56 protein-coding genes and 1 tRNA gene (2 of these 57 only partly in view) are annotated in these 54,512 nt (G+C 70.1%); 23 read left to right on the top strand and 34 right to left on the bottom strand.

The genetic code is table 11. The features are described 5' to 3' along the window. The 3 genes from sucD to AC4FS2_RS01755 all read right to left on the bottom strand — a co-directional run. Window positions 1-526, bottom strand: the 5' portion of a protein-coding gene (sucD, locus tag AC4FS2_RS01765; protein ID WP_491154047.1) for a succinate--CoA ligase subunit alpha. 377 nt of this gene lie to the left of the window's left edge; only the first 526 of its 903 coding nucleotides appear in the window; its start codon is at window positions 524-526; its stop codon lies off the left edge, out of view. 25 nt (window positions 527-551) lie between these two features. Then, window positions 552-1,715, bottom strand: a complete 1,164-nt coding sequence (sucC, locus tag AC4FS2_RS01760; RefSeq protein WP_491154049.1) for an ADP-forming succinate--CoA ligase subunit beta — start codon at window positions 1,713-1,715, stop codon at window positions 552-554. Between the two features lie 145 nt (window positions 1,716-1,860). Beyond that, the gene (locus tag AC4FS2_RS01755) at window positions 1,861-3,369 is read right to left on the bottom strand and encodes an FAD-dependent oxidoreductase (RefSeq protein WP_491154051.1); all 1,509 of its coding nucleotides are present in this window, start codon (window positions 3,367-3,369) and stop codon (window positions 1,861-1,863) included. Window positions 3,370-3,458: 89 nt separating this feature from the next. Here AC4FS2_RS01755 and AC4FS2_RS01750 point away from each other — a divergent pair, with 89 nt between their 5' ends. From AC4FS2_RS01750 to AC4FS2_RS01730, 5 genes are all read left to right on the top strand, one after another. Then, window positions 3,459-4,127: a TetR family transcriptional regulator gene (locus AC4FS2_RS01750; RefSeq protein ID WP_491154053.1), complete on the top strand. Its 669-nt coding sequence runs from the start codon at window positions 3,459-3,461 to the stop codon at window positions 4,125-4,127. A gap of 65 nt (window positions 4,128-4,192) precedes the next feature. After that, a complete protein-coding gene (locus tag AC4FS2_RS01745; protein ID WP_491154054.1) occupies window positions 4,193-5,344 on the top strand; it encodes a carboxylate-amine ligase in 1,152 nt (383 codons plus the stop codon). A gap of 52 nt (window positions 5,345-5,396) precedes the next feature. Continuing rightward, window positions 5,397-6,656 (top strand): acyl-CoA dehydrogenase family protein, encoded by a 1,260-nt coding sequence (locus AC4FS2_RS01740; protein ID WP_491154055.1) that lies wholly within the window; start codon window positions 5,397-5,399, stop codon window positions 6,654-6,656. A gap of 93 nt (window positions 6,657-6,749) precedes the next feature. Next, window positions 6,750-7,901 (top strand): AI-2E family transporter, encoded by a 1,152-nt coding sequence (locus AC4FS2_RS01735; RefSeq protein ID WP_491154057.1) that lies wholly within the window; start codon window positions 6,750-6,752, stop codon window positions 7,899-7,901. A gap of 65 nt (window positions 7,902-7,966) precedes the next feature. Further along, window positions 7,967-9,010, top strand: coding sequence for an ATP-dependent DNA ligase (locus tag AC4FS2_RS01730; RefSeq protein ID WP_491154058.1), 1,044 nt, complete (start codon window positions 7,967-7,969; stop codon window positions 9,008-9,010). A gap of 81 nt (window positions 9,011-9,091) precedes the next feature. Here the strand turns inward: AC4FS2_RS01730 and ligD are convergent, their stop codons facing one another. From ligD to AC4FS2_RS01695, 7 genes are all read right to left on the bottom strand, one after another. Beyond that, the gene (gene ligD / locus AC4FS2_RS01725; protein WP_491154060.1) at window positions 9,092-10,120 is read right to left on the bottom strand and encodes a non-homologous end-joining DNA ligase; all 1,029 of its coding nucleotides are present in this window, start codon (window positions 10,118-10,120) and stop codon (window positions 9,092-9,094) included. A gap of 57 nt (window positions 10,121-10,177) precedes the next feature. Then, window positions 10,178-11,293, bottom strand: coding sequence for an SseB family protein (locus AC4FS2_RS01720; protein ID WP_491154062.1), 1,116 nt, complete (start codon window positions 11,291-11,293; stop codon window positions 10,178-10,180). A gap of 33 nt (window positions 11,294-11,326) precedes the next feature. Beyond that, the gene (locus AC4FS2_RS01715) at window positions 11,327-13,765 is read right to left on the bottom strand and encodes an ATP-dependent helicase (RefSeq protein ID WP_491155680.1); all 2,439 of its coding nucleotides are present in this window, start codon (window positions 13,763-13,765) and stop codon (window positions 11,327-11,329) included. Between the two features lie 190 nt (window positions 13,766-13,955). Further along, the gene (locus AC4FS2_RS01710; RefSeq protein WP_491154064.1) at window positions 13,956-14,528 is read right to left on the bottom strand and encodes a YflT domain-containing protein; all 573 of its coding nucleotides are present in this window, start codon (window positions 14,526-14,528) and stop codon (window positions 13,956-13,958) included. Window positions 14,529-14,562: 34 nt separating this feature from the next. After that, on the bottom strand, window positions 14,563-15,516 hold the full coding sequence (locus tag AC4FS2_RS01705) for a hypothetical protein (protein WP_491154066.1): 954 nt from the start codon (window positions 15,514-15,516) through the stop codon (window positions 14,563-14,565). 89 nt (window positions 15,517-15,605) lie between these two features. Beyond that, window positions 15,606-16,400: an ABC transporter permease gene (locus AC4FS2_RS01700; protein ID WP_491154067.1), complete on the bottom strand. Its 795-nt coding sequence runs from the start codon at window positions 16,398-16,400 to the stop codon at window positions 15,606-15,608. Then, window positions 16,397-17,449 carry an ATP-binding cassette domain-containing protein gene (locus AC4FS2_RS01695; RefSeq protein ID WP_491154069.1) on the bottom strand — a complete coding sequence of 351 codons (1,053 nt, stop codon included), beginning with the start codon at window positions 17,447-17,449 and terminating at the stop codon, window positions 16,397-16,399. Before AC4FS2_RS01695 ends, AC4FS2_RS01700 begins: the two co-directional genes overlap by 4 nt. Before the next feature lie 61 nt (window positions 17,450-17,510). Here AC4FS2_RS01695 and AC4FS2_RS01690 point away from each other — a divergent pair, with 61 nt between their 5' ends. The 5 genes from AC4FS2_RS01690 to AC4FS2_RS01670 all read left to right on the top strand — a co-directional run bounded on the left by AC4FS2_RS01690 (window position 17,511) and on the right by AC4FS2_RS01670 (window position 19,942). Beyond that, window positions 17,511-18,497, top strand: a complete 987-nt coding sequence (locus tag AC4FS2_RS01690) for a helix-turn-helix transcriptional regulator (RefSeq protein WP_491154070.1) — start codon at window positions 17,511-17,513, stop codon at window positions 18,495-18,497. 106 nt (window positions 18,498-18,603) lie between these two features. After that, window positions 18,604-18,679: transfer RNA gene (locus tag AC4FS2_RS01685), tRNA-Met, on the top strand. A 76-nt stretch (window positions 18,680-18,755) separates the two neighbouring features. After that, a complete protein-coding gene (locus AC4FS2_RS01680) occupies window positions 18,756-19,379 on the top strand; it encodes a hypothetical protein (RefSeq protein WP_491154072.1) in 624 nt (207 codons plus the stop codon). A gap of 103 nt (window positions 19,380-19,482) precedes the next feature. Then, on the top strand, window positions 19,483-19,626 hold the full coding sequence (locus AC4FS2_RS01675; protein WP_491154073.1) for a hypothetical protein: 144 nt from the start codon (window positions 19,483-19,485) through the stop codon (window positions 19,624-19,626). Between the two features lie 31 nt (window positions 19,627-19,657). Further along, entirely contained in the window at window positions 19,658-19,942 is a 285-nt protein-coding gene (locus tag AC4FS2_RS01670; RefSeq protein WP_491154076.1) for a hypothetical protein, read from the top strand. On the opposite strand, the gene AC4FS2_RS01665 is transcribed toward AC4FS2_RS01670, so the two are convergent. From AC4FS2_RS01665 to AC4FS2_RS01655, 3 genes are read right to left on the bottom strand one after another with little or no spacing between them, the layout of a single operon-like run. Further along, entirely contained in the window at window positions 19,939-20,337 is a 399-nt protein-coding gene (locus tag AC4FS2_RS01665) for an arsenate-mycothiol transferase ArsC (RefSeq protein ID WP_491154077.1), read from the bottom strand. The genes AC4FS2_RS01670 and AC4FS2_RS01665 overlap by 4 nt on opposite strands. After that, window positions 20,334-21,719: an FAD-dependent oxidoreductase gene (locus AC4FS2_RS01660; RefSeq protein ID WP_491154079.1), complete on the bottom strand. Its 1,386-nt coding sequence runs from the start codon at window positions 21,717-21,719 to the stop codon at window positions 20,334-20,336. Before AC4FS2_RS01660 ends, AC4FS2_RS01665 begins: the two co-directional genes overlap by 4 nt. 15 nt (window positions 21,720-21,734) lie before the next feature. Further along, entirely contained in the window at window positions 21,735-22,463 is a 729-nt protein-coding gene (locus AC4FS2_RS01655; protein ID WP_491154081.1) for an aquaporin, read from the bottom strand. A gap of 50 nt (window positions 22,464-22,513) precedes the next feature. Here AC4FS2_RS01655 and AC4FS2_RS01650 point away from each other — a divergent pair, with 50 nt between their 5' ends. Further along, complete coding sequence (locus AC4FS2_RS01650) at window positions 22,514-23,182, top strand: arsenate reductase/protein-tyrosine-phosphatase family protein (RefSeq protein WP_491154082.1); 669 nt, start codon at window positions 22,514-22,516, stop codon at window positions 23,180-23,182. A 55-nt stretch (window positions 23,183-23,237) separates the two neighbouring features. On the opposite strand, the gene AC4FS2_RS01645 is transcribed toward AC4FS2_RS01650, so the two are convergent. Together AC4FS2_RS01645 and AC4FS2_RS01640 are read right to left on the bottom strand one after the other, a co-directional pair. Beyond that, window positions 23,238-25,223 (bottom strand): sensor histidine kinase, encoded by a 1,986-nt coding sequence (locus AC4FS2_RS01645; protein ID WP_491154084.1) that lies wholly within the window; start codon window positions 25,221-25,223, stop codon window positions 23,238-23,240. Window positions 25,224-25,264: 41 nt separating this feature from the next. Beyond that, window positions 25,265-25,924, bottom strand: a complete 660-nt coding sequence (locus AC4FS2_RS01640; protein WP_491154085.1) for a response regulator transcription factor — start codon at window positions 25,922-25,924, stop codon at window positions 25,265-25,267. Between the two features lie 191 nt (window positions 25,925-26,115). Here AC4FS2_RS01640 and AC4FS2_RS01635 point away from each other — a divergent pair, with 191 nt between their 5' ends. Together AC4FS2_RS01635 and AC4FS2_RS01630 are read left to right on the top strand one after the other, a co-directional pair. Continuing rightward, complete coding sequence (locus AC4FS2_RS01635; protein ID WP_491154087.1) at window positions 26,116-26,511, top strand: hypothetical protein; 396 nt, start codon at window positions 26,116-26,118, stop codon at window positions 26,509-26,511. Next, window positions 26,508-27,227 carry a hypothetical protein gene (locus AC4FS2_RS01630; RefSeq protein WP_491176291.1) on the top strand — a complete coding sequence of 240 codons (720 nt, stop codon included), beginning with the start codon at window positions 26,508-26,510 and terminating at the stop codon, window positions 27,225-27,227. The genes AC4FS2_RS01635 and AC4FS2_RS01630 overlap by 4 nt, the downstream gene beginning before the upstream one ends. A 169-nt stretch (window positions 27,228-27,396) precedes the next feature. On the opposite strand, the gene AC4FS2_RS01625 is transcribed toward AC4FS2_RS01630, so the two are convergent. From AC4FS2_RS01625 to AC4FS2_RS01575, 11 genes are all read right to left on the bottom strand, one after another. Beyond that, window positions 27,397-27,984, bottom strand: coding sequence for an N-acetyltransferase (locus tag AC4FS2_RS01625; protein ID WP_491155682.1), 588 nt, complete (start codon window positions 27,982-27,984; stop codon window positions 27,397-27,399). Between the two features lie 212 nt (window positions 27,985-28,196). Beyond that, window positions 28,197-29,051, bottom strand: a complete 855-nt coding sequence (locus AC4FS2_RS01620; RefSeq protein WP_491154090.1) for an HpcH/HpaI aldolase/citrate lyase family protein — start codon at window positions 29,049-29,051, stop codon at window positions 28,197-28,199. After that, window positions 29,048-30,235 carry a CaiB/BaiF CoA transferase family protein gene (locus AC4FS2_RS01615; RefSeq protein WP_491154092.1) on the bottom strand — a complete coding sequence of 396 codons (1,188 nt, stop codon included), beginning with the start codon at window positions 30,233-30,235 and terminating at the stop codon, window positions 29,048-29,050. Before AC4FS2_RS01615 ends, AC4FS2_RS01620 begins: the two co-directional genes overlap by 4 nt. After that, complete coding sequence (locus AC4FS2_RS01610; protein WP_491154094.1) at window positions 30,232-32,172, bottom strand: SUMF1/EgtB/PvdO family nonheme iron enzyme; 1,941 nt, start codon at window positions 32,170-32,172, stop codon at window positions 30,232-30,234. The genes AC4FS2_RS01615 and AC4FS2_RS01610 overlap by 4 nt, the downstream gene beginning before the upstream one ends. After that, window positions 32,169-33,101, bottom strand: coding sequence for a ribokinase (locus AC4FS2_RS01605; protein ID WP_491154095.1), 933 nt, complete (start codon window positions 33,099-33,101; stop codon window positions 32,169-32,171). Before AC4FS2_RS01605 ends, AC4FS2_RS01610 begins: the two co-directional genes overlap by 4 nt. Beyond that, on the bottom strand, window positions 33,098-34,465 hold the full coding sequence (locus tag AC4FS2_RS01600) for an ADP-ribosylglycohydrolase family protein (RefSeq protein ID WP_491154097.1): 1,368 nt from the start codon (window positions 34,463-34,465) through the stop codon (window positions 33,098-33,100). Before AC4FS2_RS01600 ends, AC4FS2_RS01605 begins: the two co-directional genes overlap by 4 nt. Then, window positions 34,462-35,631: an ADP-ribosylglycohydrolase family protein gene (locus AC4FS2_RS01595; RefSeq protein ID WP_491154098.1), complete on the bottom strand. Its 1,170-nt coding sequence runs from the start codon at window positions 35,629-35,631 to the stop codon at window positions 34,462-34,464. Before AC4FS2_RS01595 ends, AC4FS2_RS01600 begins: the two co-directional genes overlap by 4 nt. 69 nt (window positions 35,632-35,700) lie before the next feature. Further along, window positions 35,701-36,993, bottom strand: coding sequence for an ABC transporter substrate-binding protein (locus AC4FS2_RS01590; protein ID WP_491154100.1), 1,293 nt, complete (start codon window positions 36,991-36,993; stop codon window positions 35,701-35,703). Window positions 36,994-37,037: 44 nt separating this feature from the next. Next, the gene (locus AC4FS2_RS01585; protein ID WP_491154101.1) at window positions 37,038-37,877 is read right to left on the bottom strand and encodes a carbohydrate ABC transporter permease; all 840 of its coding nucleotides are present in this window, start codon (window positions 37,875-37,877) and stop codon (window positions 37,038-37,040) included. After that, entirely contained in the window at window positions 37,874-38,818 is a 945-nt protein-coding gene (locus AC4FS2_RS01580; RefSeq protein ID WP_491154103.1) for a carbohydrate ABC transporter permease, read from the bottom strand. Before AC4FS2_RS01580 ends, AC4FS2_RS01585 begins: the two co-directional genes overlap by 4 nt. Then, window positions 38,815-39,864: a LacI family DNA-binding transcriptional regulator gene (locus AC4FS2_RS01575; protein ID WP_491154104.1), complete on the bottom strand. Its 1,050-nt coding sequence runs from the start codon at window positions 39,862-39,864 to the stop codon at window positions 38,815-38,817. The genes AC4FS2_RS01580 and AC4FS2_RS01575 overlap by 4 nt, the downstream gene beginning before the upstream one ends. A 198-nt stretch (window positions 39,865-40,062) precedes the next feature. Here AC4FS2_RS01575 and AC4FS2_RS01570 point away from each other — a divergent pair, with 198 nt between their 5' ends. The 3 genes from AC4FS2_RS01570 (at window position 40,063) to AC4FS2_RS01560 (ending at window position 42,962) form a co-directional block, all read left to right on the top strand. Next, window positions 40,063-40,848 carry an alpha/beta fold hydrolase gene (locus AC4FS2_RS01570; protein ID WP_491154106.1) on the top strand — a complete coding sequence of 262 codons (786 nt, stop codon included), beginning with the start codon at window positions 40,063-40,065 and terminating at the stop codon, window positions 40,846-40,848. After that, window positions 40,845-41,525, top strand: a complete 681-nt coding sequence (locus AC4FS2_RS01565) for an esterase/lipase family protein (RefSeq protein WP_491154108.1) — start codon at window positions 40,845-40,847, stop codon at window positions 41,523-41,525. The genes AC4FS2_RS01570 and AC4FS2_RS01565 overlap by 4 nt, the downstream gene beginning before the upstream one ends. Window positions 41,526-41,624: 99 nt before the next feature. Then, on the top strand, window positions 41,625-42,962 hold the full coding sequence (locus AC4FS2_RS01560) for a winged helix-turn-helix domain-containing protein (protein ID WP_491154110.1): 1,338 nt from the start codon (window positions 41,625-41,627) through the stop codon (window positions 42,960-42,962). Window positions 42,963-42,987: 25 nt separating this feature from the next. Here the strand turns inward: AC4FS2_RS01560 and AC4FS2_RS01555 are convergent, their stop codons facing one another. From AC4FS2_RS01555 to AC4FS2_RS01535, 5 genes are all read right to left on the bottom strand, one after another. Then, complete coding sequence (locus AC4FS2_RS01555; RefSeq protein ID WP_491154111.1) at window positions 42,988-43,335, bottom strand: hypothetical protein; 348 nt, start codon at window positions 43,333-43,335, stop codon at window positions 42,988-42,990. 155 nt (window positions 43,336-43,490) lie between these two features. Further along, window positions 43,491-44,057, bottom strand: coding sequence for a hypothetical protein (locus AC4FS2_RS01550; protein ID WP_491154113.1), 567 nt, complete (start codon window positions 44,055-44,057; stop codon window positions 43,491-43,493). A 16-nt stretch (window positions 44,058-44,073) separates the two neighbouring features. Further along, window positions 44,074-45,222, bottom strand: coding sequence for a zinc-dependent alcohol dehydrogenase (locus tag AC4FS2_RS01545; protein ID WP_491154115.1), 1,149 nt, complete (start codon window positions 45,220-45,222; stop codon window positions 44,074-44,076). 27 nt (window positions 45,223-45,249) lie between these two features. Further along, window positions 45,250-45,387, bottom strand: a complete 138-nt coding sequence (locus AC4FS2_RS01540) for a hypothetical protein (protein ID WP_491154117.1) — start codon at window positions 45,385-45,387, stop codon at window positions 45,250-45,252. Between the two features lie 140 nt (window positions 45,388-45,527). Then, window positions 45,528-45,998, bottom strand: coding sequence for a MarR family winged helix-turn-helix transcriptional regulator (locus AC4FS2_RS01535; RefSeq protein WP_491154119.1), 471 nt, complete (start codon window positions 45,996-45,998; stop codon window positions 45,528-45,530). Between the two features lie 99 nt (window positions 45,999-46,097). Here AC4FS2_RS01535 and AC4FS2_RS01530 point away from each other — a divergent pair, with 99 nt between their 5' ends. The 7 genes from AC4FS2_RS01530 to AC4FS2_RS01500 all read left to right on the top strand — a co-directional run bounded on the left by AC4FS2_RS01530 (window position 46,098) and on the right by AC4FS2_RS01500 (window position 52,216). After that, entirely contained in the window at window positions 46,098-46,418 is a 321-nt protein-coding gene (locus AC4FS2_RS01530; protein WP_491154120.1) for a DUF7882 family protein, read from the top strand. 78 nt (window positions 46,419-46,496) lie between these two features. Further along, the gene (locus AC4FS2_RS01525; protein WP_491154122.1) at window positions 46,497-46,997 is read left to right on the top strand and encodes an SRPBCC family protein; all 501 of its coding nucleotides are present in this window, start codon (window positions 46,497-46,499) and stop codon (window positions 46,995-46,997) included. Then, window positions 46,994-48,445 (top strand): phytoene desaturase family protein, encoded by a 1,452-nt coding sequence (locus AC4FS2_RS01520; protein WP_491154123.1) that lies wholly within the window; start codon window positions 46,994-46,996, stop codon window positions 48,443-48,445. The genes AC4FS2_RS01525 and AC4FS2_RS01520 overlap by 4 nt, the downstream gene beginning before the upstream one ends. A 218-nt stretch (window positions 48,446-48,663) precedes the next feature. Continuing rightward, window positions 48,664-49,974, top strand: a complete 1,311-nt coding sequence (locus AC4FS2_RS01515) for an ABC transporter substrate-binding protein (RefSeq protein WP_491154125.1) — start codon at window positions 48,664-48,666, stop codon at window positions 49,972-49,974. A gap of 1 nt (window position 49,975) precedes the next feature. Further along, a complete protein-coding gene (locus AC4FS2_RS01510) occupies window positions 49,976-50,929 on the top strand; it encodes a carbohydrate ABC transporter permease (protein ID WP_491154127.1) in 954 nt (317 codons plus the stop codon). After that, complete coding sequence (locus AC4FS2_RS01505; RefSeq protein ID WP_491154129.1) at window positions 50,926-51,867, top strand: carbohydrate ABC transporter permease; 942 nt, start codon at window positions 50,926-50,928, stop codon at window positions 51,865-51,867. The genes AC4FS2_RS01510 and AC4FS2_RS01505 overlap by 4 nt, the downstream gene beginning before the upstream one ends. 76 nt (window positions 51,868-51,943) lie before the next feature. Beyond that, a complete protein-coding gene (locus AC4FS2_RS01500; protein ID WP_491154131.1) occupies window positions 51,944-52,216 on the top strand; it encodes a hypothetical protein in 273 nt (90 codons plus the stop codon). A gap of 157 nt (window positions 52,217-52,373) precedes the next feature. Here the strand turns inward: AC4FS2_RS01500 and AC4FS2_RS01495 are convergent, their stop codons facing one another. The 3 genes in view from AC4FS2_RS01495 to AC4FS2_RS01485 are tightly spaced (at most 44 nt apart) and all read right to left on the bottom strand, a layout consistent with a single transcriptional unit that may run on beyond the window. After that, window positions 52,374-53,396 (bottom strand): ABC transporter permease, encoded by a 1,023-nt coding sequence (locus AC4FS2_RS01495; RefSeq protein ID WP_491154133.1) that lies wholly within the window; start codon window positions 53,394-53,396, stop codon window positions 52,374-52,376. After that, window positions 53,393-54,364 (bottom strand): ABC transporter ATP-binding protein, encoded by a 972-nt coding sequence (locus AC4FS2_RS01490; protein ID WP_491154134.1) that lies wholly within the window; start codon window positions 54,362-54,364, stop codon window positions 53,393-53,395. The genes AC4FS2_RS01495 and AC4FS2_RS01490 overlap by 4 nt, the downstream gene beginning before the upstream one ends. 44 nt (window positions 54,365-54,408) lie before the next feature. After that, on the bottom strand, window positions 54,409-54,512 hold the final stretch of the coding sequence (locus tag AC4FS2_RS01485) for a glycerophosphodiester phosphodiesterase family protein (protein ID WP_491154136.1). It continues 907 nt past the right edge of the window; 104 of the gene's 1,011 nt are visible here — the last part of the coding sequence; its start codon lies beyond the right edge, outside the window — the gene reads right to left on this strand; it ends in the stop codon at window positions 54,409-54,411.

Genomic DNA, 54,512 nt, shown 5'->3' with positions numbered 1-54,512 from the left:
GTTCGAACATCATCTGGTACGTCAGGGTGCCCGACTTCGACACGAGACCGATCGGACCCTTGCCGGTGATGTTCGCGGGGGTGATGCCCACGAGCGACTCGCCGGGGGTGATGATGCCGGGGCAGTTCGGTCCGATGATGCGGGTCGTGTTGCCCTTGGACTGCGCGTAGGCCCATGCCTCGGCGGTGTCACCGACGGGAACACCCTCGGTGATCACGACGAGGAGCGGGATCTCGGCGTCGATGGCCTCGACCATCGCGTCCTTCGTGAACGCCGGCGGCACGAACGCGATCGATACGTCGGCGCCGGTCTTCTCGATGGCCTCGGCCACCGATGCGTACACGGGAAGCTCGACGGTGTTGCCGTCGGCATCCTCATGCGACACGGTCGTCCCGGCCTTACGGGCGTTGACGCCCCCGACCACCTGCGTGCCCGCCTTCAGCATCAGTGCGGTGTGCTTCGTTCCTTCGCCGCCCGTGATGCCCTGGACGATGACCTTGGAGTCCTTGTTGAGATAGATCGACATTGCTGAGTCCTTTTCGTCCCGAAGATCAGGCGTTGGCCAGTTCGGCTGCCTTGTCGGCGCCCTCGTCCATGCTGGCGGCGAGGGTCACGAGCGGGTGGTTGGCGCCGGCGAGGATGGCGCGACCCTCCTCGACCTGGTTGCCGTCGAGGCGGACGACCAGCGGCTTCGAGGCCGTGTCACCGAGGATCTCGAGGGCTTTCACGATGCCCTCCGCGACCGCGACGCACGACGTGATGCCGCCGAACACGTTGACGAACACGCTCTTCACCTGCTCGTCACCGAGGATGACGTCCAGACCCGCGGCCATGACGGTGGCGGATGCGCCGCCGCCGATGTCGAGGAAGTTGGCGGGCTTCACGCCGCCGTGGTTCTCGCCGGCGTACGCGACGACATCCAGCGTGGACATGACGAGCCCGGCGCCGTTGCCGATGATGCCGACCTGGCCGTCGAGCTTGACGTAGTTCAGGTCGTGCGCCTTGGCCTGAGCCTCGAGCGGGTCAGCGGCCTCGGTGTCTTCGAGTGCTTCGTGCTCGGGGTGACGGAACGCGGCGTTCTCATCGAGCGATACCTTGCCGTCCAGGGCGATGATGTCGCCGTCCTCGGACAGGATCAGCGGGTTCACCTCGACGAGCGTCGCGTCCTCGCCCTTGTAGACGTTGAAGAGCTTGACGAACACGTCGGCCACCTTGGGGGCGAGCTCGTCGTCGAAGCCACCTGCCTGAGCGATCTCGAGCGCCTTCTCCGGCGTGATCCCCTCGAGCGGGTTCACCTCGACGCGCGCCAGCGCTTCGGGACGCTCGACGGCGAGCTCCTCGATCTCCATCCCGCCCTCGACGCTCGCGAGGCTCAGGTACGAGCGGTTGGCGCGGTCCAGGAGCACCGAGAAGTAGTACTCCTTGGCGATGCGGGCACCGGCGGCGACCATGACGCGCTGGACGACGTGGCCCTTGATGTCGAGGCCGAGGATGGCCTGGGCCGCCTCGAATGCCTCGTCCGGGTTCTTGGCGACCTTGACGCCGCCCGCCTTACCGCGGCCACCGGTCTTCACCTGGGCCTTCACGACGACCACGCCGCCGAGCTTTTCAGCTGCGGCCCGCGCCTCGTCGGGGGTGTCGGCGATGATGCCGGCGAGCACCGGCACCTCGTACTTCTCGAATAGATCGCGTGCCTGGTACTCGTACAGATCCACAGGGAATCCTCCGCTGGACGGTCAGTGGGTGGGGCCGGAGAAATCTTGACGTCAAGATATCCAGTCACCCCACCCTATCGGATCGTTACGGACGGCTTTTGTCCCTCTGACCGGAGCCGAAGCGACGAAAACCGTCCGTAACCGGTCAGGAGAGCCGCTCGAGGTCCGTGAGCGCCGGGCCTTCGATGCGGGCGCCGTTCGCCTCGAATCGGCTGGCGTGCAGCGGGCAATCCCACGTGCACGCTTCGTCGTTCCAGGCCAGCACTCCGCCCAGGTGCGGGCACACGGCATCCACCGCCCGGGTGACCCCGTCGACGGTCGAGATCCCGACCGGGCGACCGCCCCGCTGCGCGACGACGCCGGCGCCCTCGGCAGGTTGCGGCACGGGCACCGGCGTGCGTTCAGCCTCGATCCATCCCTGCACCGCGGCCCGGCCGACCTTCGCGTTCTCGGTGAGGCCGCGAGAGAGGTCAGCGGGCATGGTCATGCGCGTTCCGAGCGCGGTCATCCACCGCGGCTTGTCGTCCGCACCCAGGATCTCGGCCACGATGCGCTGGGCGGCCGCGGGTCCGTTCGTGAGGCCCCACTTGCCGTATCCGGTGGCGAAGCGGATGCGGCCCAGTGACCGCGGCATCGCGCCGATGAAGGGGATGAGGTTGTGCGACTGGTAGTCCTGCGCGCTCCAGCGGTGCGTCTCCTCCGTCACCGGGAGGTGACGCCGCGCCCACGCGACCAGTTCCTCCACCCGTTCGCGCTCGGACCCGCCGCGGCCGACGGGATGGCCCGCTCCGCCCACGATGATGCCCGCGTATCCCGAGGGGCCGTCGCCGTCCGAGACGGCGCGCACCGAGCGCGACGGCGAGTCCGCCGAGAGATACATCCCGTCGGGCACCGGCCCATCGGTCCGGAACGCGACGCAGTACGACCGCGTGCCGTGCGTCTTCGCGAAGTACCCGCCCCGGTCGAGGATGGGCGCGCCGGTGGCGAGGACGATGCTGTCGGCGTACAGCGGGCCGTCATCGGTGCGCACGTGCGCGCGTGGGAGCACCTTCGCCCCGCGGACCGTCACACCGGTGTGGAGCACCGCGCCGGCCTCGACCGCCGCCCGGGCCAGGGCCGTCGCGAAGGTCTGCGGATCGATCGCGATCTGGTCGTCGAGAGCGATCGCGGAAGCCACCGGGAAGGGCACCGCGGCCAGCTCGTCCTTGGTGGCGCGGCGCACCGCGAGTCCGGCTTCGCGCGCAGCATCCTTCTCCGCTTCCACGGACGACAGGCCCTCATCGGCCTGGGCATAGGTGAAAGCGGTTCGCCGGCGATACGGCACGCCCAGTTCGTCGGCGGTGCGCGCCAGCCATTCCTGACCCGCGCGGTTCGCTTCCACGTACGCGCGCACGAGCCCCGCAGGATGCCCGCCCCGGAGCGTGGACAGCACGGTTCCCTGCAGGAGCGACACCTTCCCGGTGTTCCCGCCGGTGGCGAGTTGCCCGACCTCGCCGGCCTCGATGATCGCGACGTCGACACCAGCCTGCGCCAGCGCGTAGGCCGTGGCGAGACCGGTGATCCCGGCACCGACGACGACGACGTCATGCGATCGTCCCGATTCGAACGGCGACCCGGGAACCGGTGTGGAGTCCTGCTTCCAGAGGGGAGTCATTCCGGCAGTCAATCCCCCGCCGGCGCTGTCGGCCCAGCGCTTGACATCGCCGCCCGACCGGTGCACACGCGGCCGGTAGGCTTCCGGCCATGACCGACGCGCTCCCGCCGAGCACGACCACGACCGTGGTCGCCGCCGCGATCGAGCTGTTCGCCGAGCACGGGTTCGACTCGACCTCGGTCGAGCAGATCGCGCAGGCCGCCGGCGTGTCGCGCTCGACCTTCTTCCGCCAGTTCGGAGGCAAGGAAGATGTGGTTTTCGCCGATCACGAAGAGGTGCTCCGCTCGCTCGAGGCCTACCTCGCCCGGCCGCACGAGAACCCGTGGACCGCCGTCTGCGACGCCTCCCTCCAGGTCTTCCGCCACTTCGCCGCCGACCCCGAGCTCGCGCGCCGCCGGTACACGATCGTGCGCGAGGTGCCCGTGCTGCGCGAACGCGAGATCCTCACCGTCTTCCGGTACGAGCGTCTCTTCGACGAGTACCTGCGATCCGCGCTGCCGGGGCTCGACCCGTTGGACGCCGTCGGGTTCGCCGCGCTCGTCACCGCCGTGCACAACCACGTCCTCCGGCGGCTCCTCCGCGGCGAGCGCGTGCCGCAGGCGACGCTCCGGCGAGCGCTGGACGACGTGCTGCGGCGGTTCGGCGTGCACCCGGACGGCGACGACCCCGCCGACGACGACGTCGCGGTCGCGATCTTCCCGCGGCGGATGCCGGCCGCCGAGGTCGCACGGCGGCTGCGAGCCTCGCTGCCGCGCTGATGTCAAGCCCCTGGGGCTCGCCGGCCCGCCCGGCGAATCTGTCCTCAGAGTGGAGGGGGCTGTCCATGCGTCACCGGTCGAACCTGGGCCGCCGCACGTTCGGCGTGGAAGAAGAGCTGCTGCTCGTCGACGCGGCCACGGCCGTACCCGTGCCGGCCGCGTCGGCGGTCATCTCCCGGGTTCCTTTCGAAGGTCTTCGCTCCGCGATCGTGCCGGAGATGCACCAGGAGATGATCGAGATCGTCGGGCCGCCGCATCAGTCGATGGCGGAGCTGCAGGCACAATCGGCGCACGCACGCGCTGTCGCCGACCGCCTCGCCCGCAGGGTCGGTGCCCGCGCGGTTCCGCTCGCGACGTCGCCGCTGCCGGCGATCCCGCACCCGTCACCGGGGGGTCGGCACGGGCAGATCTCCGCCCGGTACGGCATCACGCCGACCCAGTGCATGACCTGCGGTCTGCACGTGCACGTCTCGATCACGTCTCCGGCAGAAGGTGTGGCCGTTCTCGACCGCATCCGAGTGTGGCTGCCGGCTCTGCGGGCGCTCGCCGCGAACTCGCCCTTCACGGGCGGTGCGGACTCCGGGTACGACAGCTACCGCTTCGAACTGTGGAGCCTCTGGCCCTCCAGCGGACCCGCCGAGGTCTTCGGCGACATCGCGGCCTACCACCAGGACATCGCTGACATGCTCTCCACCGGCGCGCTGCTGGATGAGGGGATGCTGTACTCCGACGTGCGCCTGTCGAGCCGATTCCCCACCGTCGAGGTGCGGGTGTGCGACGTTCCGCTCACCGCAGACGTGACCGCGACACTCGCCGGGCTCGTGCGAGGCCTGGTGGCGACATCCGCCGAGGCCGCGCACAGTGGCGAGGCTCCGCCGCGCATCTCGGCGAACGCCCTCCGGCTGGCGGGCTGGGATGCGTCGCTGCGCGGGCTCCGCGCGACGCTCCTGGATCCGCGGACCCATCGCGCGGCGCCCGCCGCCGAGGTCATCCGCGCGATGGTGGAATTCGCCGAGCCCGGCCTGGCTGCGCATGGGGACATGGCGGAGGTGTGGGACGGGGTCGAGCGGATCCTCGCGGAGGGGAACGGTGCCGCGTGGCAGCGCCGCACCGCCTCGGCGGGAGGCGGCCTGCGTGCGATGACGCTCGCCGCCGCCGACCTCGGCGCGGCGGAGGCCGGCGGCTCGCATCTTCCCGTGCTCAGCGGCTCCGCCTGAGCCCCGCTCGCGGCCGTTGAGACTGGGTTTCGGTCTGGGTGATACTGAGTACATGACTGCAGCCCCCACCCCCGACGGCCTGCCGGGCGAGCGCGTCGCGCGGTACGACGTCACTGCGCGCCGCGGAACCGACTACTACGCCGTGTTCGCCGACATCCCCGACACCGACCGGGCGGCATGGGACCGCGCGAAGTCGTTCGTCGACGAGGTCGGTCCGCGCATGCAGTCGGAGTGGGATGCCGCGACCTACCCGCTCGACCTCGTCCGGCGCATGGGCGAACTCGGGCTCTACACCGACGGCATCGACCACCCCGAGTTGCCGGCGTCCTCGCCCCTTGCCGCGGGCTTGGTGAACATGGAGATCTCGCGGGGCGATGGGTCGCTCGGCACCGTGATCGCGGTGCAGGGCGGACTCGCGCTGCGCACGCTCGCGCTCTTCGGCAGTGCCGAGCAGCAGGGTCGCTGGCTGCAGCCGCTCGCCCGGGGGGAGGTGCTCGGCTCGTTCGCGCTCACCGAGCCCGATCACGGCTCCGACTCGGTGTCGCTGGAAACCGTCGCCCGACACGACCCTTCCGCGGGCGACGGGACCGGGGAATGGGTGCTCCGCGGCACGAAGAAGTGGATCGGCAACGGCGCGTCCGGCGGCGTCACGTTCGTGTGGGCACGGGTCGATGACCCGGGCGCCCCGGAGCACGGCTCCGTGCGCTGCTTCCTCGTCGAGCAGGAAACCCCGGGGTACACCGGCACGGTGATCACCGGCAAGGCGTCGCTGCGCGGCATCCACCAGGCCCACATCGCCCTGGACGACGTGCGCGTGCCCGCGGACGCGGTCCTGCCGGGAACCAAGAGCTTCAAGGATGCCTCGACCGTGCTGTACTCGACGCGGTCGGGCGTCGCCTGGTCGGCGCTGGGCCACGCGACGGCCTGCTACGAAGCCGCGCTGGCATACGCGACCGAGCGGGTGCAGTTCGGCAAGCCACTCGCGAAGTTCCAGATGGTGCAGGAACGGCTCGCGCAGATGCTGGACGAGCTCACCGCGATGCAGCTGTACTGCCGCCGCCTGGCCGACCTCGAGGAATCCGGCGGGCTGCGCCCCACGCAGGCCTCGCTGGCGAAGTACCACAACACCCGCGCCGCGCGGCGGGTCGCCGCGACGGCGCGCGACCTCCTCGGCGGCAACGGCATCCTGCTGGAGAACGGCGTCATGCAGCACATGGCCGACATCGAGGCCATCCACACGTACGAGGGCACCGAGAGCGTCCAGGCGCTGCTGCTCGGCCGCGACATCACCGGCATGAGCGCCTTCGCCTGACCGGGACGGCGGCGTCCCTGCGGAGCGCATACCCGGATGAGTGGGTGCCTGCAACCTCCTGTCGCCTCCCCCCGTCGGGTTTAGCCTCACCCCATGGCATTGTTCCGCAACGACCCGCAACGGGTGCAGCTGGAGTCGAAGGACGTCGAACTGAGAGCGGCCGGTGCCCCGTGGAGTTTGTGGGCCGATGCGTTCGGCAGGCTCGGCGTCCGGGCGATCCAGATCATCGTCGTGGTGATCGTGGCCGCCGCGATCATCTTCGCGATCCAGTCGCTGACCCTCGTGACCATCCCGCTGGTCATCGCGCTGATCATCGCGTGCGCGTTCCACCCGGTGATGAGCTGGATGCGGCGGCACGGCGTGCCTTCGCTGCTGGCGACGATCATCACCCTCCTCACGATCGTGATCATCCTGTCGGCGCTGGGCTGGCTGATCGTCTGGGCGGTGCGGGATCAGTGGAACGAGCTCTACGCCCAGGCCGAGGACGGGCTCCGGGCACTCATCTCGTGGGTCCAGACGCTCCCGTTCGACTTCGTGCAGCCCGACCAGCTCGACGAGCTGGTCAACACCGTCACCGACTTCGTCACGAGCGCCCAGTTCGGATCGGGTGCGCTGGCAGGAGTCGGAGCGGTGGCCAACTTCGTCACCGGCTTCGTCCTCCTCGTCACGATCCTGTTCTTCTTCCTCAAGGACGGGCCGCAGATGTGGGAGTTCCTGCTCCGTCCCTTCCGCGGTGAGAACTACGCGCGCGCCCGCCGCATCGGCGACAAGACGGTCACCGTCCTGGGGTCGTATGTGCGGGGCACCGCGACGGTGGCAGCGGTGGATGCCGCCGGCATCCTCATCGGTCTGCTCATCCTCCAGGTGCCGTTGGCGATCCCGCTGGGGGTACTGGTGTTCCTGCTCGCCTTCATCCCGATCGTCGGGGCGACGGTCGCGGGCATCCTCGCCGCGCTGGTGGCCCTGGTCGCGAACGGACCGATCGTCGCCCTCATCGTGGTGGGTGTGGTCGTGCTGGTCAACCAGCTCGAGGGCAACTTCCTGCAGCCCGTGCTCATGGGCCGGTCGATGAAGCTGCACGCGTTCGTCATCCTGGTCGCCTTGGTCGTCGGCACCGTCGTCGGCGGCATCGTGGGCGCCGTGCTCGCGGTCCCGGTCGCGGCCGCGGCATGGGGCGTCGTCCAGGTATGGGACGGTCCCAATCTTCCGGCTCGCTGGGCGCGCCCGAAGACTCTCGAGGCCTGACCCTCCTCCCCGCCGACCACGCTCGCGCGCTACCGCGCGTCGGGCCCGCCGGGCAGGATGAATGCATGCCGTACGAGATCCCCGCGCCCATGCTCGCGAAGTCCGTCCCGGAGATCCCCGCGCCCGACCGCGTTGCCGGCGGGCTGAGCTACGAGCCGAAGTGGGACGGATTCCGGGCGCTCGTGTCCTGGGACGGCACGGAGGTGGAGATCGGCAGCCGTGGTGCGAAGCCGCTGACCCGCTACTTCCCCGAGCTCGTCGAGGCGTTTGCTCGCCTCCTCCCCGAACCGTGTCTCCTGGACGGCGAGGTCGTCGTCGCCACGGGGGAACCCGGCGCCCAGCGGTTGGACTGGGAGGCGCTGTCGCAGCGCATCCACCCCGCCGCATCCCGCGTCAACATGCTGGCGGAGCAGACTCCGGCCATGTTCATCGCGTTCGACCTGCTCGCCCGGGGCGATCGCGACCTGCAGGCCGAGCCGTTCGCCGAACGCCGCGCGCAGCTGACCGATCTGCTGTCGGGCGTGCCGCATCCGGTGCACGTGACTCGTACCTCCGACGACCCCGCAGTGGCCCGGCGGTGGCTGGCGGAGTTCGAAGGGGCGGGGCTGGACGGCGTCGTCGCGAAGCCGCTGGCGCAGCCCTATGCCCCGAACAAGCGGACGATGTTCAAGATCAAGCACGCGCGCACCGCGGATGTCGTCGCGCTGGGCTACCGCATCCACAAGTCCGGTCGCGGGGTCGGGTCGCTCCTGGTCGGCCTGTACAACGACGAAGGGCGGCTGCTGAACGTCGGCGGCGTCGCGGCGTGGAGCGACAAGCGCCGGCTGGAACTCGTCGACGAACTCGAGCCTCTCGTCGAGCGGGATGCCGGCGGCGATGCCGTCACGGGTGAGACCGACCGCTCCCGCTTCTCGGCGTCGAAGGACGTCTCGTTCGTGCGGCTGCGCCCCGAGCGCGTGCTGGAAGTGCGTTATGACCAGCTCGAGGGGTGGCGCTTCCGGCACACCGTGCAGTTCGAACGGTGGCGACCCGACCGCGACGCCCGCTCCTGCACGTTCGAGCAGCTCGAGTCCGTCACGGCGTACGACCTCGCCGCCGTCCTGGACTGAGACCCCTCACACCCCCGTCGACTCGCCACAAAACGTCCGGTTTCCGCGCGAAACACGACAGTTTGTGGCGACTCGACGGGGTTAGGACCAGTTCTTCGGGTTGAGGCGGCTGGGCTGCACGCGCGGGGGCTCGCCCGGCATCTTCGGGAAGTCCGGGGGGAACGGCAGCTCGCCGAGTCCGTTCTCCAGGTCGCGCTCCCACCAGCCGAGCAGCGTGTCGATCCGCCCCGGGCGATCCAGGAGCCCCGCCCAGGGGTCGCCGACGTCGGCCAGTCGATGAGGGATGCTGCGCACCGTGAAGGCAAGCGGATCCACCCCGTCCAGCTCGTCCCACGACACCGGCGTGGACACCGTCGCCGCTGCCAGCTGGCGCGGCGAGTATGCACCGGCCATCGTGCGGTCGCGGTTGGCCTGGTTGAAGTCGACGAAGATCCGCTCGCCGCGCTCCTCCTTCCACCACGCCGTGGTGACCCGATCGGGCATGCGGCGCTCCAGTTCGCGGGCCGCGGCGATCACGGCGTGGCGGACATCGAGGAACTCGTGCGTCGGCTCGATGGGACAGAACACGTGGAGCCCGCGGTTGCCACTCGTCTTGATCCACGGCTCCAGCTCGGCCTCGCGCAGCACCTCGCGGAGCCCGTGGGCTGCGACGACGGCCTCGGCGAATCCCGTGCCCGGCTGCGGGTCGAGGTCGATCCGCAGCTCCACGGGGTTGTCGGGGTTCGAGGCGAGGGATGCCCACGGGTGGAAGACGACCGTGTTCATCTGCGCCGCCCACACCGCCGACGCGATCTCGGTGAGCACGAGCTGCGGATGCTTCCGCCCACTGTTGTACGTCACGGTGACGGCCTCGACGTAGTCGGGCGCACCCTTGGGCGGGTTCTTCGAGAAGAAGCTCTCGCCGTCCACGCCGTCGGGGAACCGCTCGAGCGACACCGGCCGGTTGCCGTTGGCAGCGAGGAACGGGTCGGCGACGGCGATGAAGTACTCGGCGAGCTCGCGCTTGGTGATGCCCGCCTCCGGCCACAGCACGCGATCGGGGTTGGAGATACCCACCTCCCGATCACCCGACGGGCCCGGCACGGACAGCGTGATGCGAGGGGAGGCCATGCACCGACCGTATCGGGGGGCCACGCTCCCGTCATCCCCGGGATGCTGCCCCCCGCGCTACCCGGCGAGGGCGAGGAGCGGTGCCAGGTCGCTGCGCGTCAGCCGGATCCAGGGACCGGCGGGGTTCACCAGCACCCCCGTCAGTGCTTCGTCGCGAGCCAGCGCCGTCGCCAGCTGCGCCGCCGTGATCGGCGCGGCGGCGTCGCCGCGGGCCAGAGCCACCGACTCCAGCGGGTGCGAGAACACCTCGAGGAAACGCTCCCCCTCGGCGGTGCGGGTCTCGGCCACGCCCACCGGGCCGCCGGCCTCCGCGCGCTTGACGGCGATCCACAGGGGCGCCTCGATCAGCGCGAGGGCAACCTCCGTCGCCGTGGCGTCGGTCCGCTGCTCGGCGAGTAGGGTCTTGATCCGCAGACCCTCGTCCGCGTCGTCGACGGCGCGCTGGAGGATCTCCCTCGGCAGCACGGCGCGCCCCGGCGCGGAGTTGTTGTCGAGGATCAGGCCGTCGTAGCCACCGGCAACGGCGTGGCGCAACACGGCCAGCACGGGCTGGCCCATCGCCGACGTCTTGGTGTTGCCGTCGGCCCGGACACTCGCCTGAATGGCGGCGCCGCCGCTGTAGGCCAGCACGAAGCGTTTGTCGCCGAGGGTCGCGATCGACAGCGGAAGCGGCTTGCCCTGCGACAACAGCGCGCGGGCATCGCCCTGCACGCGGAGGAACAGGTGTCCTTGCAGGAGCTGGCGCGCGACGTTCATCAGGTCGATGCCGCCGGGTTTCTCCGGTAACGCCGCAAGGGCCTGGGTCAGCAGCACGTTGTCGCGGAGGCCGGGCAGCGTCGACGTCGGAGGCGGGGCCTCGGCGGGTGCGGCGCGTCGCGTCGGCAGCGGCGCAGCGCCCTCCTGCGGGGCCGCGGATGCGGGGCTTCCGGGCGGGCCCGCAGATGCGGCATCCTCCGGTGGTGCGCCCGCCGCGGGCGGTGACGTCGCAGCGCCCACGCCGCGGAACGCGGAGACGGAGATCGTCACCTCGGGCGCAGGCTCCGGGGACTCCGGTGGCGTCGCAGGGGCGGCACTCCCCTCGCTCGCGGGGTCGACGGGCTGCTCGCCCGGTTCGACCCCCTCGGGCGGAGGGCCGGCGGGCGGGGCGGACTTGCGGCGCGAGAACAGAGCCATCCGGGCCAGCCTAACGACCGGAGCGCGCGCGGGTCACAGCTTGACGATCGGCGCGATCTTCACGAGGAGCTTCTTGGCGCCCACCGAATCGAAACGCACGTGCGCGACGCGCTTGGCGCCCTCGCCGGTGATCGCATCCACGCGACCCTCGCCGAAATCGTCGTGGCGGATGCGGTCGCCCGCGGCGAGTTCCATGTCGCCGTTGTCGCGCACCTTCGCCGGGATCCGGTTCGGGAACTTGTCGATCGCCGAAGACTTCGGGACGAGGTCGTCGCCGTAGCGGCCTCCCGCGCCGGGCCGTCGCGGGCGGGCGTTGAGCGCACGCGACTGCGCACCCCCGCGCGAGTTGACATCGCCGGGAGACTGGCGCCAGTCGATGAGGTCGGCGGGGATCTCCTGCAGGAAGCGGCTGGGCATCGCCACGGACACTTCACCGAACTGCGCACGGGTCATCGCGAGGGAGAGGTGCAGGCGCTTCCGGGCGCGCGTGATGCCGACGTAGAACAGCCGGCGCTCCTCCTGCGGGCCGCCGGGCTCCCCCGCGGAGATGCGGTGCGGGATGAGGTCTTCCTCGACCCCCGTGAGGAAGACGGCGTCGTACTCGAGGCCTTTCGCCGTGTGCAGGGTCATGAGCGACACCGAGCCCGAGGCATCCACCAGGTCATCGGCGTCGGAGACGAGCGCGACCTCGGTGAGGAAGTCGATCAGGGTGCCCTCGGGGTTGTTGCGGGCGAACTCCCGGGTCACGGCCACGAGCTCGTCGAGGTTTTCCAGGCGCGCCTCGTCCTGCGGGTCGCGGCTGGCCCGCAGCGCATCGAAGTAGCCGCTCTTGTTCAACAGCAGCGTGAGGCCCTCGGTGACCGCGGTGGGCGGCGCGAGTTCTCCCGACGCGGGCAGCATGATCTCGGTCGCCTCGGCGAGCACCGCATCCAGGTGCGCGATGGCCTGCTGGAGCTTGGGCCCGACCCCGAGCGCCGACGCATTCGCGAGCGCGTCGCGGAAGGTGATCTGCTGGTCGGCGGCGTACCGCGCGATCGCCGTCTCGGTGACATCGCCGATGCCGCGGCGCGGTTTGTTCAGGATGCGGCGGATCGCCATCTCATCGGCCGGATTGGCGACCGCCACGAGGTAGGCGATGGCGTCTTTGATCTCGGCCCGCTCGTAGAACTTGGTGCCGCCCATGATCTTGTACGGGATGGCGGAGCGGATGAAGATCTCCTCCAGCGCACGCGACTGCGAGTTCGTGCGGTAGAACACCGCCATCTGGTTGTAGCCGATGCCGCCCTTGCGCAGTGCCTCGATCTCGTCGGCCACGAACTGCGCCTCGTCGTGCTGGGAGTAGCCGGTGAAGCCGACGATCGGTTCGCCCGCGCCCACGTCCGTCCACAACCGCTTGTCTTTGCGATCGAAGTTGTTGCTGATGACCGCGTTCGCAGCCGACAGGATGTTCTGGGTCGAGCGGTAGTTCTGTTCCAGCAGGACGACCTTCGCGCCGGGATAGTCGCGCTCGAACTCGCTGATGTTGCGGATGTCGGCGCCGCGGAACGCGTAGATCGACTGGTCGGAGTCACCGACGACGGTGAGCGACGCGGGTGCCTTGTCGGGGTCGTCGGCCGGATCCGCGTCGAAGATCATCATGCCGCCGGAGGACGCGATCGGTCCGGCGTCGGAGCCGATCGGCCGGGTGAGTTCGTGGATGAGCGCGTACTGCGCGTGGTTCGTGTCCTGGTACTCGTCGACGAGGATGTGGCGGAACCGGCGTCGATAGACGTCGGCCACGTGCGGGAACGCACGGAACAGGTAGACCGTCTGGGCGATGAGATCGTCGAAGTCGAAGGCGTTCGCCCGCTGGAGCGCACTCTGGTATGCGCCGAAGATCTCCACGAACACGCGCTCGGCGGGATCGCTCATGTTCGCCTGCCGCGCGTACGACTCTGCGTCGGCGAGCTCGTTCTTGAGTTTGGAGATGCGACTCTGCGTGCCGGCCGGGGTGAGGCCGAACGCATCCCCCTCGTGCTCCTTGACGAGGCGCTTGATGAGCGCACGGGAGTCGCCGGAGTCATAGATGGTGAAGGCCTTGGTGAAGCCGAACTGCTGCGCTTCGCGACGGAGGATCCGCACGCACGCGGAGTGGAAGGTGGAGATCCACATGCCTTCGGCGCGATCGCCGATCAGCTGCCGCACGCGCTCGCGCATCTCACCGGCGGCCTTGTTCGTGAAGGTGATCGCGAGGATCTGGCTCGGCCACGCCTCGCCGGTCCGCAGCAGCGACGCGATGCGGTGCGTGAGCACGCGCGTCTTCCCCGAACCGGCGCCCGCGACGATGAGCAGCGCCGGACCGCGATAGGTGACGGCTTCGCGCTGCGGCGGGTTCAAGCCCTCGAGCAGGTCATCGTCGGGGCGGGGAGCGCCCGTACCGGACTGCGGACCGCGGTCGCCGCCGACGATGATCCCCCCGCTTCCCCCACGCATCGCTGACGCGCTGCGTGGAGCCTCCGAGCGCGTGGGCGAGGGCGTGGATGCGTCGGTCATGTCCCTACCAGTCTAGGCGCGCGCACCGACACCGCCCCCGGCCACCGACTGCCGGAGAGGTCGTCCGTGCCGCGCGCCATCGCCGTTTCGGCGATGCGCGCCGACCCCAGACCGGAAGCGCCGGACCGGGTCAGGAGCCCGCGGGGCCGCCCGGCGCAGGGGGTGCCGGAGGGGCGGCCGGCGGAGCGGGCGGAGCTGAGGCGGCCGGAGCGGGCGCGGCCGGAGCAGCCGCGGGCGTCGCAGGCGCGGTCGTGCCGAGCACGGACTGTGCGCGCAGCAGCTGGTCGGCGTTCACCATCACGTCCCATCGCTCGGCTTCCAGCTTCTGCACCGAGTTGAAATCGCGGCGACCACGGGTGACCCAGTGACCGACGAAACCGAACACTGCCCCCCACAGGGCGCCGAGCACGAGCCCCCACAGGAGCAGCCACAGCCAGACGACCCCGGGCGCGAGGAGGCCGAACAGCAGTCCGATGAGAAGACCGAACCACGCACCGCTTGCCGCACCGTACCCGGCGGCACGGCCGTTGGTCATGCGACCGGTGACCTGCTCGACGATTCGGACGTTGTGCCCGACGATCGCGACGTTCTCGACGGGGAACCCGCCGTCGGAGAGTCTGTCCACAGCGGACTGCGCGTCGAGATACTCCGTGAAGCTGGACAGCAGGCGGCGCTCGGGCACCGCGTTCGTGACATCGGTCATGATGCTCCCATCGGTCGGGGTCCCCCACCCGAGGTCAGTGTATTGCTCGCTCGGCGTTTCGCGAGGGCAAGAACCGCAGGACCAGACCAATGGCCGTGAGCACCACACCCGCGACGACCGCGCCCCATGTGCCCGTCGCACCTTCCATCCCGATGAGCGCATCGAGTCCGGGACGCGTGCCCGGCAACTGGCCGGTCCACGCCTCCGTCACGAGGCCGAAGCCGGCCAGGGCGATCACCGCGGCCGGGAGGGCGAGCCCGGCACCCATGCCGGCGAGCACGATCCCCCAGCCGCGCCGGCTGCCGAACTGGGCGGCCAGCGCCCCGCCGGCGGCGACGAATGCCCACAGCGCCAGGGCGACTGCGGGAACGATATAGAAGAACCGGACGAGGGGATGCGACCAGAACGCTTCCCAGAACGCTGTCGGGCCGGCGATCGAGACGGCCACGAGCGCGAGCGCGCAGCGCAGGACGATCACCCCGCCCACGGCGGCGATCACCGGCCACGGCGATCGCCGTCCGACCAGGATGCGCACCACGACGGCGAAGACGAACCATCCGCCCAGGACGGCGGCGAGCTCGATCCATCCCAGCAGCGCGGTCTGCACGCCGCGGGTGGCGACCAGCAGGCCACCCGGCACGAGGATCATGAGCCAGCGGTCCAGCGGCAGCATCCCCAGCGTGGATTCCTCTGCCCGCCACGGCCGGGTGGAGGCCAGCCACGCCGCGCGAGCACCTGCCGCGCCCGGGCGGCGAACCAGACGCGTCCGGGCAGCGAGCATGCCGATGACCAGCCACGCGACCGAGAGCAGCAGCAGCGCCCGGGCCACCCAGGTCAGCGCCGTCTCGCCGGGTTCCTCGGGGCGCGCGGCGTCCCCGCGCGGGGCATCGAGCCACATGCCCGCGAGGACCGCCGCGAGCACGCCCACGAGCAAGAGCACGACGACGGCGACCAGGGCCAGCAGCCCGTTCCTCGCCGTCCTCGCCATCCTCTAACGGTACTGCCCTCGGCGAGAACCGATTGCTCCTCCGCCCGCCCGCCCGTCGGTCACGATCGCCCGGATCCCGCACGGACGGGTCAGTGCGCCCGGCGCATGGCGCGGATGCCGACGAGCAGGCCGACGGCGGCGAGGGCGACCGCAGCGACCCAGCCCCACAGCACCGCGGCGGCGCCGAGGTCTCCGGCGAAGACGGCACGCTCTGCCTGTACGACCCAGTTGATGGGGTTCACCGTCGCGACCGCGCGCATCCAGGCCGGCGCGGCATCCAGCGGCAGCAGCATCCCCGACAGGATCAGGAGGGGGAAGATCAGTGTCTGCTGCACACCCCAGAACAGCCACTCGCGGTCTCGTGTGGCCAGGGCGAGGGCATACGAGAGCGATCCGAGGCCCACCCCGAACACCGCGAGCAGGGGGAGTCCGACAAGGAGTCCGACGGGGTTGACAGAGAATCCGAACGGCCACGCGATCAGCACGATGATCAGCGACTGCACGAGGATCGGCGCGACCTCCTTCAGCGCCCGGCCCACCAGGAGCGACGAGCGAACCAGCGGAGCGACGAGGGTGCGTTCGTGCGACCCGGTCATCATCTCGTACTGCAGATTCGACCCGGTTGCTCCGGTACCGAACAGCACGATCATGACGAGGACGCCGGGTACGAACCATTGCAGCGTCTCCGCCGCCGGCACACCGGACGAGCCGATGAGGAGCGGAGCGAACAAGCCGAGGAAGACCAGCGGCTGCACGAGGCTGAAGATGAGAGTGAACGGGTCGCGGACAACCGGCTTCAGTTCGCGGGTCAGAACGTGCCATGTGTCACGAGCGGCGTTGCCACCCACCGCGGTCTGCGGGCGGGCGTCGGATGCGGTGGTCATCGGGATGCTCCTGTCGTCGAGGCGGATGCGGCCGGCGCCGCGTCGGAGAGTTCCGGCTCGCCGGCGGGCTGACCCTCGCCCTCTCCGGCCTCCCGCAGCGTCCGACCGGTGAGGGCGAGGAAGACGTCGTCGAGAGTCGGCGGCACACCGGTCGCCTCCGTGACGGCCAGTCCCGCGGCATCCAGCGCCCGGATCGCTGCGGGCAGCAGCCTGTCGCCGTCGGGTGCCGTGAGGGTGAGGGATGCGGCATCATGCCGCCGCACGGTGCGGTCGGTCAGCCGCGCCACGACGGGAAGTGCGGCCTCGACATCCGCAGGGCGGGCGAAGCCGAGAGTGAGGACGTCGCCGGCGAGCTCGGCTTTCAGCCGCACGGCGGTGTCGTCGGCGATCACCCGGCCCCGGTCCATCACCATCACCCGTTCGGCGTAGCGGTCGGCCTCCTCGAGGTAATGCGTCGTCAGGAACACCGTGGTCCCATGGGAGGCACGCAGCTCGAGGATGTGCTGCCACAGGTTCGCGCGGCTCTGCGGGTCGAGCCCCGTCGACGGCTCGTCCAGGAAGAGCAGGGGCGGCGCGTGCATGAGACCGAGCGCGATGTCGAGCCGCCGCTTCTGCCCGCCGGAGAGCTGCTGCACCGACCGCGTCGCGAACGGGGCGAGGTCGAGAGATTCGACGAGTTCGTCCGCACGTACCGCCGACGCAGCGCGGGACATGCCGTAGAACGCGCCCTGGCTGAGCAGCTCGTCCCGCACGCGCTGCGAGAAGCTGCCGCTGGTGAGCTGCCCCACGTATCCGATGCGGGCGCGCACCCCGGCGGGGTCGCGGAGGATGTCGTGACCCACGACGCGAGCGGTGCCGGCAGTCGGCGGCAGCAGCGTGGTGAGCATCCGCAGGCTCGTGGATTTGCCGGCCCCATTGGGACCGAGGAATGCGACAAGCTCGCCCGCGGCGACCTGGAAGGTGAGGTCGGTGACCGCCTCGACGACCTTCTTCTTGACGGTGAAGCGCTTCGTGAGACCCTGCGCTTCGAGGATCGGTTCATTCGCCATGCCGCGAGCGTAGGAAGCAATGCGGACAGATTCGGTCCGCATAGTAGGGCAGACTTCCGTCATGTCGGATACCACCACGCGCGCCCTGTCGCTCCTCAATCTGCTGCAGACGCATCGGCATTGGCCCGGGTCCGAGCTCGCCGGGCGCCTCGGTGTCACCGAGCGCACCGTGCGCCGCGATGTCGAGCGGCTCCGCGAGCTGGGGTACCGCATCGAGTCGACGCCCGGGGCGGCCGGGGGGTACCGCCTCGAGGCCGGGAGCGCCGTTCCTCCCCTTCTCCTCAACGACGAGGAGGCTGTGGCGATGGCGATCGGGTTGCGGATCGCCGCATCCCAGCGCCTGGTCGGCGGCGCCGAGACGGCGCTGACGGCACTGGCGAAGCTCGAGCAGGTGCTGCCGGCGGCCCTCCGCAGGCGCGTGACGGCGCTCGCCGACGCTGTGCATCCGGTGGGCGTCGCGGTCGGGGAAGCAGCATCCACCGAGGTGCTGGGCGAACTCGCGCTGGCGTGCCGGGACGGCGAGCGTGTGCGCTTCACCTACACGTCAGCGGCCGGCGATGTGACGAGGCGACGGGTCGAACCGCACTATCTCGCGCCCGCCGACCGGCATTGGTATGTGCTCTGCTGGGACCTCGACCGCGACGACTGGCGCACGTTCCGGGTCGATCGCCTGTCGGACGTCGAGCACGCGCGCGTGCTGTTCGGCCCCCGCCCGCTCACCGAGGAGGAGATCGACGAGTTCATCCTCGTCGCGCGTTCCTGGGTGCGTCAGCCGGTGGAGACCGATGTCGTCATGGATCTCCCCTGGGACGTCATGCGGGATGTGTTCGGGCAATGGGGCCAGGGCGCGACCGCGGAGAACGAGACCCGCACGCGCTGGCCCGTCGGCGGCAGCGACTGGCGCGAGACCATGTACGGCATGTCGTGGGTGCCGGAGGGGGTGGCGTACCGCACCGACCTCGCCGAGCCGCACCGCGCCGAGATGCGCGAAGCCCTGACCCGGATGCTGCAGGCCCTCGATGCTCCGCCTCCTCCTCCGCGCCCCTGACCCGCGGCGTGCCGCATCCGCCCCGGAGCGCGGGATTCTCGGCCTGGACATGCGGCGTCACACAGTCGACCGAAACGGCCCGGCATGGGTAGCGTCGAGGCATCATCGCGGCGGTCCGGGCGGTCCCGGGCATCGGTTCATACCCGAGTGCGTTGCGGGTTCGACTCCCGCCGCCGCGTCCACGTCTCTCCTCGGTGAGATCAGCCGACCACGGGACCTCGGTCGCCATCACGACAACCGCGACCGTAGGTTGATGTGATGCACGGCTTCTACGTGGATGAACGGGATTCGACCTGGGAGAGAGACGACGCACGCTATCGCGTCTACGTCTTCGAGGGCCCCGCCAACGCGGTCACCACCCTCGACATCGTCGAGGCGACGGTCGAGGAAGCTCTGGAGACTGCGCTGGCGATGTCCAACGGAGATGAGCGCCTCTGGTCCCTTGCTCTCGTGGAAAACGACTCACGCGGCATGCGCGGTCTGATCTGGCTCTCGGGGATGGATTACAACGACCCGCCGGGCTCGGCGCGGGAGTGGCAGCGCCGTCGGCAGATGCAGGATCGCTACCTGATGGCCAGGAGCCGGCACGCGCGGCCGACCGTGTTGCCGAATGGGTTGCGGGTTGTTCGGGTGTTTCCGGAATGGATCAGCGGGTGGCCGCTGTGGGAGGACTTCACCGACGACTACCGCCTCACCGGTCCGCAGCTCGGACTCACGTCGGAGCTCAGCGCCGACCTGTACGACTGGAACGAGGCCTGGCTGACGCGACAGGTGGACGATCCACTCCCTGCCGGCTGGGTGGAGCAAGGTCGGCTCTTGGTCCGCCGACTCCAAGGCGAGCTGGGCGGCGTCGCAGAGGTACGACCGGAGTTCCTCAGCTGAGTCAGCAAACTCGCCCACGAGCGATCGCCGAGCGACGGTCCACCCGAACGTCGCTCACGCGGGGGCGAGCAACGTGGCCATCCCCCGGAGGCGGCGACGATCGATGGATGATTCGATACTGGGTTATCGACGCACATCGATATCTGCGGAGGATGCCGTGACCGTGATCGACGTGACCGGGCGTCCGGACGCGGACCACCGCCTGGGCGATCACCCGGTGGCGGGCCCGTGGCGGGAGACGTCATGATCGAGCATCGGCGCCCGGGGAGCGGCGCCCGATGACCGATCCGATCGCGCGGCGCCACCTCACCGCGGTGCGCGCACTGGTCCTCGACATCCTGGCGGTCGGCGGGCGCCTCTCGAAGGCCGAGATGGTGGCCGCGTGGGAGGCTCGTCGCCCGGAGTTGACCACGGCGCACCGGGAGCGGCTCCCCCGGATGCTGGACGAGACGGTCTGGCGGCTTCTCAACCTCGGCTGGGTGGCGCGCGATGGCGACACGTACGCGCTCACTCCGGAGGGCAGGGAAGTTCTCGCCTCTCGGCGCGACGGCCGCGAGGTCTAGGCGAACCGTTCCGCGAGCGCGGTGACCGCGGTGCGGACGGCATCGCGGAGGTCGCGCGCGCCGTCGGCCTCCCACGTAGCGGGGTCGGGGAACTCCCATTCGACGTGCTCTCCCGCGATCGGGCCGGGAAGCGCCAGGCCGGGCTTCATGGTGACGACGATGTCTGCGGTGGCGAGGTCCTCGGCGGTGACCGCGCGCGGCGTGGCGGCGGAGGTGTCGATGCCCAGCTCGGCGAGGGTGCGTGCGATGGCGGGGTTGATGACGTCGGCGGGGGCGATCCCCCCGCTGGTCGATGAGACACGATCGCCGGCGACATGGGTGAGAAGGTGCGCGCCGAGCTGGGAGCGCCCGGCGTTGTGTGTGCAGAGGAACAACACGGTCGGCGGGGTGGTCATGCGCGGGATCCCGTCAGTCGAGTGTCGCGCGACCAGGACTGGGTCGCGACCTGCACGGCGTCCCATGGCGACCCGAGCGGCGGGGTGTACGAGAGGTCGAGGTCGCTGACCTGCTCGACGGTGAGTCCGGCGAACAGGGCGGTGGCGTAGGTGTCGACGCGTTTGGCGGTCTCGGTGCCGAGTCGCCCGACGAGTTGTGCGCCGAGGAGGCGACCGGTGCCGGTGTCGCCGGTGATGCGGATGCTGATGGGCTGAGCGCCCGGGTAGTACCGCTTGTGGTCGTCGGCGACGGCCTGCGTGGTGGCCGCGGGGAATCCTGCGGCGAGCGCTTCGTGCTGGCGGAGTCCGGTGCGTGCGGCGACGAGGTCGAAGACCTTGACGACCTGGGTACCGACCGAACCGGCGAAACGGGCAGCTCCGCCCAAGGCGTTCTCACCGGCGATGCGGCCCTGCTTGTGTGCGGTGGTTCCGAGGGGGAGGTAGGTGACGCCGAGGAGGCGGTGGTGAGTGGTGACCCCGTCGCCGGCGGCGAACACACCTGGCAGGCCCGTGCGCATCTGCTCGTCCACCATGACAGCGTTCCCCGCACCGAGGGCCGCGCCGGCGTGCTCGAGCAGCTGTGTGTTCGGGCGGACTCCGACCACGGCGAGGACAAGATCCGCGGTGTGGGTGACGTCTCCGCCGGCGCGGTTGGCGTACACGACCAGGCCGCGGTCGGTCTTCTCGACGCTGCGGACGGTGGTGCCGGTATGCACGACGACACCGTGGCTGGCGAGTTCCGCGTGCACGAGCGCGCCCAGCTCGTCATCCAGGGTGGAAAGCACTTCGGCACCGCGCTGCAGCTGCGTGACGGCGATGCCGCGGGCGGTGAACGCCTCGGCCATTTCGAGGCCCACGTAGCCGGCACCGATGATGATCGCCGAGCGCGGCGTCCGCTCGGTGAGGTGCGCGTTCAGCGCGAAGGTGTCGCCCATTGAGTGGATGACGTGCACGCCGTCGTCGGGGCCGAGCTCGTCGAGACCGGCGATCCCGGCGTGAGTAGGCAGCGCGCCGGTGCCGACGACGAGTGCGTCATAGCCGATGGTCGACTCGACCCCCTGTTCGTCGCGAACGGTGAGCTGCCGACCGGTGACGTCGATCCCCGTGGCGAGGGTGTTGAGCCGCAGGCGCATGCCGGTCGCTTCGAGGTCGGCGTGGGTGCGATGGGCGAGCGACTGCCACGGCTGCACCTCGCCGGAGAAGAAGTACGGGATGCCGCAGATGGAGTAGTTCGGGTACGCGTCGGCGACGACCACCGTGACATCCACGGTCGGGTCGAGCTCGCGTGCTCGCAGCGCGGCAGAGATTCCGGCGTCGCTGCCGCCGATGGCGACGATGTGCATGAGGTGTCCTTCGGGTCAGGAGAGGGTCTGCGCAACGACGACGTCGTCGGCGACGGGCAGGCCCGCGAGGGTGCGGGGAAACAGGAAGGCGGCGAGCAGCGCACCAACGGCGGCGCCGAGCAGCTGGGCGGCGAGGAACGGGAGAACGGAACCCGGGGCGATGCCCGCGAAGGTGTCGGTGAACATGCGCCCGACGGTGACGGCCGGGTTGGCGAACGAGGTCGAGCTGGTGAACCAGTACGCCGCCCCGATGTACGCGCCGACCGCCGGCGCGGCAATCAGCCCGGCGCCGCCGCGGGCCAGGCCGACCACCAACAGGATCAGCCCGCCGGTGGCGACGACCTCACCGAGCAGGACACCCGCACCGGCGCGTTCCGTTGTCGACCACGCAGTCGGCACCTCGAACATGAGGTTCGCGAGCACCGCTCCCCCGATGGCGCCGGTCAGCTGCGCCGCGGCGTACAGGATCGCCTCGGCGGTCGTCAGCCCGGTGCGTGCACGGCGACCAAGCGCGGCGTCAACGAACGAGACCAACGGATTCACGTGAGCGCCCGACAGCGGACCGAGGACGAGGATCAGCACCGTGAGGCCCATCGCCGTCGCCACGCTGTTCGCCAGCAGCTGGATACCCGGATCCGTCGACAGGTGGGAGGCAGCGATGCCGGAGCCGACGACGACCGCGACGAGGAAACCCGCGCCGAGCGCCTCAGCGACGACGCGTCGGATCAGGTGCGAGTGATTCATGGTCCTCCAGAGCTTGACAGCGACACCCTAGCTCAATCAGCATTGAGTCAATGAACAGTGAGCGAACATTCCTCGAGGCCCGCGCCGCGCGCCACGCGGCGCTCGCCGACCCCACGCGTCTTCGGATCGTCGACCTGCTCACGCACGGCGATCTGTCACCGCGGGAGTTGCGGCTCCGGCTCGAGGTGGAGTCCAACCTGCTCGCGCATCACCTCAAGGTTCTCGAGTCAGTGACGCTGATCACGCGATCGCGATCTGAGGGTGACCGACGGCGCAGCTACGTGCAGCTGAACGCCGGCGAGCTGACCGACCTCGGGACGCACGCGCACCTGGCGGCATCCCGAGTGGTTTTCGTCTGCACCGCCAACTCCGCGCGCTCGCAGCTCGCCGAACACATGTGGCGGGAAAGGAGCTCCATTCCCGCAGCATCGGGCGGAACCGTTCCCGCTCCCTCGGTCGCACGCGGCGCGGTGAAGGTCGCCGCGAAGCATGGCCTCGACCTCTCCGATGCGCGCCCACGTCTGCTGTCTGAGATCGAGGCGGAGGGGGATCTTCGAATCACGGTCTGCGACAACGCCCACGAACACCTCGGCACCAGCGACCTGCACTGGTCCGTCCCCGACCCCGCCGCGGCTGGCGACCTCGCGGCGTTCGAGGTGGCGTACGCCGATCTGCGCCGACGCATCGACACCCTCGCCCCGCAGATCTCCGCCGCTTAGCACGCCGAAGGCGGGTGGTCCTCGGTGGAGACGGGATCGCGAAACTGGCTTCAGTTCATCGATCCGACGGAGGCACCGCCAGCGGCACCGTCGTGCGGATCCGCCAGCCTTCGGGCGTGGGGCCGCCGGTTGCTGATCCACCCAGCTCCTCTGCGCGATCGACGATCGACCGCAGGCCCACCCCCGCTATCCAGCCGGCGCTCTGTGAGCCATTGTCCGCGACGGCGAGCTCGAGGGTGTCGCCGACCGTGCCGACGGAGATGATGCAGCGCGTGGCATCCGAGTGCCGAAGCACGTTCGATACCCCTTCCATCGCGATACGGAAGGCGGCGAGCTCCACGGCGGGGCTGAGGGGCGGGAGCTCCCCACCCTCGACGGAGAACCGCACGGTGCGATCGCCGACCGCGATGGGCTGTCGCGTGCGCTGCTCGAGAGCTCCGATCAGTCCGAGTTCGTCCAGCTCGATCGGACGCAGGCCGTACACCACGCGGCGGACGTCGTTCAGCGCCTGACGGATATCGGAGCGGACGTCCGCCAGTAGCTGCTCGGCGGCGGGAGGATCCGAGAGCAGCACGTTCGATGTCGCGTCCGCCTGCAGAGCGGCGCTCGTCAGAATCGGGCCGAGGCCGTCGTGCAGCTCCCGCTGAAGACGCACCCGCTCCTCCTCGCGCGCCTCGATGACCGCGGTTCTGGATGCCTGCACCTGCTCCGCCAACGTCGAGGCGTGTACGGCCACCGCGAGCGGGGAGGCGATGAGCTCCAGCGAGAGGCGATCATCGTCGTGCAGCACGCGTTCACCCCGACGCAGTCCGGCAACGAGGTGGCCGACCTCGGATCCGCGATAGCGCAACGCGACCTCCGCCTGCTCTCCCCCGTCCAGCTCGCCCGACGCGGCTCGACGCTCACCGTCGACCGTTGTCAACGCGAGGTAAGGAAGGCGCAGGGCGATCCGCGCACGCTCGATCACGTCGCCGAGATTCTCCGCGTTACCCAGCCCCTCCCCGACACGCCCCGCGGTGCTCGCAGGATCCGAGCGCGTGCCGTAGAAGGCGCGGTCGATGATCCGGCGAAGCGCAAGGCGGAGCGGGTTGAACCCGAGCGCCACCACGATGGCGGCGACGACGGAGACCGTGCGGTCCGCGTCTGTGGGTACCACCGCGGAAAGCGCCGCGACGATACCTGCGTATACGGCGATCAGGGCACCGACGGCAACGACGTAGAGGAGCGTGCGCGACACCACCAGACGGATGTCGAGCAGCCCGTATCGCACGATCGCGATTGCGATGGAAACGGGAACGAGGCCGAACGTCAGCAACAGCAGTACCGGCCCGTCGCCGGTGAGCCAGCGCTGCGAGTTGATGACCACCATGATCACGACCGCGAGGATGACCCAGAGCAGTTGCCGGCGGATGGTCTCATCGCCGCGGACGTAGCGCACGATCAGTGACGCAACCGCCGCGACGAGGACACCCAGGCCCACGATACTGGCGGTGATGATGAGCGGCTCAGGCTGAACGAGACCGATCGAGAGGATGGATGTCGTGGCGCGCGCCGGCGACGGGCCCTCGTCGCCGAGCACCCACGTGACGACCTGGAAGACCGTGTAGACCACGATCAGCCACGCCAGCGGCGCCCACCGAGGCGAGGGCAACCGACCGTCGGGAAACAGCAGCAGGGCGAGTGGGAAGAGCCCCACTATCCCGACCAACCAGCCAGCAGTGGAGCAGGTGCCCAGCGACCTGGTGAACCACACCGACCAGCCCGCGTCCGCGCCGAAGATGGCGCCGAGACCGCATGCCGGCGTCAGTAGGTGACCCAAGCCGCACACGAGGAAGATCCAGCCCACCGCGTTCCCTGGTCGAAACCACGCGATCGCCGCTCCCGACAAGACGAAACCGACACTGAAGCTGAGGTTGGTGAGCATGTAGCTGGAGACGACGTCGGCCCATGTCGCCCGCACCATGACGGCAAGGACGACGACGGCGACGGTGAGACACGCCCACAGCGCCAATATTGCGATCAGGATCGGCCTGTGGAGCATCCGGCCGCCAGACGCCGCCCTGCCCGGAGCCGCGGGCGCCGTCACTGCCGGCCCAAACCGGCATCTCGCGCGAGGACGATCGCCTCACTCCGGGTGGCCACTCCGAGCTTCAAGAAGATCGCCGAGATGTGGTTGCCGACGGTCTTGGGCGCGAGGTGGAGGCGATCGGCGATCACGTCGTTCGCCAAGCCCGCGGCGATCAGCTCCAGAACCTGGCCTTCCCGCGGAGTCAGCGGGGGAAGCGCGGACACCGGCGGCGCCGCGATCCTCCCTAGAACGCGGTCGGCGACGGTTGAGCTGAAGATCGCGTCGCCTGCCGCGACGGCCCGGATGGCCCGCTCGATCTCGTTCTGTTCGGCGCCTTTCAACAGGTACCCGCGCGCGCCGGCGTTCAGAGCCTCCGAGATGAGCGCGTCCTCGTCGAACATCGTGAGGACCAGGACGGCGACAGACGGATGATCGCGGATGAGCCGTCGCGTCGTCTCGACGCCGTCCAGATCCGGCATCCGCAGATCCATCACGACGACATCGGGTCTGGACAGCGCTGCCTGCCGCATCACCTCGTGTCCGTTGCCCGCCTCGCCGACGACATCGATCCCGGGGAGCGTGGCGAGCAACGACTGGAGCCCGCGACGCACCATCGGGTGATCATCGGCGATCAGTACCCCGATCGTTGTGCCGTCCGTCTCCCCAGCCGCCATGAGTCGAGTATCGCGGCGGCGCGGCGGCGGCGTTAGGGGCAGACCCCCAACCTGACCGGGACATTTTCCCGGTCGCCACCGAGCGAATGACGGGTGCCGCCCCATCCGGCCCGGCACGGCGCAGAGGAGAGTCGATCGCGACCGGCGCACACCGCCGCCGGTATCGGCCACGACGGTAAGGAAGCACGACCATGACCAGGAACCTCGACGCACCGGCGTCACACACCGCTCGAAAGACCGCCCCCGCCGTGACGCGTGTGGGCGTCGCGATCTCGGCCGCGTTGGCCCTCGTCGACATCGTCGGCGGTGTGGTCCAACTCGCTCCGGGCTCCTTCCTTCCGCCCGAGGTCGCCGTCAGTGTGCTCGTGCTCGGAGTCGGCACCGCGGTGCTCGTCCCGTTCGCCTGGCGCGGTTCACGGTGGTCGATCTGGGTGATCGCTGCGCTACGGGCGCTGTCGGCGCTGACGGCAGTCCCCGCCTTCTTCGTGCCGGATGTTCCGACGGCGGCTGTTCTCGCGGCAGCGGCCACCGTCATCGTCACGGTGGCCGCGATCGTCCTGCTCCTCCTGAGGGGGCAGCGCTCGTGAGCGCCACGGTAGGCGCCAGGCGTGCGCCACGGGACACGCGACGGTTCGGCCGGATTGCAGCCGCCGTATTGATGCCGGTCGGACCGCTCGCGGTCGCGCTGCTTCGATTCATCATCCCGTTCGACCCGGCAGCAGCCGCGGCGGCCGCAGATCCCGTCCGGTTCGATGTGATCCTCGCGCTCGGCGCTGTCGCGACCTTCACCCTGGTCCCCGGGGCGTATGCCGCGGTGCATCTCGTGCGGCGTTATCAGCCGGTGCTCGCCACCTGGGTCGGGGCCCTCCTGATCCCGGGCTATCTGGGCCTCGCGGGGCTGGCCGCCCTCGACGCCATCGCGATCGCCGGAGCCCGCCTCGCTATCGACCCCGCCACGGTCTCGGCGATCTACGATGGCGTCGGCGCGCTCACGCCCCCCACCGTCTTCTTCGTCGCGTTCCTCGTCGGGCACATCCTGGGCACCGTCCTCCTGGGCGTTCTCTGCTTCCGCTCTCGGCTGATGCCGAGGACCATGGCCCTGCTCCTGGCGGTGTCGCAACCGCTGCACCTGACCGCGGTCATGCTCGCGAACAACTGGCTGGATCTGGTGGCGTGGTCGCTGACGGCCGCGGGGATGGCGTTCCTCGCGCTTCGCGTTCTCCGCACGCCAGACGAGGAATGGGACCTCCCGCCCCTGACCGCCCGACCGAGCGATCGAGCAGCCGACGTCGTCCGGCGCTGACTGTTCCGCGCCTGGCGGTGCACGAGCGCGTACTGCGCTTCGGGACGGATCTCCGGCGCATCGCCCACGGGAAGCTCCACATGCTCAACGCCGCTGGGACGATGACGACCTACGCGTGCCGCCGGGGTACCGGCTCGTCGTCGCCGGGGGCGAATCGGATGGAGGCGTGTCAGCCGGTGGCGGGATGCACCGTCTTGCGCATCACGGTCTTGCTCTTGCCGATGTGACGCTCGAAGGTGAAGCCGGCCTTCTCGAACATCGCCCTCGTGCCGTTGTGCAGGAACGACGATGACGTCCTCTTTCCCGGGGCCAGCTCGTTGGGGAACGAGACCACCTCCCCGCCGCCGGCTCGCGCGATCAGCTCGAGCGCACCATCCAGCGCCTCCCGTGCCACTCCCGACCGCCTGTGGTCGCGGTCGACGAAGAAGCAGGTGATGCGCCACGGTGCCGGATTCGTCTCGCCGGCGTCATATTGCTTGCGGTGGTAGATTCCCGGCAGCTCGGCCGGACTGCCGTATTGGCACCACGCGATCGCGGCGTCGCCGTCGAAGACCAGCGCGGCGTGCGCGACGCCCTCCGCGACGAGTCGCTGCTTGAACGTCGGCCCGTCGTACTCGCTCTTGATGGTCTCCTCCGTGTCGCCGTGGAAATACGAGCAGTAGCACCCGCCCCACACCCCGTTGTGCTTCTCGGCGAGCGCGAGCCACGCCGGGAAGGTTTCCGGCGTGAGCGGCTTGATCACGTGCGACGTCGTCATGGTCACGCTCTTAGTGTGCCGACTGCGGGGGACGCCGGACAGGGGCTCCCCGCGCGGTCGCGGCACCGCGGCTCAGGGCGGCCCCGTTGTGGGGGATCCCCGCGGATCCCGCGGATCCCCGCGCCGAACGAACTCGACGTTGCTCGGTGGACCCGCCATGGCTGCGAGCAAGCGGCGCCCCAGGGGTGCCGTCACCCGATCCTGCGAAGGGCTCAGACGCGAGGGTGATCGGATGCGGCGAGCACGCGTTCGGCCGCTTTCACCATCGCCACATCGATGAACGTGCCGTCCTCGAGCACGAACGCGCCGGTGCCGTCGGCGGCGGCCGCCGCCACGCGGTCGACGATGCGCTGGGCGCGAGCGACCTCGTCGGCATCCGGCGTGAAGACCCGGCGGATGACCTCGATCTGACGGGGGTGGACGGCGGTGCGCCCGGCGTACCCGAGCGCGCGTCCGGCGCGACAGCTCTGCTCGAGGCCGTCGAGGTCGGCGACGTCTGCCCACACGGCCATGAGGGGCAGCGGCAGGCCCGCTGCCGCGGCGGCGTTGACGATGCGCCCCCGCGACCAGGCGAGGCCCGGTTCGCCGGCCGGCCCCGCGGGAACGCCGAGCTCGGCGCGCAGGTCGGCCTCTCCCGCCGCGATGGAAGACACCCCGGCTCCCGCGATGTCGAACGCCCGCTCGATGGATAGCGCGGATTCGAGCAGCGCGTGCACCTCACGGCCCGGCAGGGCGGAGCGGATCGCGGCGACGTCGTCGGCCGACTCGGTCTTCGGGAGCCGGATGCCGAAGGATGCGGGCAGGTCCGTGACGGCGGCGAGATCCTCCTCGTGGGCGGCAGCGCCTCGTGCGTTGATGCGCACCTGCACGGCGGGGGCGTGCTCCCCGCGTTCGGTCCAGGCGGCGGCGAAGTCGGCGAGCGCGGCTCGCGCCTGCGCCTTGCGCGAGAGCGTCACCGCGTCCTCGAGGTCGACGATGACCGCATCCGCCCCCGCCTCGAGGGCCTTGCCGAAGCGCTCCGGACGGTCGGCGGGCGCATAGAGGGCGACGAGGATGCGGCGGGTCATGCGATCGATCCTTCCGCACGCATGCGCGTGATGTCGTCCGCGGTGTAGCCGAGCGACTCCAGCACCTCGTCGGTGTCGGCGGCGTGCGCGCGTCCGGAGAATGCGATCGTCGCCTCATCGCGCGACAGGCGGAACAGCGGTCCCTGCATGGCCATGTCGCCGAGGTCGGGGTCGTGGATGCGGTGGATCGTCCCGAGTGCCTGGAACTGCGGGTCGGCGACGATGTCGGACGGGTCGTACACGGGCGCGACGGCGGCCTGCGCCTGTTCGAACGCGGACACCACCTCGTCGCGCGTGTGCTGCGCGATCCAGCCGCCGACCGCGTCGTCGAGCTCGTCGGCGTGCTCGGCCCGGCTCGCCCCGCTGGCGAACCACGGCTCGGCCGCGAGGTCGGGGCGGCCTACGAGGGCCATCACGCGCTCGGCGATCGACTGCGCACTGGTGGAGACGGCGACCCAGGAGCCGTCGGCCGTGCGGTAGGTGTTGCGGGGCGCGTTGTTGGTGGAGCGGTTGCCGGTGCGCGGCTGAACAGAGCCGAGCTGATCCCACCGCGTGATCTGCGGGCCGAGCATCGCGAGGATCGGCTCGATGATCGCCACGTCGACCACCTGCCCGCGGCCGTCGCGTCCACGGGCGTGCAGCGCGGTCATGATCGCGTAGGCGGTCGCGAGCGACGCGATGCCGTCAGCGAGTCCGAAGGGCGGGAGGGTCGGCGGTCCGTCGGGCTCGCCCGTGGCGGCGGCGAACCCGCTCATCGCCTCGGCGAGCGTGCCGAAGCCCGGCCGGCTGCGGTACGGCCCGATCTGCCCGAAGCCGGTCACGCGGGCCAGCACCAGACCGGGGTTCTCGGCCGACAGCTCCTCGTACCCGAGGCCCCACCGCTCGAGCGTCCCGGGGCGGAAGTTCTCGATGACGACGTCGGCGGTGCGGGCGAGGCGGAGGAACGCGTCACGCCCGTCGTCGGTGTGCAGGTCGATCGCGACGGTGCGTTTGTTGCGCCCGAGCGTCTTCCACCAGAGGTTCTGACCGTTCTTGCTCGGGCCGTGCCCGCGGGCCGGGTCGGGGCGGGTCGGATGCTCCACCTTGATGACCTCGGCACCCATGTCGCCGAGGTGCATGGCCGCCATGGGGCCGGCGAACAGAGTGGATGCGTCGATCACGCGGAGCCCGTCGAGGGGGGTCATGTGCGGTCCTCCCAGCAGACCCGCAATCCGATCGAGGGCGACGCGTCCTGTCCCAGCCCCGGCAGCAGCAGCTTGGCGGCGAACTCCGGCGTCTGCACGCCGCCGTCGAAGTACCAGTCGGATCCGTCGCTGCGGTGCGCGCTGCCGCCCTTGAGCATGACGAACCGGGTGCGACCGTCGGAGTGCTCCGACTCGGTCCAGTTCCACACCTCCGGTTCCCGGCGCCGGAAGGAGGGGTCGGACGCGGCGAGCTGCCACTCGTCCTCCATCGGAAGCCGACCGCCGACCCATGCCGCGTACTCGCGGGCGCGGGCGAAGGTCATGCCGGTTGCGGGGAGCTGAGGATCGCGCGCGTCGGTGTGTTCGCCGAGCGAGTCGAGGAAGCGGGCGTACTCCGCCTCGCTCACTTCGGCGGCGGCGACCCGGACGGGATGCGGCAGCTCGGCGACGCGCTCAAGCGTGCGCTGGTCGTGCAGGCGCGGGGGCAACGGCTTCCACTCGTCGACGTACGGCGCACCCTCGTACATGCCGGTCTCGCGGGCGCGGAACCGCACCGTCAGCACATGCGTGCCGGCGGCGACGGTCACGGTGGGGGCCGCCTCGGCCTCGCCCCCGACAGGTGCCGTCCACGCGGGCGCGGGCAGTCGTCGCGCCCGGCGGTGCGGGAAAGACGCGTCCGCCACGGGAGGCTCGGCGAGGAGCGCGGCGCTCACCTCGTCGACGAGCGCCGGGACCGCGGCATCCGCCGGAAGCCTCATGACGGCCCCGATGCCGCCGGCCGGCACCGTCACCGACGAGACCCCGTCGCCGGTTTCGTGCAGCGGGATGTACCGCCCGTCGCCGGGAAGCTCGTGCACGACGTCGGCGTCAGAGGTGTTGACCAGGCACAGCAGGGTCACACCGTCGAGCTCGAAGGCCGACCCGAAGACGGGCGCGTCGTGCACCGCGAGAGGCGTCCACTCCCCCTCGACGAGCCAGCGGTGCATGCCCCGTTGCACGGGCAGCATGCGGCGGAGCGTCGCCGCGTCGCGGTCGTTCCACCCGACCCACGCGCCGAAGACGACCTCCCACACCATGATGCCGACGCCGTTCAGCCACGCCGAGCGCAGCTCCTCGGCGTGGTCGCGGTGCCAGCGGCGGATGTGGTGCTGCATGTGGCGGCGCTCGAACCAGCGGGCCCGGAGGACGCCCGGCACCTCGGAATCGGCGAACCACTGCGCCCACGACAGCGTGTGGTCGGCGATCCGCTCGGTGGCGAGCTTCGATTCCCCCTCGAGCCCGATGCCCGGGCGCGCGACGTCGAGCGCGGCGACGAGGTCGGGGTCGGCTTTCCTCAGCGTGTCGAGGAAGACGCCGTCCGCGCCGAGCCGCCGGACGGTCGCGGCGAGCTCGGTGGCGTCGTCGCCGTCCCGGCGCGTGCCGACGTCCCACGGGTTGTAGTCCACGAACACCGCGACTCCCGCGCCGTGCAGCGCGTCGGCGGCTTCGGCCAGCCCCGGGACGGCGTAGAAGTCCCACTGGTTGCGGTCGTCGATGCCGATGACGGGATAGGCGTGCCACAGCACGATGCCGTCCAGGCCACCGAACCGGCGCTGCGCGTCGTCGAGGAAGCGTTCGGGTGTGAACCGCTGCGCCTCGAAGTCGAAGAAGAGCTCGTCCCACAGCCACACCTGCGCCACCGTGAAGCAGCGGCTCGCCCATGCGGATGCGGGGTCGTCGTACCGGGTCGGCGCGCCGTGGCGGGCACGGGCGCCCTCGCGCCACGCGGTCAGCTGCGCGCGCCACGCGTCGAGGTCGGCGGGATCGGTCGGGGCGATGAAGATCTTCGCGTCGTCGAGGTGGGTCGCCGCATCGCCCGCGGTGACGTCGACGTCGAGCGGAACCGGCGTCGGCCGGTCGATCTCGCGGGGGACGAGGGGGTCGAATCCACCGCTCACGTCAGGTTCTCCTTCAGGAAGGCGGCGACCTCGCCGGTGGTCGGCACCGCGTCCTGCGCACCGGGGCGCGTGACGGCGAGGGCGGATGCGGCGGCCCCGGCCCGCGCGGCGTCGACGAGTAGAGCGACGTCGACGGTGTCGGGGCGCCGTCCGGACGCGGCGAGGGCCGCGGCCAAGACTCCGCAGAAGGTGTCGCCGGCGCCGGTGGTGTCCACGGCCGTCACCACGTGCGCGGGAACCTCCGCCTGCTCGTCGCCGCAGACGACGAGGCACCCGCGGCGGCCGAGGGTGATCACGAGCGCGCGCACGGCCGGTGCGAGTGCGGCGATGGCCGCGTCCAGTTCGTGGGTTCCTGCCACCTCGAGGGCTTCGTGCTCGTTCACCACGAGCACGTCGGTCGCGGCCAGCAGTGCGTCGCGCGCCGACGCGAAGGGCGCCGAAGGAGCCGCGTTCAGGACGTGCCACGCACCGGCGGCACGGGACGCCGCCGCATCCTGGACGAGCGGCACCGGGATCTCCAGCTGGGTCAGGAGGACCGTGGCCCCCGCGACGACCTCGCGCTGCACGTCGGTCAGCGTCTCTCGGGCCGCGTTGGCACCGGCGGCGACGACGATGGCGTTCTCGCCGGAGGCGTCGACGGAGATGAGCGCGGTGCCGGTCACGTCCTCGACCCGGACCAGGCCGGAGACGTCGATGCCGTCGGCCACGAGCGCAGCCCGCAGCGTCTCCCCCTCGGCGTCGGTGCCCACCGCTCCGACGAACGCGACCGCGGCGCCACCGGCGCGACGGGCGCCGACGGCCTGGTTGGCCCCCTTGCCACCGCCGGTGCGCACGAGCGACGAGGCCAGCAGCGTCTCGCCCGGCGCCGGGATGCGGGCGACGCGGGCGACGACGTCCTGGTTGATGCTGCCGACGACGACGACGCTCACGACGACACCTCCCACAGCCCGCGCGTGCGCTCGGCGAGCTCACGAATGGAGCGGTGTGCACCGCCGGGCAGGGAGGTGGCGATCCGGTCCTGCAGGGGCGACGTCCACGCGGCGCCGATGCCGTTCGCGCCGACCAGGCCGCCGACGACCGAGCCGACGGTCGCGCCGCCCGAGTCGGTGTCCCAGCCCCCGGAAACGGCGAGCGCGACGGCGGCGCCGAAGTCGCGGCCGTGGGCCTGCAGCGCGCACGCGATGAGGGCGGCGTTGTTGAGGGTGTGCACCCAGTGCATGCCGGCGTATTCGGCGTGCAGGGCGTCGAGCGCATCCGCCGTGCTCAGACGGCCGTCGGCGAGCGCACGACCGGTCTCGCGCCCGAACCGCACGGCGTGCGCAAGGCGCGAGGCGGGCGGGACGACCGCGTCCGCGGCATCCAGGACGGCGTCGGGGGTGTCTGCGACGAGGGATGCCGCGCACAGGGCGGCGGCCCACATCTCGCCGTAGAGGCCGTTTCGCGTGTGACTCAGCCGTGCGTCGATCCACGCCGAGCGGGCAGCGCCCCGCACGTCGCCGGGGTGGGCCCACCCGTGCACGTCGGCGCGGATGACCGCGCCGATCCACTCCCGGAAGGGGTTGTGGTGGGTCGCGGTCTCGGGCACGGGGCGCGCGTCGAGGATGTTGCGGTACGCGGCGCGCTCGGCCGTGAAGACCCGGCCCGCGGGCAGGGCGGCGAGCCACGCCTCGGCGACGTGGTCGGTCTGCAGGCCCGCGCCGTGCTGCTCGAGCAGTTCGAGGGCCAGGATCGGGAAGTTCAGGTCGTCGTCCTCCGGCATCCCGGCGATGTTCTCGACGAGGGAGGTCGGCGCGGAGCGCCGGTTCCAGGGCCACCGCTCGGCGACCTCGGCGGGCAGACCCCGGGCGGTGAAGTAGCCGTGGATCGGCCAGTTACCGGTCGCGCGGGCGATCTCCTCGATCCCCTCGCGCGGGATCTTCTCGACGGGTTTGCCGAGCAGGCACCCCGCCGCCCGCCCGAGCCACGCCCCGTGGACGCGCTCGAACGTGGCTCCGCCGGCGGCCGCGCCCGGCGCGGGCGGCAGGAGCGCTTCGATCGCGTCCCACCCGTCGGGTTCATCCGCGCTCGGGCGCTGCAGCCCCTCCAGTTCGTCGAGGATGTTCCGCGCCAGTTCGCGCTGCGCCGCGGGCGCCGGCGTTGCGCTTGCGCCCGACGGGGCTAGCCGGGTGGCGCCACCGGCCGCGGCCCACCGGCGTTCGATCGGCAGGAGCTCGTCCTCGCTCACACCCTGTTCCCGCAACGCCGCGAACTCGGCGGGAACGAGGTCTTCCGGCTGTGCCCACGTCAGCCTCACGCCACGGCCTCCGGCGCCAGCAGGGTCGACAGCGCCGCGGAGCGCGCGGCCGCGCGCTCCGCGTCGGCGCGCGCGACGTCACGGACCACGTCGACCATCGCCGTGACGACGCCGTCGAGGTCGAGGCGGCTCGCGGTGGTGACCCCGCTCACCCACTCGCTCGGGACGGCGGCGCTGCCGCGCAGGCCACCGCAGATGGCGCCGGCCATCGTCGCGATCGAGTCGGCGTCGCGGCCGTAGTTGACCGCATCCAGCACCGCGGCGCGGAAGTCGCCGTCGTGCGCCACCACGAAGCCGAGGGCGACGGGAAGCTCCTCGATCGCCTTCGTACGTGACGGAAGCCGAGCGTCCATCGCCGGCGACCGGTACTGCTCCCCCACCGTGTCGAAGGGTGCGACCGCCCGCCGGATGATGCGGCCGAGCTCGCGCGGGTCGTCCGACCCGCCGGCTGCGAGGAAAGCGTCGACGGCGTCGAAGACGGCGCGGATGGCGGCGGCAGTGCCGTCGTGGGCGACATCGAGCACCGCGCGGCGCACGTCGGCGACGGTGGCGCCGGGGGCGGCGGACGCGGCGACCGCGGCGGCGAACACGCCTGCCGCCTCGCGACCGTACGACCACTGGTGCGCGCCGGTGATGTCGATCGCCTCGGCGTAAGCGCCACGCGGGTCGCCGATGTGGACGAGCCCGACGGGTGCCATGTACATCGTGGCGCCGCAGTTCACGACGTTGCCGACGCCCGCTTCGCGCGGGTCGGCGTGGCCGTAGTGCAGCTTCATGACGAGCCACTTCTCGGCCAGGAAGACGCGCTGGAGGATGAGCGCCTCGTCCTCCAGCTCGGGGATCCAGCGGCGTTCGCCGATCATGAGGGGGACGAGGTCGCTCGCGACGTCGTAGGCGTCGAGGTGGCGCCGCTGCTTCGCGTACACCTCGATGAGCGCGTGCGTCATGAGGGTGTCATCCGTCACGTGCCCATCGCCCTTGTGGTACGGCGCGATGGGCCTCGCCGTGCGCCAGTCGGGCAGGAACGGACCGACGATCCCCTCGACACGTCCGCCGTGCCGCTCCTCGATCTGTTCGGGCGTCCAGCCCTCGGTCGCCCCGCCGAGCGCATCGCCCACGGCGGCACCCGCCAGCACCGCCGACACCCGATCGTGCAACACGTCCATGCATTCCCTCATTTCGTTCAAGCGTCGGTGTCACGGGGGTGGATCGATCGATCCACCCCCGTGAGGTCATCAACCGGCGACGTCAGCCCAGCCGTCGGTGAGCTGCTGTGCGAGCTCCTCGCTGCTGATCTGGTCGGCCAGGTACTGCTGGAAGGCGGGCGTCGCGATCGTGTCCTTCCATTCGGCGTACTTCGACACCTTCAGAAACGGCGGACCGACCAGACCCTCACCGGAGGCGAGCACCTGCTTCCACGCCTGGTCGTCACCGGCGAGCGTCTCGACCTCGGCGCGCGCCGCACCCGACGACGGGATCAGCGCGTCGGCGAAGGCGATCTTCCCCAGGTTCTCACCGCTCATGAAGTAGTTGAGGAAGTCTGCCGACTCCTCCACGTACTCCGAGTCGACGTTCACCGAATACGTCTGCGGGGGTCCGGCCTGGAGCGCACCGGCCGAGCCCTCGAGCGGCGGCAGGGCGACCCAGTTGAAGCCCTCGGGGGCGTCGTTGGCGATGTTCGTCGCCTGGAAGGAACCCTGCACAGTCATGGCGACCTTGCCGCCGTAGAAAGACGGCAGCACGTCCGAGCCGGACTGGGTCAGCGAGGTCGGCTCTATCGACTTGTCGGTGTATGCCATCTCATGGATGCGTTCGGCCACCGCGAGCTCATCGTCGCCCACCTCGATCGTGGCCTCGTCGCCTTCGCCCTGGAAGTACCCGCCGTCGAAACCGAGCGACAGGCTCATGATCGTGGCGGTCGGGGAACCGAGGCCCCAGCCGAGACCGTACTGGTCACCGGTGGTGGTCGCCTGGGCGATCTCCTGCAGCTCATCCCACGTCATCGTGTCGCCGGTCGGGACCTCCACGCCCGCCGCCGTGAGCAGGTCGGTGTTCGCGAACGCCATGTACGACTGCAGCGTCGAGGGGTACGCGACGATCTGGTCGTCGTGGGTCACGGAATCCCAGATGCTCTCGGAGACATCGGACTTCAACTCCGGGTCGATGAGGTCGCTGAGGTCCGCCAGGTACCCGTCCGCCGCGAACGAGACGATCGAGCTCGCGTCGAAGTGGATGATGTCGGGGGCCGTGCCGCCGGTGAACTGGGTGATGAGCTTGTCGTAGATGCCGTCCCACCCGGCCTGGACGATCTTGACCTGAACGTCGTCGTTCTCGGCGTTCCAGGCGTCGACGATCTCCTTGATCGCCGCCTGGGTCGCCGGCTGGTCCGACAGCGACTGGAACTGCAGCGTGACGGCGTCGCCGTCTCCCCCGCCGTCGTTGTTGGCGCTGCCCTGCTGGCAGCCCGCCAGCGCGATGGCTGCGACGCCCGCGAATGCGACGGCGCCGATGCCCCGGATTCTTCTCATGATGATCGCCTTTCTCTTTCTCTTGGTTCTTCGTCTCGGGAGGGTCAGCCCTTGACGGCACCGGCGAGCATGCCGCCGGTGAGTTTCTTCTGCAGGATCCCGAAGATGATGAGCGACGGGATCGTCGCGAGGATCGCGCCGGCCGCCAGGGGTCCCAGTTGCGTCTGCCCCTCGGCGCCGAGGAACGAGCGCAGCGCGATCGGCAGGGTGTACAGCTCCGGGCTCTGGATGAGGACGAGCGCGAGGAAGAACTCGTTCCAGGCCGAGACGAACGTGAACATCGCGGTGGCAACGAGGCCCGGGGCAAGCAGCGGCAGGATGACGGTGCGGAGGATCGTGAAACGCCCCGCGCCATCCATCTCGGCGGCTTCCTCGAGGTCGGGCGGGATCGCGGCGACATAGCCCTGCAGCATCCACAGCGTGAACGGCATCGTGAAGGTGACGTAGACGAGGATGAGGCCGAACAGGGTGTCGTTCAGCTGCAGGCTCCGGAGCACCAGGAAGAGCGGAATGATGATGAGGATCGTCGGGAACACCTGGCTGACGAGGATCCACACCGTGCCGGCGGCGCGCAGCTTTCCCTTCAGCCGCGCGAGGGCATATGCCATCGGCATCGAGAGCAGCACCGAGATGATCATCGTCACGACCGCGACGATGATGGAGTTGCCCGCGGCGGTGAGGAGGTTCTGCCGCTCCAGCGCCGAGGCGTAGTTGCTGAAGTCCCACTGCTGCGGGATGAGGTTCACCGCGAGGGAGTTGAGCTCCTGCGTCGACTTGAACGATGCCGACAGCAGCCACAGCAGCGGGAAGCCGAGGAAGATCAGGTACCCCGCCAGCGCGAGGTACATCAGCACGGTGGCGTAGAGGGGGCGTTTCGTGGTCATTTGCTGACCGCCTTGTTCTGCCGGAACTGATTGATCAGATAGAGCGAGAGGATCACCAGGATCGCCACGACCAAGACGTTGCCCATCGCGGAGGCGTACCCGATCTCGCGGTTGCGGAACGCCTCGAGGTAAGTGAACAGCGGCGGGATCATCGTGCGACCGCCCGGACCGCCCTCGGTGAGCACGTAGATGAGGCCGAACGAGTTGAACTGCCAGATGAAATCGAGCGCCGTGACCGCGATGATGACGGGCCGCAGGGCCGGCAGCGTGACGTGCCAGAAGCGGCGCACGGCACCGGCGCCGTCGACGGCGGCCGCCTCGTGCTGCTCAGGCGCGATGGACTGCATTCCGGCCAGGAGCAGCACGGTGGTCTGCGGGATGCCGGCCCACACGCCCACGACGATGACCGCCGGCAGCGCCGTCGAGAAGTCGCCGAGCCAGTTGATACCGGGGATGCCGAGCCAGCTGAGCACGCCGTTGAGGGGTCCGGAATTGGGGTTGTAGATCATGCGCCAGACGATCGCGATGACCACCGGCGGCATCGCCCACGGGATGAGCGCGAGCACCCGGGTGAGACCCTTCAGTCGCAGGTTGGTGTTGAGCAGCAGGGCAAGCCCCATTGCGCTGGCCAGGGTGAGGAGCGCCACGGACCCTGCCCACACGATGCCGATGCCGAAGGACTCCCAGAAGCGCCGGTTGCCCGCGAGGTCGATGAAGTTGCCCAGGCCGATGAAGTTGATCTCGGCGTTGCGCGCGAGCGTCGCATCCGTGAATCCGAGGGCGACACCGCTGACGAGCGGGATCACGGAGAAGATGATGATCGGCAGGAGTGCGGGCGCCACCAGGGCGATGGCCTCTTTGCGCTGGGCGCGGGCGCGCGGCCCGATCTGCCGGACGCGTGGCGGCGGCGAGGACTTCTTCGTCTTCTCAAGCGTGGTCATCCGTGGGCCTTCTCTTCATCGATGAGCTCAGGTCGGCGTAACGCGGAGGGTGCGGACGCCGACGACGAACCGCGGACGACCAGCGATGGGGGCACGGTGACCGTGTGCGCCGGCCGAGCCGGTTCGGCGATGCGCGCGAGCAGCATCTCGGCGGCCACGCGCCCGCGCTCTTTCGCGCCCAGATCAACGCTCGTGAGTCCCGGCCGCACGACCTCGGCGAGTTCGGTGTCGTCCACCCCGGTGACGGCGAGATCGGTGGGAACGGTCAGGCCGAGGTCTTCGGCGGCGCGGAGGACGCCGACGCCGATGAGGTCGTTCGCAGCGACCACCGCCGCGGGCCGGTCGTAGCGGTCCAGGAGCGGAACCGCCGCGTCGTACCCCGCCGCGATGGTGAAGTCGGATGCGTCGATGTGCTGGGTGCGCAGGTCGCGGTGGTTCGCCGCCGCCGCGATGAAACCCTCCCGGCGCATGCCACCGGGCGTCGTGTCGGCCGGGCCGTTGATGAACGCGATCGTGCGCCGTCCTTGCGCGACGAGGTGGTCGACGACAAGGCGCATCGCCGTGCGGGAGTCGGCCCGCACGGTGTCGAAACCGGCGGAGTCGGGGATGCGCCCGAGCACCACGAGCGGAATAGGAGCCGCCGCGAGCGCGGCGAGCAGTTCGTCGGTGACGCGGAGGGGCGAGAGGATCATGCCGTCGACGTAGCCGCGGCCGAGATCGCGGACGACGTCGACGGACGACGAGGCGGTGCCGGTCGACGACAGCAGGAGCCGATATCCGGAGGCCGAGACGACCTGCTCGATCGCGGCCATCATCTCGACGTACACCGGGTTGCCGATGTCGGCGACGGCGTACCCCAGCTGCAGGGTGCGTCCCCGCTTGAGCGACTGCGCGGTCGCGTCGGCGACATAGCCGAGCTCACGCGCGGCGCCCCGCACCTTCGACACCGTCTCGGCGCTGGCAATCAGCCCGTTCAAGGCCCGCGACGCGCTCGCGACGGAGACACCCGCGCGGGCGGCGACCTGCGTGATCGTGACGCGTGCCATGGCTCCCCTTCGAGCGGTGTAAACGATTCCAGCTCCCTCCTGTAAACGTTCTCACTGGTTCGTTGCGGTTGTCAAGAGCGCACCATTTTCCGCCGGCGGGTGAGAGCTAGCGGGAAGGACTGCTTCCGTCCAGGGCTGGGGTACCGCACGCCGCGCGGGTTAGCGTTGCGCCATGATCGACTTCTTCCCCGACGCCGCATGACGCCGCCCCCGAACCGCACTGTGCGCCGATTCGACCGTGGCCCGCTCGCGTTCCAGGTGTTCGCGACGACGGCGCAGCAGGACTCCGGTCGCACCCCGGTCGTGCTCGTGCACGGCATCGGCATGTCGCACCGCTACCTGTCGCGCCTGCAGGATGTCCTCAGCGAAGACCACACCGTGTTCTCGATCGACCTTCCGGGATTCGCGGGGCTCCCGAAGCCCGGTTTCGATGTGGACGTCGCCGCCATGGCTGAGGCCCTCGGCGAGGTGATCGAATCCCTCGACGTCGGCCCCGTCATCCTCGTCGGGCACTCGATGGGCGCCCAGTGGGTGGTGGAGCTCGCCGCGCAACGTCCGGACCTCGTCACTCACCTGGTCGCCGTCGGACCGGTCACCGACGACGAGCACCGCAGCGTCCTCGCACAAGCCATCGCACTGGGGAAGGACACCCTCGGCGAAACCCCGCGGATCAACGCCATCGTCTTCACCGACTACATCCGCTGCGGCATCCCGTGGTACCTCACCCAGGTGCGCCACATGATCGTCTACCCGATCGAAGATCGCGTCGCCGAGCTCAGGATGCCGCTGCTCCTGATCCGCGGCGAGAATGATCCCGTCGCGGGCGTGGAGTGGTGCCGGCGGCTCCGCGGCCGAGCCCCGTCGGCGGCGCTCGTGACGATTCCCGGTCGGTACCACGTCGCGCAGTTCTCGTCACCGCGCGCGGTGGCGGACGCCATCGTTTTCCACACCACGACCGCGGCGGCCGTCCACGCCCGTCCATGAGGAACGCGCTTCGGGTCGCGGCGTGGTGGCTGGCGGACTACGCCTACGCCACCACGTGGCAAGTCCGTGCGTTCGCGAACCGCACGCGGCCGGAGTCGTTCCGGTCCGGGCCGGGAGTGCCGGTGATCATCCTCCCGGGCGTGTACGAGACCTGGAAATTCCTGCAGCCCCTCGTCGAGCACCTGCACGCGCGCGGTCACCCGATCCACGTCATCGACCTGCTGCACCGCAATCTGCGTCCGGTCGTCGAGATGGCCGCTGTCGTCAGCCGCTACCTCGAGGCTCGGGACTTGGGAGATGTGATCCTGGTCGCTCACAGCAAGGGCGGCCTCATCGGCAAACAGGTGATGATCGGACCGGCTGCATCCAGGGTGCGGGGGATGGTCGCGGTCGCGACGCCGTTCGGCGGCTCGCGGTACGCCCGGATGATGCTCACGCCCTGGCTGCGGAGCTTCTCGCCGCGCGATAGCACCATCCTCGCCCTCGCCGAGCAGCAGGATGTGAACGCGCGGATCACATCCGTGTACGGCCTGTTCGACCCGCACATCCCCGAGGGGAGCACCCTGCCCGGCGCACGCAACGTGCTGCTGGACACGGGCGGCCACTTCCGGATCCTGGCCCACCCCCGCGTGCTCGCCGAGGTCGAGCGGATGTCCTCCGACGGCCCGTCGGCGTGAGCGTTCCGCGCTCTGCGCCTCCGACGCCCTAATGTAAGTCGCTGGGGAGATCAGAATCCGAATCTGCCGCCCCGCCCCTCACCGATGAGCATCCACGCCGTGCCCCGCCTCCCACCAGGGCTCGCCGCGCGCCCTCGTGTCACGGCCCGGCTCGACAGCGACGCGCCCGTCGTGGTTCTGCACGCACCGGCAGGCTACGGAAAGACCACCGCCCTGACCCAGTGGGCGACCAGCACCACCCGGTCGGGCCTGTGGTTCCGCGTCCGCGACGGGATGAGCGAACCGGCCGCCTTCGTCCATGACCTGTCGGCGGAGCTCGCCGAAGCCGGCGTCCTGGATGAGGCCGACCCGCACCGCACAGCTGCGGAGAGCCTCGCCCCGTTGGGCGACCCGTGGAGCCTGCTGCGCGGCCGTCTGCAGCGCATCCGCGGCGCGTTCACGCTCGTCCTCGATGAGGCCGAGCACCTCGACGACGCCACGATCGCCGGCATTCTGCGCACCGTCGAGGAGCACCCCGGCCTGTCCTTGCGTGTCGCGACCCGCGGCCCCCACCGATTGACCGAACACGGGCTCGACCTCGGCGTGGCTCTCGAGCGCGTCGGCCCCGACGAGCTGGCTCTGACGGAGACCGAAGCGGTCGAGGTGCTCGGCCGTGCCGGTTCTGCCGGCACCGTGACGCACGTGCTCGAGCACGGCGGGAGCCCCGCCCTCGCCCGCATCGTCGGACTCACCGGTCGCACGCCGCCGGAGGCGGCCGGGGATGCGGTGGAGACGGCGGTCGCGTCGCTGTTCCGGCTGCGCTCCTCGTCGCGGGACGAGCGCTTCCGCTCGTTCCTGGAGCGCATCGCGCTTTCCGAGGCCGTCGACGCGGAGCTGGCCCGGCAGCTGACCGGAGACCCCGCCCCCGGCGCACTGCTGGAGCGGGCGGAGGCGGAAGGGCTCGGGTACTGGAGATCTCCCCCGCCTGACGATCGCCAGGGCACGCTGTTCATTCCCTCCCCCGTTTTCCGCCGCATCCTCGGCGCATCCCTTCGTCGGCGATTGCCCGGTCGCGTGACACGGGAGTTGGACGCGCGGATAGCGCGATGGAACCTCAGCCGCGCACACGCGTTTCCCGCTCTTCAGTCGGCCGTGCGCTCTCGCGACTGGGATCTCGTCACCGACGTCGTCCGTGTGCACTGGGATGACCTGTTCCGCAACGCCGGCGAGGTGCGGGAACTGTTCCGGACGGTGTCGCCGCTGAGCCTCCGCGCGCAACCGTTGCCGTGCATGCTGCTGGCGATCCTCTGGGACGCGCGCGGCGCCGACCCGCTGCGCGCTGCGGCGTATCGGGGGCTCGCCGCGTACGGAGCCCGCGCTCCGCTCCGCTCTGCCCCGCCCGAGGACCGCGCGCTACTGGCCGCGATCCAATCGGCCGCACACCGGGTATCCGGCTGAAGCGGCAGGCCGCTCGGGGCGTGGGTCAGGCCGAAGCCTCTTGGGCTTCCCTGTCGTGCTGGACCGACTTCTCCTCCATGAACCGGCACAGAGCCGCGGCCCGCTGAAGCTCGCCGCTGAGGTCGTCGAGCTGCTCGGGGCTCATCACCAGATCGTTGGGACGCGCCTGCAGGGTGATCTCCCAGTGCTGTTCGCCCGGCGCGACAGGCTGCATGAACATCTCTGTCGTCGCATTGACGAGCCGCAGGATCACCAACCCGGTGTCCCGGCCGTCGCTGCCATCCTGAAGGGCCACATGCCCGCGGACCTCGTGCCCTTCGCTGCGGAACTCGTCCAGCCAGTCCTGCAGCACGGCCTGTGTGCGGTAGGGCATGAGATGCGCCTTTCTCGACGGCTCGCCCACCCCGTTAGGCAAGTCCGATCACCTATTTTCTCATGCGGCAGGGCTCTCCGCTGACACCTCAAAGTCGAAGCTTTCGCACCACGACCCCGACGGTTTCGAGCGCGCGATCGTGGACGGCCTGGGCGCTAGCTGCGCCGCCGGAGCAGACGGCGCCCGACACGCAGCACGGCCCATCCGCCGAGCAGCCACGGCCCGGCCACGATGAGAGGGTCCATCCACATGTGGCGGAGATCGACGCGCCCGCGACGCGACGAGATCGGCCGCAGGCGCGGCTCGGCCAGAATGCCGGTCTCGGTGATCGGGTTGTCCGGCCGCAGGGTGAACAAGGAACGCACGTGCGCCCCCGTCGCGTCGACGCGGTCACCCAGGATCAGCAGCAACCAGTGCGCGGCTCGGCCTTCGCTGAAGCGGGCATACGCGAAGCGACGGATGGCGCCGGACACCCCGTGCAACGGCTGCGCCGTCCCGTACGCCGCGGTGAGGTGCGCGTGCTCGATCGAGCGTTCCCGGCGCGGATCGTCGCGCTGGCGTTCGGGCTCGACCCAGTGGGCGCCGGTCGCGCCGAGGTCGAAGCGCTCCTTCGGAAACGACGGGCGGTCGGCCGGGTCGAGGTCGACTCCCCACCCGGGGATGCGCGCGCGCAGCTCCTCGGCGGTCGGCGGGGTCACGGGCTTGTCTGGGGTGTAAGGCATGGCTCCTCCGTTGCGATTACGCGGCCGAGGGGACGATGACCGGCTTGATGCAGTCATCGAGCTTGGACGAGAACATGTGGTACGCCTCCGCGATGTGCTCGAGCGGCACGCGATGGCTGATCATGTCGCCCGGCTTGATGTGGCCGGCCTGGATGTGTTCGAACAGCCGCGGCCACTGGCGCTTGACCGGTGCCTGGTTCATCCGGAGGGTCAGACCCTTGTTGAGCGCGTCGCCGAACTTCACCGCGCTGAACAGCGGCCCGTAGGCGCCCACCACGGAAACGTTGCCGCCCTTGCGCACCGCATCGATCGCCCAGTTCAGCGCGATGGGCGAGCCGCCCTGGAGCTTGAACTTGACGGAGGTGATGTGTTGCGTGAGGTTCCCATCGGCCTCGGCACCCACGGCGTCGATCACGACATCCGCGCCGAGGTAGCCGGTGAGCTTCTTCAGGAGCACGACCACGTCACGATGGTGCGTGAAGTTGTGGGTCTCGGCGAACGCGAATTCGCGGGCCTTCTCCAACCGGTAGTCGAGGTGGTCGATGACGATCACGCGGCCGGCACCCATGAGCCATGACGAGCGCGCCGCGGCGAGCCCGACGGGTCCTGCCCCGAAGACAACCACGGTGTCGCCCTCGGCGATGTCACCGAGTTGCGCGCCGAAGTACCCGGTCGTGAACGCGTCGGTGAGCATGAGCGCATCGTCGTCATCCATCCACTCCGGGATGATGGTCGGCCCGACGTCGGCGAACGGCACCCGCACCAACTCGGCCTGTCCGCCGTCGTACCCGCCGGTGGTGTGCGAGTAGCCGTAGATCCCGCCGACGGCCGTCGCGTTCGGGTTGACGTTGTGGCAGTTGGAGTAGAGCCCGCGCGCGCAGAAGAAACAGGTGCCGCAGAAGATGTTGAACGGCACCATGACGCGGTCACCGCGCTTCAGGTTCTGCACCGACGGCCCGACCTCCTCGACGCGTCCGATGAACTCGTGGCCGAACGTGTGGCCGATCCGGGTGTCGGGCATCAAGCCGTGGTACAGGTGCAGATCGGAGCCGCAGATCGCTGCCAGCTCCACCCGCACGATCGCATCGTTGGGATGCACGATCTTCGGATCGGGCTTCTCCTCGACGCGCATCTTGTACGGGCCCCGGTAGACCATCGCCTTCATGGGTTCTCCTCCGTGTGCGTCGTCGGCTCAGGCGTCTTTGTCGAGGGTGCCCTCGTCGGAGTCGTCGTGCGCGTCGAGCGTGCCCGACTCCTGCCCCTCCGTGACCTCGTCGTCGCCTACGTCGCCCTCGGCCTGGCTGGGCTTGTCGGGAAGGGAATCGCTCATCTCGAACTCCTCGTGTCGCGCGCCGGCGGATGCGGCGTCCTCGGCCTCCCACCTCACCCGGTCGGCGCCGATCCATGGAGGGGGTTGACCTGCGGCGTTCCGATGCACAACATGCGCGGTCGCGCGGATCCTCCGCCGCGTCAGCTCGACTGGTCGGTGGCGGCGTCGGTGAGTGTGTGCAGGAGGGCGGCGAAGCGCGCCAGATCGTCAGCATCCACCGACGCCAGCGCCTTCTCGAAAGCCACATCGAATCGAGTGAGCGCCGACCAGGGGTCGGCAGAGAGATCAACGGTCGCTTCCAGCCGCGTCACCCGACGGTCGTGGTCGTCGACGACGCGCCGTACGGCGCCGCGCTGCTCGAGCCGGTCGACCAGGGCGGTGACGCCGGCCGAGGTGATCCCGAGGAAGTCACGAAGGGAGGTGGGCCGCGATCCGGGCTCGGCGGCGATCAACAGCAGCGCACGGGCATCGAGCTCGTTGATCTCGAGGCTGCGGCGAGCCTCGAGAATCGATGCCTGACGGGAATCCAGGTAATGTCGCAGCGCCATCGAGAGCACGGAGCTGTGCGGAAGCGTGAAACTCGTCGGCTGGTCCCCCGCGCTTTCGGCCATTCCCGCAGGTTACCCAAGGACGCGTTACTACAGAAATTTATTTAACTATTCTAGATACCTGGTAGGCTCCCTTCTTGGGGACAAACGAAGGAGCTCGCCATGGGTCATCTTTATTACGGCGCCACAACGAACCCCATCGAGGTCCCCGATCGGCTTCTCGCGCACGTAAAGGTCGTCATCGCCACCAAGCTGCGCCGGGGCGAGAGCTTCACGATGTCGTGGCGCGACGAGAACCGCTCGACCATCTGGCTGCAGCCCGCGATCGAACTCAGATTCGTGTTCTCCTCCGCTGAGTCCGAGACCCTCGACCCCGCGCTCCTGCAGCAGCTCGCGAACGAGGCGGCGACCGCCGCCGGAATGACACTCGATCTGACCAGCACGTCGACCGACTCCCCCGCCCCCGCGTCCCTTCGGCGCTGACACCGCACACCTCCGTCGCGCAACCCCGTGGAACGTGACCGGCTCCTCCGGTTAGCGTGGGCACGAGGAGGCTGACGGATGTCGCGAAACACACGTGTCCTGCGCTGCACACCCGAGGACGTGTTCCGGGTGCTGGAGAACGGCTGGCTCTTCCCTTCGTGGGTCGTCGGAGCCTCACGGATGCGGAGCGTCGCCGAGGATTGGCCGCACACCGGCACTCAGCTGCACCACTCGTTCGGCACCTGGCCGTTGCTGATCGACGACTCGACAGAAGTGCTCGACTACGAGCCCCCGCGCCGGCTCGTACTGAAGGCACGAGGATGGCCGATCGGGGCCGCCCGGGTGACCATTCACGTCAAGCCGCACGCCGACGGCTCGATCGTCCGCATCCAGGAGGAAGCGGTCGACGGCCCGGCCACGCTGATTCCCGGGCCGATCCTCGACATCCCGCTGCTGCTGCGCAACGCCGAGACGCTTCATCGGCTGGCGTATCTGGCCGAAGGTATGGCGGATACCGCCGCGCGCACCACCGCACAGGACGAGGACCCGTCCACCCGCGGCACCGACGACACGCGATGACCGAACGGGATGCGATCGTCGTCGGCTCGGGCCCGAACGGCCTGGCCGCCGCGGTGACCCTCGCCCGCGCCGGCCTGTCGGTGCGGGTGTACGAACGGTCGTCGCGAATCGGCGGGGGCGCGAGCAGTGCGGAGCTGACCCTGCCGGGGTTCGTGCACGACGTCTGCTCAGCCGTGCACCCGCTGGCGTTCGAGTCGCGTTTCTTCCGCGAGTTCGGGCTTTCGCGGCGCGTGGATTTCGCTGTGCCCGACGCCTCGTACGCCCACCCGCTGGACGGTCGTCCCGCCGCCGTGGCCTATCGGGACCTCGACCGGACGGCCGAGACCCTCGGTCGCGACGGCGCAACCTACCAGCGCTTGATGCGGCCGCTCGTGGAGCATGCGAGCGAAGTGGCCGAGTTCACCGGCGACACTCTGCTGCGGATGCCGCGGCATCCGGCGACGGCGATCGCGTTCGGTCTGCGAGCCCTCGAGCAGGGGACGCCCGTGTGGAATGCGCGGTTCTCCGAAGAAGCCGCCCCCGCTCTGATCACCGGCGTCGCCGCGCACACGATCCTGCCTCAGCCGAGCCTTGCTGCGGCCGGCGCGGGTCTGGCGCTGGGCACCTACGCGCACGCGCGCGGGTGGCCGATCCCGATCGGGGGCAGCCAGGCGATCGTGGATGCGATGGCCGCCGATCTGCGCGCCTTCGGCGGCGAGATCATCCTCGACACCGATGTCCGGTCGCTTGCGGAACTGCCGCGGGCGCGTGCGGTGCTGCTGGATGTCACCCCCGACGCCCTGCTCCGCATCGCCGGCGACGCGCTTCCCGCGCACTACCGCGCGGCCCTCGCCGCGTTCCGGTACGGAGCGGCGGTCGCGAAGGTGGACTTCGCGCTGTCCGCGCCGGTGCCGTGGTCGGATCCCGCGGTCCGCGAGGCCGGCACGGTCCACGTCGGCGGAACGCGGGCGGAGATCGCCGCATCCGAAAATCTCGTCCGGCGCGGGAGGATGAGCGACCGGCCGTATGTGCTGGTCTCGCAACCGTCGCGGTTCGATGCCAGCCGCGCCCCCGCCGGGCAGCACACGCTGTGGACCTACACCCACGTGCCGGCCGGCAGCGCCGCCGACCGTGAAGAGGCCATCACCGCGCAGATCGAGCGGTTCGCCCCCGGATTCCGTGACACGATCCTCGCGTCCCGTTCTCGCACCGCGGTGGACGTCGCCGAGGAGAACCCGAACTACCCCGGCGGCGATATCGCGGCGGGGGCCGCCACGATGCTTCAGCTCGTCCGGCGCCCCACGCTGTCGCCCGACCCGTGGCGCACGCCGGCGGCAGGGGTGTACCTCTGCTCCGCGTCAACCAGCCCGGGGCCGGGGGTGCACGGCCTGGCCGGCTGGCGCGCCGCGCTCAGCGCCCTCCGGCACGAGTTCGGCACGCGCGCGATGCCCGATCTGTCGCCTCGCTAGGCGCTGTCGCACTGCACCCGCTAGGTGCCTGTCGGGCTAGATCCCGAACCGGTTTCCGTCAAGCCCCTGGGTGAACGGGGGAAGCGGTTCTTACGTTCTCCCCACCGCCCACTTCTCGACCGGGTGCGACATGGAGGTTGGAGATGCGTGGACTGCGTCATGTTGCGGCGGGGATCGCCGCTCTGGGAATAGCGAGTGTGGCTCTGGCAGGGTGCGCCGTGGGCACGGGCGGCGCGGATGACTCCGAGGTGGACTACGACTCCGACACCGATCTCAGCGGCTCGATGTCGGTCATGGGATTCTCCGGCGTGGACGAGATCGCGACAGCGCGCATCGATCTGGCCGAGCAGGAGCTCGGCGATGTCGAGGTGAGTCTCATCGAAGGCGAACTGGACCTTCAGCAGTTCCTGTCCGCCGTAGCCTCGGGCGAACCCCCCGCGGTCGTCTACGCCAACCGCAATCAGATCGGGTCGCTTGCCGCACGTGGCGCGATCCTTCCCCTCGATCGCTGCATCGAGGGCGAAGACATCGACACCGACATGTACGTGCCGGAGGCGCTGGAGCAGGTGACCTTCGACGATTCCGTCTACGGGATCCCCGAGTTCAACTCGATCCAGATGACCATGGCCAACGCCGATCTCCTCGCCGGTGCAGGCCTGACCATCGACGACGTCAACGGCTCGAGCTGGGAGGCCGTGAGCGCCGCCAACGCCGCCCTCACGAAGACCGAGGGCGGGAAGCTCACCGTCATCGGGTACGACAGCAAGCTGCCCGAGTTCCTTCCCCTGTGGGCCCAGGCCAACGGTGCCGACCTGATCTCCGAAGACGGCCGTACCGCGCAACTCGACGACCCCGCGGTCATCGAAGCGCTCGAATGGGCCGTGTCGATCTACGACCAGCAGGGCGGGTTCAGCGCGGTGAAGGCGTTCCGCGATTCGGCGGACTTCTTCGGCGAAGACAACCAGTTCGCCACCGGCGCGCTCGGCGCGATGCCGATGGAGCAGTGGTACGTCAACGTCCTCAGCGATGTGTCACCCGATGCGCCCATGGCCTTCGACACGGTGCGCGGGCGCGACGGTGCGCCGCTGGCGTATGCCTCCGGCTCGGCGTGGGCGATCCCTTCGGGAAGCCCCAATCCCGAGGCCGCCTGCCGCTGGGCGCGCGCGATGACCTCCGTCGACGCCTGGGAGGCGGCCGGAATCGCCCGCCTGGAAGCCCGTTCGGAGGAGGGAAAGCCGTTCACCGGCCTGCTCACCGCCAACACCGAAGCCGATGAGCTGCTCCGCGGGATGGTCACCGCCGGCGGAGAGCCATGGGACTCTGCCGTGACGGCGATGTACGAGGCCAACGACGCGTCGTTCACGCTTCCGGCCAACCCCGCCGATGCGGAGTTCACGACGGCGATGCAGGATGCCGTGAACAGCGTGCTCAACGGACAGGCCGAACCGGCCGAGGCGATGGCCGCCGCTCAGGAGACGGCGCAGGACGCTCTGGATGAGGCGTGGGCCAAGCTCGACAGCGACGACTGACATGACCGCCCTCTCCGCAGCGCCCGCCGATGTCGACCGGCAACGGTCGCGTCGGCGGGCGCGGCGGCGCAACACCGCCTCGGCACTGCTCTTTCTCTCCCCGTGGCTCATCGGCTTCACGGTGTTCACGGCATGGCCGCTCCTGTACAGCGCCTACCTGTCGTTCACCGACTATGACGTGATCAACGACCCCTCGTTCGTCGGGTGGGAGAACTACATCCGACTGTTCGAGGATCCGAAGATCGCGCTCGCCCTGGGCAACACCTTCTTCTACACGCTCGTGCAGGTGCCGGTCTATGTCGTCGTGGCGCTTGCCCTGGCGGTGCTGCTCGCCCGGGCCGGGCGGGCGTCGGGATTCTTCCGCACCATGGTGTTCCTCCCCAAGATGACGCCCCCGGTGGCCATCGGCATCCTGTTCCTGCTGCTGTTCAACGGCCAGAACGGCGTCATCAACGAAGGACTCGGGCTGCTCGGCATCACGGGGCCGGCCTGGACCACCGACCCGGCGTGGGTGAAGCCCGGACTGGTCATCATGAGCCTCTGGACGATCGGGTCGTCGGTGATCATCCTGCTCGCAGCCCTCCAGGGGGTGCCCGAGGAACTGTACGAATCGGCTCGTATCGACGGCGCCGGGCGCTGGCGGCAACTGATCAGCGTCACGCTGCCGCTGATCAGTCCGGCGCTGTTCTTCATCATCGTCGTGAACACGATCGCGGGTCTACAGACCTTCGACGAGGCGTACACCGCCTTCTTCGGAGCCGGGAACACGACGTACAGCAACGACGCCGCCCTGTTCTACGTCATCTACCTCTTCCAGCAGGCCTTCCAGTTCCTGCACATGGGGTACGCCTCCGCGATGGCGTGGATCCTGTTCTTCCTCATCATGGCCGTCACCGCCGTTCAGCTCCTCGTCTCCCGCCGCGTCGTCTACTACGAAGGGGACGCACCGCAATGACCGGCCTGCTCTCCCCCGGTGCCGCGGAGCAGGCGGGAAACGACGCCGTTCGTCCGAACGGCCCCGTCGCGCCGCCTGTCCCGGCCGACCCCCCGCGGAATCGTAAGCGTCGCTTCACTCCCGGCCGCGTGGTGGTCATCGCGCTCCTGGTGGTGGTGACCGTCGCGTTCGCCTACCCCTTCGTGTGGCTCGTGTCGGCCTCGTTCAAGCCGCGCGGCGAGGTGTTCGACAACCGCCTCATCCCGCAGACCTTCACCTTCGATAATTACGTGCAGGTCTGGCAGGAGGCGCCGCTGGCGCTGTGGCTGCTCAACACGCTGATCGTCACCGTCCTCGCCGCCGGAACGGTGACGATCTCCAGCGCCATGGTCGCGTGGGGCTTCGCGTACTTCCGCTTCCGCGGTCGGACCGCGCTGTTCGGGCTGGTGCTCGCCTCGATGATGCTTCCCGGCGCCGTCACGATGATCCCCACGTTCCTCATCTGGAACTCGCTGGGCTTCGTGGGAACGCTCGTCCCGCTGTGGGCGGGCAATCTGTTCGCGAGCGCGTTCTACGTCTTCCTGCTGCGTCAGTTCATGATGGGCCTGCCCCGCGAGTTGTTCGACGCCGCGCGCGTGGATGGCGCCACGCAGTGGGGGGTGTTCTGGCGGATCGCGCTGCCGCTGCTGAAGCCCGCCCTGGCGGTGACGCTCGTCTTCGAGGTGCAGGCGGTGTGGACCGACCTCATGCGCGCGTTGATCTATCTCCGCGACTCGTCGACCTTCACCATCCCGCGGGGACTCAAGTCGCTCGTCGACGCGTTCGGGTTCGGGGGCGAGTGGCACTGGGAGCTCATCGTGACGGCGAGTGTCATCGCGACCGTCCCGATGATCATCGTGTTCTTCCTCGCCCAGAAGCAGATCATTCAGGGGATCGCCACCTCCGGTCTCAAGGGGTGACTTCGGAAGTCAAGCCCCGATCGGACTGTCGGAAGTTCGACTTACGGTGACAAGCTCCCACCGAAAGGATCCAAGTATGGCGATCGCTGACAACTGCATGGCCCCTGGCGACCGCGACGTGTCATTCGCCGGGGGTGGCCGACTCGTCCTGCTCCCCATCGGCACCGAGGACTGGCTCATCCACGACACCCGCTTCCCCGACAACGACGCCCGCCGCGTGGTGGCGTGTGTCCGCGAGCGCGGCCTCGACCACGTCGACGTGCTCTGGCTGCGCGGTCGAGGACTGCCGGCGCACTTCGCACGGCTCTCGGACGCTCTGGATGCGGCTGCGCGAGCGGTCGCCGGATAGCCCACTCTGACGGGACGTCTGGCCGCACAGCATCCACCCGCGCCGCATCCGAAATCCGGATGCGGCGTTTCCATTGAGCGGGACCTGGAGGAGCCGGCTCCCGCCCCAGGCTCCGGCCGCCGGCTCCCGCCCCAGGCTCCGGCCTCGGGCTCCGGCGTCAGGCGATGCGCGTGCCCGGTGGGAGCCGGCGCGCCGGGGTGCGCGTGCGCTGCCATCCCCAGACGAGAAGCCCTGCGGTGAGAATCAGCTGCACGGCCAGTCCGACGAACCAGCTCGGCGCCGTGCCCCCGATCTGCTCCTGCGGAACAGGGCCGCCGTTCTGCCATGGCCCGGTGTCGCAGTAGTCGTTGCGCACCTCGGTTTCCGGCGCGATCTGCGCTGCACGCACGCCCCAGGCGATCTGACCGAACAGATCCTCGGGATACCCCTGCGGCGAGTACGTCGTCGGAGTGGCATCGGCCAGGATGACGAACGGATTCGCGGCGAGGACCCACCACACGTGGTCGGTCCGCGGCACCTCGTAGGTGTACTCCTGCCACTCGCTGCATTCGCCCTCGTCGATGTAGCTCCGCTCGACGCTGGTCACCTCCACGCGTGCCGTGGCGGCGCCGAGGCCGAAGGCGATCACCGTCCCGACCGTGAGCGCGGCGACGACCAGGTACGTCGCCGCGACCGAGAAGAGGGGGCGGGCGATGATCGCGCTGAGGCCCACGCCGATCCCCGCGACGACCCCGACTTCGACGACGAGGATGAGGAGCGACGTCACGATCGTGGCGGGCGCGAGACGGCCGGCCAGCGTCGCGACCACGAGGAACGGCAGGGCGACGACGAGGAACGCGAGCCCGGCGATCCACGCCGCGAGGAACTTCCCGATCAGGATCTCCCCGGTCGTCGTGAGGGTCACCTGCATCGGAGCGAGGGTCGCCGCATCCCGATCGCCGTTGATGCTGTTCCCGCTCAGTGTCGGCGAAACCAGCAGCGCCAGCAGGAGCACGAGGAAGATGAGCAGCGAGAACAGCCACGCGCCGCTGTCGGCGGTCATCGCCGAGGCGGCGAGCGCCAGCACCGTGACGACCAGCAGCACCAGGGCGAAGATGCCCAAGAGCACGTACCAGGCGACCGAGCGCAGGCGCTGCGTCAGTTCGAGACGGATGACGGTGCCGAGCCGTGCGGGGTTCATGCGTTTCCGCCGCGAAGGTCGAGGAACGTGTGCTCGAGGTCGCCGGTGGCGGGCGCGAACTCCGTGACCGCCACGCCGGCGGCCACGAGGGCGCTGAGGGCCCGGGCGGCTTCGACCTCGGAGCCGAACGGGGCAAGCACATCCCGGCGGTCGACGGCGAGTTCGTCGGGCCGACGGCCGAGGGCGGCGGCGACCCGCTCGAGGGCATCGGACGGCGCCGCCTGCGCCGCATCCCCGGGCGCATCCCCGGGCGCGGCGGCGAGGAGCAGCCGGATGCGCCACGCCCGCGTCCGTCCAGCCGCCTGCGCGACCCGGTCGGCCGAAACAGTCGCTCCGGCGACGAGGAAGACCGCGTCGTCGATGACCTCTTCGAGTTCGCTCAGCACGTGGCTGGAGAGGAGGATGGTGCGCCCATCGGCCGCGAGCCGGCGCAGCAGCACGCGCAGGTCGATCCGCGCCTGCGGGTCGAGCCCCGACGCGGGCTCGTCCAGCAGCAGGATGCGGGGGTCGTGGACGAGCGCCCGCGCCAGGGCGAGTCGCTGCTTCTGCCCCCGCGACAGCACCCGGGTGGCGGACCCGGCCAGCTCGGTCAGCCCGACCTCTTCCAGCAGCAGGTCGGCTCGGTACGCGGCGTCCGCCCGGGACAGGTCGTACAGGCGGCCGGTGACCACGAGCGTCTCCCGGGCGGTCAGCGTCGGCCAGCCGCCCAGGGTGTCGGGCATCCAGCCGAGCTGCGCACGTGCCGCGGCGGGATCGGACACCGGATCGACGCCGTTCAGGCGGATCTCCCCCGCATCCGGTTGCAGCAGCGACGCGAGCATGAGCAGCAGGGTGGTCTTCCCGGAGCCGTTCGGGCCGACGAGACCGGTGACGCGTCCGGTCTCCGCCCGGAGGGTGACGTCGCGCACCGCCTCCACCGAACCGAACGACCGCCGGACGCCGTCGACGGCGATTCCGGGCGCGGGCATGCGGTCAGCCTAGGGGGTGCCGACGTGGGCGGAGCACAGCGCGGTCAACTGTGGAAAAAGCTCAGGCCGAGGTCCGGATGGTCGACGAACACGCCATCCACGCCGGAATCGCGGATCACCGACCACTCACCGGCGTAGTCGCCGAAGG

This window comes from Microbacterium sp. Z10_103 (assembly GCF_058310455.1).
Note: the sequence above shows the minus strand (reverse complement) of the source record. Positions and strands in the feature narration are given on the sequence as shown.

What these genes read in the sequence shown, in the direction of transcription:
- AC4FS2_RS01680 (WP_491154072.1), top strand. Translation starts at nt 18,756, where the DNA reads ATGCACGGCTTCTACGTGGATGAACGGGATTCGACCTGGGAGAGAGAC.
- AC4FS2_RS01490 (WP_491154134.1), bottom strand. Translation starts at nt 54,364, where the DNA reads ATGCCCGCGCCCGGAATCGCCGTCGACGGCGTCCGGCGGTCGTTCGGT.
- AC4FS2_RS01675 (WP_491154073.1), top strand. Translation starts at nt 19,483, where the DNA reads ATGGATGATTCGATACTGGGTTATCGACGCACATCGATATCTGCGGAG.
- AC4FS2_RS01755 (WP_491154051.1), bottom strand. Translation starts at nt 3,369, where the DNA reads ATGACTCCCCTCTGGAAGCAGGACTCCACACCGGTTCCCGGGTCGCCG.
- AC4FS2_RS01505 (WP_491154129.1), top strand. Translation starts at nt 50,926, where the DNA reads ATGACCGGCCTGCTCTCCCCCGGTGCCGCGGAGCAGGCGGGAAACGAC.
- AC4FS2_RS01500 (WP_491154131.1), top strand. Translation starts at nt 51,944, where the DNA reads ATGGCGATCGCTGACAACTGCATGGCCCCTGGCGACCGCGACGTGTCA.
- AC4FS2_RS01590 (WP_491154100.1), bottom strand. Translation starts at nt 36,993, where the DNA reads ATGAGAAGAATCCGGGGCATCGGCGCCGTCGCATTCGCGGGCGTCGCA.
- AC4FS2_RS01720 (WP_491154062.1), bottom strand. Translation starts at nt 11,293, where the DNA reads ATGGCTCTGTTCTCGCGCCGCAAGTCCGCCCCGCCCGCCGGCCCTCCG.
- AC4FS2_RS01510 (WP_491154127.1), top strand. Translation starts at nt 49,976, where the DNA reads ATGACCGCCCTCTCCGCAGCGCCCGCCGATGTCGACCGGCAACGGTCG.
- AC4FS2_RS01750 (WP_491154053.1), top strand. Translation starts at nt 3,459, where the DNA reads ATGACCGACGCGCTCCCGCCGAGCACGACCACGACCGTGGTCGCCGCC.
- AC4FS2_RS01645 (WP_491154084.1), bottom strand. Translation starts at nt 25,223, where the DNA reads ATGCTCCACAGGCCGATCCTGATCGCAATATTGGCGCTGTGGGCGTGT.
- AC4FS2_RS01595 (WP_491154098.1), bottom strand. Translation starts at nt 35,631, where the DNA reads ATGGACGTGTTGCACGATCGGGTGTCGGCGGTGCTGGCGGGTGCCGCC.
- AC4FS2_RS01570 (WP_491154106.1), top strand. Translation starts at nt 40,063, where the DNA reads ATGACGCCGCCCCCGAACCGCACTGTGCGCCGATTCGACCGTGGCCCG.
- AC4FS2_RS01545 (WP_491154115.1), bottom strand. Translation starts at nt 45,222, where the DNA reads ATGAAGGCGATGGTCTACCGGGGCCCGTACAAGATGCGCGTCGAGGAG.
- AC4FS2_RS01580 (WP_491154103.1), bottom strand. Translation starts at nt 38,818, where the DNA reads ATGACCACGCTTGAGAAGACGAAGAAGTCCTCGCCGCCGCCACGCGTC.
- AC4FS2_RS01730 (WP_491154058.1), top strand. Translation starts at nt 7,967, where the DNA reads ATGCCGTACGAGATCCCCGCGCCCATGCTCGCGAAGTCCGTCCCGGAG.
- AC4FS2_RS01635 (WP_491154087.1), top strand. Translation starts at nt 26,116, where the DNA reads ATGACCAGGAACCTCGACGCACCGGCGTCACACACCGCTCGAAAGACC.
- AC4FS2_RS01715 (WP_491155680.1), bottom strand. Translation starts at nt 13,765, where the DNA reads ATGCGTGGGGGAAGCGGGGGGATCATCGTCGGCGGCGACCGCGGTCCG.
- AC4FS2_RS01550 (WP_491154113.1), bottom strand. Translation starts at nt 44,057, where the DNA reads ATGCCTTACACCCCAGACAAGCCCGTGACCCCGCCGACCGCCGAGGAG.
- AC4FS2_RS01695 (WP_491154069.1), bottom strand. Translation starts at nt 17,449, where the DNA reads ATGGCGAATGAACCGATCCTCGAAGCGCAGGGTCTCACGAAGCGCTTC.
- AC4FS2_RS01555 (WP_491154111.1), bottom strand. Translation starts at nt 43,335, where the DNA reads ATGCCCTACCGCACACAGGCCGTGCTGCAGGACTGGCTGGACGAGTTC.
- AC4FS2_RS01700 (WP_491154067.1), bottom strand. Translation starts at nt 16,400, where the DNA reads ATGACCACCGCATCCGACGCCCGCCCGCAGACCGCGGTGGGTGGCAAC.
- AC4FS2_RS01740 (WP_491154055.1), top strand. Translation starts at nt 5,397, where the DNA reads ATGACTGCAGCCCCCACCCCCGACGGCCTGCCGGGCGAGCGCGTCGCG.
- AC4FS2_RS01535 (WP_491154119.1), bottom strand. Translation starts at nt 45,998, where the DNA reads ATGGCCGAAAGCGCGGGGGACCAGCCGACGAGTTTCACGCTTCCGCAC.
- AC4FS2_RS01650 (WP_491154082.1), top strand. Translation starts at nt 22,514, where the DNA reads ATGAACAGTGAGCGAACATTCCTCGAGGCCCGCGCCGCGCGCCACGCG.
- AC4FS2_RS01735 (WP_491154057.1), top strand. Translation starts at nt 6,750, where the DNA reads ATGGCATTGTTCCGCAACGACCCGCAACGGGTGCAGCTGGAGTCGAAG.
- AC4FS2_RS01690 (WP_491154070.1), top strand. Translation starts at nt 17,511, where the DNA reads ATGTCGGATACCACCACGCGCGCCCTGTCGCTCCTCAATCTGCTGCAG.
- AC4FS2_RS01670 (WP_491154076.1), top strand. Translation starts at nt 19,658, where the DNA reads ATGACCGATCCGATCGCGCGGCGCCACCTCACCGCGGTGCGCGCACTG.
- AC4FS2_RS01530 (WP_491154120.1), top strand. Translation starts at nt 46,098, where the DNA reads ATGGGTCATCTTTATTACGGCGCCACAACGAACCCCATCGAGGTCCCC.
- AC4FS2_RS01565 (WP_491154108.1), top strand. Translation starts at nt 40,845, where the DNA reads ATGAGGAACGCGCTTCGGGTCGCGGCGTGGTGGCTGGCGGACTACGCC.
- AC4FS2_RS01710 (WP_491154064.1), bottom strand. Translation starts at nt 14,528, where the DNA reads ATGACCGATGTCACGAACGCGGTGCCCGAGCGCCGCCTGCTGTCCAGC.
- AC4FS2_RS01655 (WP_491154081.1), bottom strand. Translation starts at nt 22,463, where the DNA reads ATGAATCACTCGCACCTGATCCGACGCGTCGTCGCTGAGGCGCTCGGC.
- AC4FS2_RS01705 (WP_491154066.1), bottom strand. Translation starts at nt 15,516, where the DNA reads ATGGCGAGGACGGCGAGGAACGGGCTGCTGGCCCTGGTCGCCGTCGTC.
- AC4FS2_RS01495 (WP_491154133.1), bottom strand. Translation starts at nt 53,396, where the DNA reads ATGAACCCCGCACGGCTCGGCACCGTCATCCGTCTCGAACTGACGCAG.
- ligD (WP_491154060.1), bottom strand. Translation starts at nt 10,120, where the DNA reads ATGGCCTCCCCTCGCATCACGCTGTCCGTGCCGGGCCCGTCGGGTGAT.
- AC4FS2_RS01660 (WP_491154079.1), bottom strand. Translation starts at nt 21,719, where the DNA reads ATGCACATCGTCGCCATCGGCGGCAGCGACGCCGGAATCTCTGCCGCG.
- AC4FS2_RS01620 (WP_491154090.1), bottom strand. Translation starts at nt 29,051, where the DNA reads ATGACCCGCCGCATCCTCGTCGCCCTCTATGCGCCCGCCGACCGTCCG.
- AC4FS2_RS01615 (WP_491154092.1), bottom strand. Translation starts at nt 30,235, where the DNA reads ATGACCCCCCTCGACGGGCTCCGCGTGATCGACGCATCCACTCTGTTC.
- AC4FS2_RS01585 (WP_491154101.1), bottom strand. Translation starts at nt 37,877, where the DNA reads ATGACCACGAAACGCCCCCTCTACGCCACCGTGCTGATGTACCTCGCG.
- AC4FS2_RS01665 (WP_491154077.1), bottom strand. Translation starts at nt 20,337, where the DNA reads ATGACCACCCCGCCGACCGTGTTGTTCCTCTGCACACACAACGCCGGG.
- AC4FS2_RS01745 (WP_491154054.1), top strand. Translation starts at nt 4,193, where the DNA reads ATGCGTCACCGGTCGAACCTGGGCCGCCGCACGTTCGGCGTGGAAGAA.
- AC4FS2_RS01525 (WP_491154122.1), top strand. Translation starts at nt 46,497, where the DNA reads ATGTCGCGAAACACACGTGTCCTGCGCTGCACACCCGAGGACGTGTTC.
- AC4FS2_RS01640 (WP_491154085.1), bottom strand. Translation starts at nt 25,924, where the DNA reads ATGGCGGCTGGGGAGACGGACGGCACAACGATCGGGGTACTGATCGCC.
- AC4FS2_RS01540 (WP_491154117.1), bottom strand. Translation starts at nt 45,387, where the DNA reads ATGAGCGATTCCCTTCCCGACAAGCCCAGCCAGGCCGAGGGCGACGTA.
- AC4FS2_RS01625 (WP_491155682.1), bottom strand. Translation starts at nt 27,984, where the DNA reads ATGACGACGTCGCACGTGATCAAGCCGCTCACGCCGGAAACCTTCCCG.
- AC4FS2_RS01575 (WP_491154104.1), bottom strand. Translation starts at nt 39,864, where the DNA reads ATGGCACGCGTCACGATCACGCAGGTCGCCGCCCGCGCGGGTGTCTCC.
- AC4FS2_RS01520 (WP_491154123.1), top strand. Translation starts at nt 46,994, where the DNA reads ATGACCGAACGGGATGCGATCGTCGTCGGCTCGGGCCCGAACGGCCTG.